Source organism: Vibrio jasicida CAIM 1864 = LMG 25398 (genome assembly GCF_000400365.1).
Taxonomy (GTDB): Bacteria; Pseudomonadota; Gammaproteobacteria; order Enterobacterales; family Vibrionaceae; genus Vibrio; species Vibrio jasicida.
Genome location: NZ_BAOG01000003.1, coordinates 230685 through 288355, shown reverse-complemented (window position 1 = coordinate 288355; position 57671 = coordinate 230685). Strand labels below are relative to the sequence as shown.

46 protein-coding genes and 2 pseudogenes (2 of these 48 cut by a window edge) are annotated in these 57671 nt (G+C 43.1%); 22 read left to right on the top strand and 26 right to left on the bottom strand.

The genetic code is table 11. The annotated features are described in order from the left end of the window. Together VJL_RS01300 and VJL_RS01295 are read left to right on the top strand one after the other, a co-directional pair. Positions 1-941, top strand: partial view of a glycosyltransferase family 2 protein gene (locus VJL_RS01300; RefSeq protein ID WP_038874968.1) — the 3' portion only. It extends 253 nt beyond the left edge of the window; the window shows 941 of its 1194 coding nt (coding positions 254-1194); its start codon lies beyond the left edge, outside the window; it ends in the stop codon at positions 939-941. Positions 942-951: 10 nt separating this feature from the next. Next, complete coding sequence (locus VJL_RS01295) at positions 952-1590, top strand: sugar transferase (RefSeq protein WP_038875097.1); 639 nt, start codon at positions 952-954, stop codon at positions 1588-1590. Between the two features lie 19 nt (positions 1591-1609). Here the strand turns inward: VJL_RS01295 and VJL_RS01290 are convergent, their stop codons facing one another. Further along, positions 1610-1999, bottom strand: a complete 390-nt coding sequence (locus VJL_RS01290; protein WP_038872641.1) for an ATP-binding protein — start codon at positions 1997-1999, stop codon at positions 1610-1612. A gap of 313 nt (positions 2000-2312) precedes the next feature. Between VJL_RS01290 and VJL_RS01285 the strand changes: the two genes are divergently transcribed. Beyond that, positions 2313-6713 carry an SslE/AcfD family lipoprotein zinc metalloprotease gene (locus VJL_RS01285; protein WP_038874965.1) on the top strand — a complete coding sequence of 1467 codons (4401 nt, stop codon included), beginning with the start codon at positions 2313-2315 and terminating at the stop codon, positions 6711-6713. 89 nt (positions 6714-6802) lie between these two features. Here VJL_RS01285 and VJL_RS01280 read toward each other — a convergent pair whose 3' ends face one another. Beyond that, a complete protein-coding gene (locus tag VJL_RS01280; protein WP_038874963.1) occupies positions 6803-7465 on the bottom strand; it encodes a DNA alkylation repair protein in 663 nt (220 codons plus the stop codon). Positions 7466-7524: 59 nt separating this feature from the next. Continuing rightward, complete coding sequence (locus tag VJL_RS01275; protein ID WP_038874961.1) at positions 7525-7740, bottom strand: DUF6434 domain-containing protein; 216 nt, start codon at positions 7738-7740, stop codon at positions 7525-7527. 252 nt (positions 7741-7992) lie between these two features. Between VJL_RS01275 and VJL_RS01270 the strand changes: the two genes are divergently transcribed. Beyond that, the gene (locus tag VJL_RS01270; RefSeq protein ID WP_038874959.1) at positions 7993-8424 is read left to right on the top strand and encodes a hypothetical protein; all 432 of its coding nucleotides are present in this window, start codon (positions 7993-7995) and stop codon (positions 8422-8424) included. Between the two features lie 56 nt (positions 8425-8480). On the opposite strand, the gene VJL_RS01265 is transcribed toward VJL_RS01270, so the two are convergent. Beyond that, entirely contained in the window at positions 8481-10016 is a 1536-nt protein-coding gene (locus tag VJL_RS01265) for a diguanylate cyclase (protein ID WP_038874958.1), read from the bottom strand. Between the two features lie 455 nt (positions 10017-10471). On the opposite strand from VJL_RS01265, the gene VJL_RS01260 reads away from it, so the two are divergent. Genes VJL_RS01260 through VJL_RS01250 form a run of 3 tightly spaced genes read left to right on the top strand, consistent with a single transcriptional unit; the run spans position 10472 to position 15223 of the window. Beyond that, a complete protein-coding gene (locus VJL_RS01260) occupies positions 10472-13633 on the top strand; it encodes a response regulator (RefSeq protein ID WP_038874955.1) in 3162 nt (1053 codons plus the stop codon). A 17-nt stretch (positions 13634-13650) separates the two neighbouring features. Continuing rightward, positions 13651-14130: a hypothetical protein gene (locus VJL_RS01255; RefSeq protein WP_038872766.1), complete on the top strand. Its 480-nt coding sequence runs from the start codon at positions 13651-13653 to the stop codon at positions 14128-14130. Position 14131: 1 nt separating this feature from the next. After that, positions 14132-15223: a porin gene (locus VJL_RS01250; protein WP_038874952.1), complete on the top strand. Its 1092-nt coding sequence runs from the start codon at positions 14132-14134 to the stop codon at positions 15221-15223. An 82-nt stretch (positions 15224-15305) separates the two neighbouring features. Here VJL_RS01250 and VJL_RS01245 read toward each other — a convergent pair whose 3' ends face one another. From VJL_RS01245 to VJL_RS01215, 7 genes are all read right to left on the bottom strand, one after another. Further along, a complete protein-coding gene (locus VJL_RS01245; RefSeq protein WP_038874950.1) occupies positions 15306-16253 on the bottom strand; it encodes a DMT family transporter in 948 nt (315 codons plus the stop codon). Between the two features lie 185 nt (positions 16254-16438). Next, positions 16439-17053, bottom strand: a complete 615-nt coding sequence (locus VJL_RS01240) for a sugar O-acetyltransferase (protein WP_038874947.1) — start codon at positions 17051-17053, stop codon at positions 16439-16441. A gap of 216 nt (positions 17054-17269) precedes the next feature. Next, positions 17270-17599 carry a hypothetical protein gene (locus VJL_RS01230; protein WP_038874944.1) on the bottom strand — a complete coding sequence of 110 codons (330 nt, stop codon included), beginning with the start codon at positions 17597-17599 and terminating at the stop codon, positions 17270-17272. A gap of 139 nt (positions 17600-17738) precedes the next feature. Next, positions 17739-18287, bottom strand: a complete 549-nt coding sequence (gene cyaB, locus VJL_RS01225; RefSeq protein WP_038874942.1) for a class IV adenylate cyclase — start codon at positions 18285-18287, stop codon at positions 17739-17741. Between the two features lie 147 nt (positions 18288-18434). Continuing rightward, positions 18435-18635: an MAPEG family protein gene (locus tag VJL_RS30450; protein WP_349292929.1), complete on the bottom strand. Its 201-nt coding sequence runs from the start codon at positions 18633-18635 to the stop codon at positions 18435-18437. A gap of 15 nt (positions 18636-18650) precedes the next feature. Continuing rightward, positions 18651-19085, bottom strand: a complete 435-nt coding sequence (locus VJL_RS01220; protein WP_009706035.1) for an Mpo1 family 2-hydroxy fatty acid dioxygenase — start codon at positions 19083-19085, stop codon at positions 18651-18653. 185 nt (positions 19086-19270) lie between these two features. Beyond that, positions 19271-19753, bottom strand: a complete 483-nt coding sequence (locus tag VJL_RS01215; protein ID WP_010647662.1) for a MarR family winged helix-turn-helix transcriptional regulator — start codon at positions 19751-19753, stop codon at positions 19271-19273. 120 nt (positions 19754-19873) lie between these two features. Here VJL_RS01215 and VJL_RS01210 point away from each other — a divergent pair, with 120 nt between their 5' ends. From VJL_RS01210 to VJL_RS01200, 3 genes are all read left to right on the top strand, one after another. Then, positions 19874-20779: a DMT family transporter gene (locus VJL_RS01210; protein ID WP_038874940.1), complete on the top strand. Its 906-nt coding sequence runs from the start codon at positions 19874-19876 to the stop codon at positions 20777-20779. A 130-nt stretch (positions 20780-20909) separates the two neighbouring features. Next, positions 20910-21938, top strand: a complete 1029-nt coding sequence (locus VJL_RS01205; RefSeq protein ID WP_038874938.1) for an ABC transporter substrate-binding protein — start codon at positions 20910-20912, stop codon at positions 21936-21938. Continuing rightward, complete coding sequence (locus VJL_RS01200; RefSeq protein WP_038874936.1) at positions 21939-24359, top strand: putative bifunctional diguanylate cyclase/phosphodiesterase; 2421 nt, start codon at positions 21939-21941, stop codon at positions 24357-24359. An 11-nt stretch (positions 24360-24370) separates the two neighbouring features. Here the strand turns inward: VJL_RS01200 and VJL_RS01195 are convergent, their stop codons facing one another. The 3 genes from VJL_RS01195 to VJL_RS01185 all read right to left on the bottom strand — a co-directional run bounded on the left by VJL_RS01195 (position 24371) and on the right by VJL_RS01185 (position 26753). Beyond that, positions 24371-25396, bottom strand: coding sequence for a diguanylate cyclase domain-containing protein (locus tag VJL_RS01195; RefSeq protein ID WP_038874934.1), 1026 nt, complete (start codon positions 25394-25396; stop codon positions 24371-24373). 8 nt (positions 25397-25404) lie between these two features. Continuing rightward, complete coding sequence (locus VJL_RS01190) at positions 25405-25860, bottom strand: putative pterin-binding protein (RefSeq protein ID WP_038874932.1); 456 nt, start codon at positions 25858-25860, stop codon at positions 25405-25407. 329 nt (positions 25861-26189) lie between these two features. Beyond that, positions 26190-26753, bottom strand: a complete 564-nt coding sequence (locus VJL_RS01185; RefSeq protein ID WP_005427746.1) for an HdeD family acid-resistance protein — start codon at positions 26751-26753, stop codon at positions 26190-26192. Between the two features lie 294 nt (positions 26754-27047). Between VJL_RS01185 and VJL_RS01180 the strand changes: the two genes are divergently transcribed. Then, positions 27048-28328 (top strand): mechanosensitive ion channel family protein, encoded by a 1281-nt coding sequence (locus tag VJL_RS01180; protein ID WP_038874929.1) that lies wholly within the window; start codon positions 27048-27050, stop codon positions 28326-28328. Positions 28329-28334: 6 nt separating this feature from the next. Here the strand turns inward: VJL_RS01180 and VJL_RS01175 are convergent, their stop codons facing one another. The 3 genes and pseudogenes from VJL_RS01175 to VJL_RS30520 all read right to left on the bottom strand — a co-directional run. Next, entirely contained in the window at positions 28335-28538 is a 204-nt protein-coding gene (locus VJL_RS01175) for a hypothetical protein (protein WP_038871201.1), read from the bottom strand. A 518-nt stretch (positions 28539-29056) separates the two neighbouring features. Then, positions 29057-29476: pseudogene (locus tag VJL_RS30525) on the bottom strand (methyl-accepting chemotaxis protein); the annotation flags it as partial. A 105-nt stretch (positions 29477-29581) separates the two neighbouring features. Beyond that, positions 29582-30289: pseudogene (locus VJL_RS30520) on the bottom strand (PAS domain-containing protein); the annotation flags it as partial. A 726-nt stretch (positions 30290-31015) separates the two neighbouring features. Here VJL_RS30520 and VJL_RS01165 point away from each other — a divergent pair. Together VJL_RS01165 and VJL_RS01160 are read left to right on the top strand one after the other, a co-directional pair. Continuing rightward, positions 31016-32128 (top strand): OmpA family protein, encoded by a 1113-nt coding sequence (locus VJL_RS01165; protein ID WP_038874925.1) that lies wholly within the window; start codon positions 31016-31018, stop codon positions 32126-32128. A gap of 11 nt (positions 32129-32139) precedes the next feature. After that, complete coding sequence (locus tag VJL_RS01160) at positions 32140-34647, top strand: Ig-like domain-containing protein (RefSeq protein ID WP_038874923.1); 2508 nt, start codon at positions 32140-32142, stop codon at positions 34645-34647. Positions 34648-34742: 95 nt separating this feature from the next. On the opposite strand, the gene VJL_RS01155 is transcribed toward VJL_RS01160, so the two are convergent. The 7 genes from VJL_RS01155 to VJL_RS01125 form a co-directional block, all read right to left on the bottom strand. Further along, positions 34743-36452 (bottom strand): S8 family serine peptidase, encoded by a 1710-nt coding sequence (locus VJL_RS01155; protein ID WP_038875094.1) that lies wholly within the window; start codon positions 36450-36452, stop codon positions 34743-34745. Positions 36453-36531: 79 nt separating this feature from the next. Then, positions 36532-38961, bottom strand: coding sequence for a M64 family metallopeptidase (locus VJL_RS01150; RefSeq protein ID WP_038874921.1), 2430 nt, complete (start codon positions 38959-38961; stop codon positions 36532-36534). Positions 38962-39116: 155 nt separating this feature from the next. Then, a complete protein-coding gene (locus tag VJL_RS01145; RefSeq protein ID WP_038874918.1) occupies positions 39117-42083 on the bottom strand; it encodes a M66 family metalloprotease in 2967 nt (988 codons plus the stop codon). A gap of 661 nt (positions 42084-42744) precedes the next feature. Continuing rightward, a complete protein-coding gene (locus tag VJL_RS01140; protein WP_038874915.1) occupies positions 42745-43836 on the bottom strand; it encodes a linear amide C-N hydrolase in 1092 nt (363 codons plus the stop codon). A gap of 150 nt (positions 43837-43986) precedes the next feature. After that, entirely contained in the window at positions 43987-44418 is a 432-nt protein-coding gene (locus VJL_RS01135; RefSeq protein WP_038874913.1) for a hypothetical protein, read from the bottom strand. 206 nt (positions 44419-44624) lie between these two features. Continuing rightward, positions 44625-44870, bottom strand: a complete 246-nt coding sequence (locus tag VJL_RS29920) for a hypothetical protein (RefSeq protein WP_227741111.1) — start codon at positions 44868-44870, stop codon at positions 44625-44627. Continuing rightward, complete coding sequence (locus VJL_RS01125) at positions 44863-45462, bottom strand: winged helix-turn-helix domain-containing protein (protein ID WP_038874911.1); 600 nt, start codon at positions 45460-45462, stop codon at positions 44863-44865. Before VJL_RS01125 ends, VJL_RS29920 begins: the two co-directional genes overlap by 8 nt. A 242-nt stretch (positions 45463-45704) precedes the next feature. Between VJL_RS01125 and VJL_RS01120 the strand changes: the two genes are divergently transcribed. The 9 genes from VJL_RS01120 to VJL_RS01080 all read left to right on the top strand — a co-directional run bounded on the left by VJL_RS01120 (position 45705) and on the right by VJL_RS01080 (position 53447). Next, positions 45705-46226 (top strand): hypothetical protein, encoded by a 522-nt coding sequence (locus tag VJL_RS01120; protein WP_038874909.1) that lies wholly within the window; start codon positions 45705-45707, stop codon positions 46224-46226. A 19-nt stretch (positions 46227-46245) separates the two neighbouring features. Further along, positions 46246-46764 (top strand): hypothetical protein, encoded by a 519-nt coding sequence (locus VJL_RS01115; protein ID WP_038874907.1) that lies wholly within the window; start codon positions 46246-46248, stop codon positions 46762-46764. After that, complete coding sequence (locus VJL_RS01110; protein WP_038874904.1) at positions 46761-49535, top strand: TcfC E-set like domain-containing protein; 2775 nt, start codon at positions 46761-46763, stop codon at positions 49533-49535. Before VJL_RS01115 ends, VJL_RS01110 begins: the two co-directional genes overlap by 4 nt. Beyond that, positions 49535-50236 (top strand): fimbrial biogenesis chaperone, encoded by a 702-nt coding sequence (locus VJL_RS01105; RefSeq protein ID WP_307718617.1) that lies wholly within the window; start codon positions 49535-49537, stop codon positions 50234-50236. The genes VJL_RS01110 and VJL_RS01105 overlap by 1 nt, the downstream gene beginning before the upstream one ends. Beyond that, positions 50236-51276 carry a hypothetical protein gene (locus VJL_RS01100; RefSeq protein WP_038874901.1) on the top strand — a complete coding sequence of 347 codons (1041 nt, stop codon included), beginning with the start codon at positions 50236-50238 and terminating at the stop codon, positions 51274-51276. Before VJL_RS01105 ends, VJL_RS01100 begins: the two co-directional genes overlap by 1 nt. Further along, positions 51276-52067 (top strand): LysM peptidoglycan-binding domain-containing protein, encoded by a 792-nt coding sequence (locus tag VJL_RS01095; RefSeq protein ID WP_050568798.1) that lies wholly within the window; start codon positions 51276-51278, stop codon positions 52065-52067. Before VJL_RS01100 ends, VJL_RS01095 begins: the two co-directional genes overlap by 1 nt. A gap of 72 nt (positions 52068-52139) precedes the next feature. Next, positions 52140-52580 (top strand): winged helix-turn-helix domain-containing protein, encoded by a 441-nt coding sequence (locus VJL_RS01090; protein ID WP_160167703.1) that lies wholly within the window; start codon positions 52140-52142, stop codon positions 52578-52580. 2 nt (positions 52581-52582) lie between these two features. Next, positions 52583-53008, top strand: coding sequence for a hypothetical protein (locus tag VJL_RS01085; protein WP_038874897.1), 426 nt, complete (start codon positions 52583-52585; stop codon positions 53006-53008). Next, on the top strand, positions 52974-53447 hold the full coding sequence (locus VJL_RS01080) for a hypothetical protein (RefSeq protein ID WP_227741110.1): 474 nt from the start codon (positions 52974-52976) through the stop codon (positions 53445-53447). Before VJL_RS01085 ends, VJL_RS01080 begins: the two co-directional genes overlap by 35 nt. A gap of 29 nt (positions 53448-53476) precedes the next feature. Here the strand turns inward: VJL_RS01080 and VJL_RS01075 are convergent, their stop codons facing one another. Continuing rightward, a complete protein-coding gene (locus tag VJL_RS01075; protein WP_152436605.1) occupies positions 53477-55816 on the bottom strand; it encodes a hypothetical protein in 2340 nt (779 codons plus the stop codon). A gap of 10 nt (positions 55817-55826) precedes the next feature. Further along, positions 55827-57671: the 3' portion of an adhesion domain-containing protein gene (locus VJL_RS01070; RefSeq protein WP_038874892.1), read on the bottom strand. The gene runs 516 nt beyond the window's last position; the window shows 1845 of its 2361 coding nt (coding positions 517-2361); the start codon falls outside the window, past its right edge; it ends in the stop codon at positions 55827-55829.

Sequence of the window (57671 nt, the reverse complement as noted above, 5' to 3'; positions counted from 1 at the left end):
ATTATCCGAGAAATAAGCTTACCGTGGTAATTGCTTGTGACGGGTGCTCTGACAATACCGCTGATATTGCGCAAGACACCATTCAAGAAGCCATTTGTGCCGATACCTTGTTCATCATCCACGATCATCGAATCAACCGAGGTAAAGTGGCACTTCTCAACGCAGAAATGGAAAACGTCATTTCGGACATTACTGCTTTGAGTGACGTTTCCGCGCTGGTGTCGTGTGACTCTTTACTACTTGCTAGCCAGCACTACCAAAATGAAAACGTCGGCGTCGTTAATGCAACCTATCAAATCATGACAACCCAAAACGAAGGTGAAGCGGCATATTGGCATTATCAATCTCAAGTAAAATACAAAGAGTCGTTGATTGGATCGACCATCGGTTCTCATGGCGCGTTTTATACGTTTAGAACCAAACTGTTTTCGCCATTAGAGCCTGAGATCATCAATGACGACTTCATTTTGCCCATGCGCATTGTGCTTCAAGGTTATGACTCCGTTTATGAACCAAAAATGTTAGCCATCGAACTGGAAGAAAGCTCAGACAGTTCGGACTTCCAACGTCGCCTGCGTATTTCTGCCGGGAATATGCAGCAATTCTTAAAGCTAAAAAAGCTGCTGCTTCCCCGTTATCGTGGCACCGCATTTGCATTTCTATCGGGAAAGGTACTGCGTCTCGCGACGCCTTATCTGATGATCTTATGCTTGGTGAGCTCATTGCTGCTTGATCACTATCCAGCATTTCAGATTCTAATGTTTGGGCAGTTAACGGTATATCTCGTCGCGCTGATCACTTACTTTGTTCCGGTTTTCAATATATTCAAACCGTTCAAATTAATCAGTTACATGGTCGTAGGACATATCGCCAACTTTGCAGGTGGATTGCGTTACCTACTCGGAATGGAAAATGGGCGTTGGAAACGCATTAATCAATAAGGAAGTCATCATGAAGACATCACGCTACGATTCAAACATTCACCTAGCTAAGCGAGCTTTCGATGTTCTCATTTCGCTATTGGTCTTAATCGTGACTGCGCCAATCATGCCTTTGATTGCTTTGGCGATTGTCATCGATTCGCGTGGCCCTATTATTTATCGTCAACTTCGTGTTGGACGCTGCACACCAGAAAAAATGGATTTATTCGAAATCATGAAGTTTCGCACCATGTATGTCGACGCAGAACAACGATCTGGCGCAGTTTGGGCATCGGCAAATGATCCACGTATTACGCCCGTTGGCCGTTTTTTACGCAAGACACGATTGGATGAACTACCACAATTGTTCAACGTATTGAAAGGTGAAATGTCACTGATTGGCCCACGCCCTGAACGCCCTGCTTTCTATCAAAAACTGGAAGACGAAATCCCATTTTTTGTCGAACGAACATACGGTGTTTTACCAGGCATCACTGGATTGGCACAAGTGAATCAAGGTTACGATTCTTGCATCGAGGACGTTCGTCGCAAGGTAGGTTTTGACCACAGTTATGCACTGAGCTTAAGTTCTTTCTATTCTTGGATTTCCATGGACATTACCATTATGAGCAAAACCTTAGTCGTCATGATCGACGGTCGAGGTCAATGAGCTCACAAAGGTAGAAGCGTTACTCTTGCCACTGGCGACGCATGTTTTCAATCGTCGCTGGTGGTACATTATGAACACTTGAGTACTCACCGCGACAGACCTGAACTTCCACTTCAATCCCCTTCTTTTCACAATACTTTACATAGCGTTTCATTTCCCAGCGACGCACAAACGTGTTACTCACAATCACTGTCTTACCTTTACTTAGCCACTTGCGCGTTTGTTGAAAGCACCATTCATGCGCTTCTGCCAGCTTCGTACCGTCAAAAACATACTCGCCATTTTCATTCTCAAAATACATGTCAGCTTCAAAATGCTTTGCTTTGAGCTGTTTGGACAATTGCTTGGCCAGCGTTGTCTTGCCAGAGCCCGGCAAGCCACGAACAAGAAGGAGTTTTGCATTAGACATAATGGAAGGATTTTAGTGAAAAACCAGCAAACTGTACGCTATTTTTGAGGAAATGAAAGGGAAAGCAGCCACTAGGATCGTTCGTCTTCGTAACCTTGCTCTCATAAGCGTAAATAATTGAGCTCAAGCATTAATTTATGTTCCCTCCAGTCGCATTTAAATCTAGAATGCGCGCGCGTTTATTGAGCTCAAAAAAATCACTAATACTTAACGACTTACTTAGTATCAACCAAAAACTTTGAGCTTTTAAATAAAGTCACTCTCAACCAATACTCCATCCATTGTTCGATGGCATTTCATAAGGGTTTAGTCTTTGAAAAGAAGTCTTCTTTCAATCCTTGTCGCTTCGCTGCTGTTTGGCTGCGGAGGCGATGAAAACAAACACTCAACAAGCACCACACCTCCAACGGTCGAACCAGATTTACCACCTGAACAACCAGATATTGGCGTAACGACCTACCAAGGTAAGCTGTTCATTAACGGTAAACAGATCACTGGCGATATTCAATGTGATGGGCAAGACATCAGTGAGTCTGGTTACTTCACCTACGCAGCTTCAGAAGGCCATTTTGATTGTCAATTTGGTGGTGTAACTTTAGGTGAGTTCAGTTATCAGATCCCAGAACGAACTCGTATGGGTTCACAGCCAGCTGAATTAACGCAAGCCTATGACCTAAAAGACGTACTCGGCCAACACGCAAACAACGCCACTAAGCTGTTAAACAAGATCGACACGTGCCCTACTCAGGACGCACAAGTGTGTTTGGATGAAATCAACAGCTATGACATCCAAGACTTGTACGAGAGCGACGATCAAGCGGCGATTGATGCGTTTCTCAATCCAAGTGTCGCAAACGAAGGTGAGCAGCCAAGCGCGCACGTTGACCCAGAACTTCAACCAGAAGTCACTCCGGGCGCAAGCAACAACTTAACGGGGTCGTTTGTGTCTGCCAATGCAGAGGCGACTTACGAATACAAACCAAGTGCTGCCAACAAACCGTTGACCAAAAGCCGCTTGACCGACTCGCAAGGAAATGCGCTTGCTGGCGTCGAGTTCTTCAGCCAATCCGCACGCGGAATCACGAATGCCAACGGTGAATTTGAATACCTTTGGGGTGAGAACCTGATCTTTGGTATCGACACCTTCACTCTAGGCCAAGTGAAAGGCAATAAGGTCAATTACCAACTTGCAGATTTAAGCGACAACCCATTGGTGAAACAGAACCTTGATGCGTTCGTTCATCGTTATGGTGTGTCTTCTGGCAACCACATTGAGATCAGCGATACCGTTCGTCAGGTGTTCGCACAATACCCGAACGTTATTAACGAGCTGATCAATTTGAGCCTACCTAACGGTGCAAAAATTGAAGGCACGAACTTCACAACACCCAATGAGTTCGAAGCGCAATTCAGCCAAGGTTTAACACAAATCATTGATGGGCAACTAAAGCAAACGCCTCAATGGTCAGGCTTTACTGCGCCTATGCTGAGTACGATTCGTGCTTCTGGTAGTAATTATGTCACGCAGTCTCTGCATCAGATTTATGCTGGTGTGGATAGCGTGCACATCTTCCATGATAACCATGGTTGGGGCGGCTCTGGTTACACACGAGCAATGCGTAACTTCAACCTAACTAATGAAGCCTTCCCTGTTCTTATGCCACGTAACGACAACAGCTACTGGCTCCCGTTTGGTGAAGAAGCAGCATGGACTCGTGGTTCAGGCAAAGATCAAAAAGCCTACATTGTGGATGCCACAACCATTGATGAAAACTCAACGGTGGTTATGCAGCGCCCAGAAGTAATTTCCAAACAAACCGCGACTTTTAATCTACCAACCATGACGGCAGGTATGATTGGTTCGGGTAAAGTGGTGTTCTTGGGTAACGCGATGTACACCTCTATCTTCTCTTGTCCAGAAAACTACTGGGCAGGCGCAGATCTGGGCATCGACAGCGAAGCGCAGCAATGTCGTTACAGCACGCCTCACAACCAAGAAGCGCAAGATACGGATACTCGTACCGACCACGGCAGCATGCTAATCATGTTCAGTAACTTGATCGATTGGCTAGTGCCAAATACAACGCAAGAATCTGTCGCGATTGCCACCAACATCAACAAAGGTCACGCATTCCGCTGGGATCGCAAAGAAGGTCAAATCTACGATTTCTTTGTCAACCCAAGCTATAAATTGGGTGAAATGGACGTATTAAGCAGCGGCCAGTTTGATTCATTAGATCCAACCTCTACACCACTGCTTTTGCTTCAGTCTTACGAAATCAAAACTGATGGCTACGCGACAAAATCCGTCGTGTCCGACATCAACCAACCTAAGTTGGACGCAGACGACGTCACAGCGCTGATCGAATACGTAAACAACGGCGGTAGCATCATCTTCTTTGATGCTTTAGAAGAGAGTAGCCCAGAGCCGATTGCTCGTTTAGCGGATGCGGCAGGCGTTTCTGTTGGTGGAGCGAACGTTGCCAAGACATTCCAGTCTCTGTGTACGGACAGCTATTGGTGTCACAGCACATCAGGTCCGAACGTACCTAACTTGCATACGGTCGCAGAGCACGACCTAGTGGTTTATGAACGTTATGCAGACACGACTAAGATTGAGATTAATGACAACGGTACGGTGACATGGCCGGGCAATATCGACATGCCTACCCTTGAGATACCGCTATACAACGTCTCCATTGATGGACAAGAGCATCAACGCTTTGCATTCCACATGGTGAAGTCTGAACAAGAGAAACAAGCAGCAATCGCAGAACTTCAACGCGAGTTTCCTGGCGTTCCGGTTTGTAAAGACAATTACCAATACGAAGTAAACTGTATTGAAGTGCGAGAGGGTCATGGCATTCCTAGCCGTGGTAACCACCATCGCCCAGACTTTACTCGTTACGAAATGAGCCCTGAAGTCGTCGATAGCATGGTAAAAGCGGCGAACTTAGGTGCCAATATTGATCGCTTACTTTCTCACGAGCTTTACTACCGCAGTAAAGGAGAAATTGGTGAACGCTTGTCGCAAGCTGAGCTAACTTCAACCTACGATAACCTATCCGTTTGGCTATGGAATGACGAGCAATACGAATTCAATCCAAACGTACAAGATGAGCTTGGCTTCGAACGTGCGGTCGAAATGCTGAACTGCTACACGAGCAACGCACATCAAGGCGGCAACGTTTGTGGTCAAGATACACGAGAGCAACTTGCTAAATGGTCAATGATTACCGAATCAGGCGAGCTGAACCCATCTTACCCTCTGAACTGGATGGAAAAGCCGTTAACACGCATGATGTTGGGTCGCTCTTACTGGGATTTAGAGATCAGTGTCGATACGACTGGCTACCCGGGTCGCCCTGCTCAATCAGGCAGTGCAGCGAGCGTTGCGATTCATACCGACAACAAAACCGTGATTGGTACGGCAGGCAGCATGCAATCGACGGGCTTGTGGGCGCCGCAACTTGAAGAAGTCACCATCTCTGGAGGTGTAAAAGCGTCTATCAATGTTGCATTGGTTGATGACTTAACAGGCCGTGCAAACCACGAACTGAGCTTGAAACGCCCGCCACGCGTGCAAAAGACCTTCAAATATGATGGTTCGTCTTTGAGCTTCAAAGTACCTTACGGTGGTTTGATTTACATTCAACCGTTAGAAGTGGATTCTCGTGACGTTGTGACGTTTAACTTCACTGGTGTGCTTCGTGCGTCTTGGTGGAAAGACGGTGCTTGGCTAAACCCAATCAACACTGACGTGCCATTGGCAGAAATCGATTCAGGTCATTTCGTCTACACGACACCAGTGAAAAACGTACTGGACACAGACATACCTAAGTTTGCAGATGAACTGAACGCATTCGCGAACCATGCGAGTGATTTTTACGGACGTGATCAAGTCACGGCAGAAGGAAAACACCGTCGATTTACTTACGATGCCCTGCTCGCCAACCGACATCGCTTCGTGAATGATGTGCAAATCTCGATTGGTGCGGCGCACTCAGGCTACCCAGTTCAAAGTAACAGCTACTGGCCTACATGGACTGTCGTGCCATCAAACCCAACCAATGACTGGTTACTATGGCATGAAGTCGGACACAACCTTGCTTCAGCACCGTTTATGATGGCAGGCTCTACTGAGGTCACCAACAACATTCTTGCCCTTTACATGCAAGAACAGCATGAATCAAAGCCATACATGGACCGCATTGCGAGTGATCTATCCAAGTCACCTTTATGGCTCGATCGCTATGAAGGGCATGCTTGGAGTGAAGCGGATGTCGGCATGCGCTTAGCGATGTTCGGCCAGTTAAAGCTTTGGGCAGAAGACCATTTCAACATCGATGATTGGTATGCGAATCAAGCAGAGAAGCCGAGCATCTTTGGTGAAGACCAAGGCTGGAACTTCTTTAAACTCGCACACCGTAAAGCACGTGGTGACAGTATTGGCGACCAAGGCATTAACTACTGTTCTGCGCAAAGCAGCCAGTTAAGCCAAGGCGATCTCATGATGGCATGTACCTCATACCTGACCGGATATGATCTGACAGATTACTTCCGTATGTGGAACCCATCAGAAACCAAAGCTAACCTGCCAAATGGCACGGTTGATTACTCTGGTGGTTTAACGCCTGCCGGTTTCAACGCGGTTGCGACGATGGATTTACCGAAACCAGATAAGTCTCCTTCTGAGTATTTGTCTGTTAAGTAACCCGTAAGACGATAAAAGCCGACAGAATTCAATTCTGTCGGCTTTTTTGTATCACTCTGCTTGCTTTGGCGAAGTGTCGAAGAGGGAAGCTACAAGGCCATCAGCTCTCGCTTAGTTTGCTTATCCAACTTTTCTATCGCATATCGAAACGCCGTTCTCGGCATCTTGTTATGGTGACGTTTCAAGTAGTCCACCACTCGCTCCGGTTCTTTTTGCGCCAGCACTTTGAGCATCCAGCCATAGCCTTTTTGCACTAAATAATGATCATCTTCGAGCAACAAATCAGCTATGTGAAAAGGCTCAGTCCCTTTATACAGGCCTTTATTGATCGGATAGATAAGCGTCACTGCGGCTGCACGCCTCACGGCAAAGTTATCACTCTTAACCCACTCCAATGTGCGAATAAACAGGCTGTTGTCTTGAGCAATAAGCGCACCGAGTGCATGGGTGCAAAAATCATCACAATCATTCCAATCGGTAATGTATTGATAAAGCCAAGATTCGAATCGATCGTACGTGGCGGCGTCATAATGCTTTTTCAATCTGAACGCCCAGTCAAACGCAATCACGCTTAATGCCCAATCACGCTCTGCCAGCAATGTTTCACACTGCTCAAAAACGAAGTCTGCTTGCTTTGTGTCTAAACTTCGAAAACCATCGGCAGAGATCGCCCTCACCAAGCCGGTGCGCACTCGCTTCTCTGGGTACCCAATCTCACTTAACTTTTGAGTTAACGTTTCTACAATACTCATTGTTTTTCTTTCTGTTCTTCCATTTCGATACGTTTAGCGTGAATCACTTTATTGGTGAACTATTTTGCTTGCTGTCTGCGTAACCACTCTTGTGCGGCATCACCCATGCTTGTTCCTTCTGCGTCGTTCATCCACTGCATAAAGCTGCGGTCAAACTTGAAACCGTCTCCACATTTGGACTTGAAGTAACGACGTACATTTTGAGTGCTCTTATAGGAAGACGTAATTAACGTGTTGTCTTCAATTGTATTTTTATGCCAATCCACTTTGCTCACATGTCTCTCCCTATATGCTTTGTAGCGACTCCTTGCTCAAAGAAAGAGTGACATCTTCTATCAGCCACATCCACCTTGAGTCCTCGAATACTTCATTTTTGCCAATTCAGTCATATTTCCGTGGTTTATGTATTGTGCTGACGAGAATCCAAATTGGAACGGGACACGAATATTTACATATCTCGTTGTAATCAGTTTAAGAAAGAGTCGGTCTGCCATTAGGAACCTTCACTACTCAATAAAGGAATGAAAATGAAAGAAACGCTCCAACCAAAGCTTCAATGTCAATTGGGATTAGGGCTGTTAGCACTTCGCTTAAGTATCGCGTTGGTATTTATCATGTGGGCGCTAGATAAAGTGCTGGTACCAGAGCATGCAATGAAAGTGTTCTCTGGCTTTTATGGTTTAGATATATCGAGTGGATTTTCTGTCGCGTTAGGTATTGCCCAGTTGGTGTTCATCGGGATTTTTGTGGCTGGACTTTGGAAGAACCTGACTTATCTTGCGATTCTGGTATTACACGCTGGCTCGACTTTCTCTTCGTTTGCGAAGTACCTAGACCCGTTCAACAACCTATTATTCTTCGCGGCGTGGCCGATGCTTGCTGCGTGTTTCGCTCTCTACCTATTGCGAGATCATGACATCTATGTGTTGAGAAAACAGCCTCAAGCGGTTACGGCTTAACTCACCACCAGCGGCTGAGACACAATAAAAAAGGGAGGCTTCACACCTCCCTTTTGCTAACTGAATATCGGCACTTCTACCATCGAAGTATGATAAAACGCGTAACGCCCTTTACCCAACTGCTTCGCTCTGTACACCGCCATATCGGAACAGTGCAGCAGAATATCAATATCGCGCCCCACGCCCTCTGTGAGAACAACCCCAATTGACGCGGTTAAACTGATATCAATGCCTAAACGATCCGCCGTACTTTGCAATTTAGCGAGGAACTTGTCTAGCTTTAGCTCTAATTCACGCTTAGTTCGAAACTCTTGCGTTAACACCACAAACTCATCACCACCAAATCGGCCTATGATGTCGCGCTTGTGGCCAAAACTCTCTCTCAACACCGCCACAAACAGAGCGATAACTTTATCGCCCGCTAAGTGACCGTATGTATCGTTGATGTACTTGAGGTTATCCATATCAAAGAAGATACAAGCTTTGGGCGTATTACTAAGAGACAACGACTTTTCAGCCCCACGCAAAAAATATTCTCGTGTTAATAAGCCACTACGAGAACAAAAAACACCATTACGACTAGCTTGTAATACCAACTCAAAATGCTCTTTCAGCTCCATAGAACTGTCATTGAGAACCACTTGGCTCTCTTCTAAGAATCGGTCTAGAGGCTGCGTTAATCCAACGACTTGTTTACCCATCAATCGTGTTATCACAAGATAAATCGCGATGATAAGCAAGACGTTAACACCAAACATCGTCGTCCCTTCACCGAGTAAGCTGCTGAACTTGGCTTTTGAAAGTAAAATCCAAGGCGTGTCCTCGATCTTGCGGAACTCAATGTATGACAGATCAAATGGCGAAGAATAAGTGAAGAAACCACCGGAAGAAGAATTCGATAAAGCGTGTAAATTGGCTTCCCGATCGAAGAGTTTTTCATAACCATAATTGAACAGATTGACACCAACATATTGTGCATCTCTGGAATGACTAATGACATTCAGCTCATCATCCAATAAGACACTATAAATATCATCTTCGTTGTCCGTTTTTAACGCATGTTGAATCTCACTAAAGTGAATCGATGCTGAAATGGTCCCCTGCAAATCCCCTAACAAGTCAAACATTGGACGGCATAGGACATACACAATGTTGCCATTACTGATGTCTGTAAGTACATCGGTCATGACGGTCTTTTGGGTTCGGATTACTTGATGAAAATAGTCTCGATGTGCGATGGAATGGACTTTGTTATTGTGCGTGCTGACCATATTCCCAACGCCATCACTGAACCCGATCCCTGCCAATTCAAACGCTTCTTTATAAGACACAGCGCGAGAGGCTCGCTCTTTCAGCGACAATTCTGATTCGGTGAAATGCTCATCATTGCTCATAGCCCGCAACAAATCACGATATCCACCAACGATGGTTCCTAAGTTTACTTCAGCCGATTTCACGTGGTAGCGAGCAAGACTCTTTGCTTCATCGACTTGTTGGTAGGCCCAATAGGTAAAGTTGGTAAATAAAGCGATAAAGACAATTGGGACGGTGTAGCGGAGCGTTACGCTTTGAAGACTTCGAGATACATTCATGACTTAATTGTTGTTGTGACATTGTCGTATTTAAAATACGTATTCTAATCGATGGATGACACGTCTTATTTGCGCCCTTTAGCTGTAATCAGAGTACAGATTACACAAAATGCAAGCGCTGACGTTTGGCATTCTCATTAGCAAGAAAGCAAACAAATTATACCTACCCCTGTATATCGAAACAGCAACTTTCTCCCGAGTTACGACAAAACATTTTCCATGTACAACAAATGGTTTTTATCGATACGTTTCATTACTTTAAATAAACAATATAAATCTAATAGGAAGGGAGTTATTGATATTTTTGAAATCATATCCTCTTAACAAACTGCACCTTTGTCGCAAGAGTCACACTTTTTGGATAGTATCAGTATGAATTTTTCTACACCATTTCTAACAAATGAGATACATAAACTACACTTTTCATATCAATCTCTTGGATATGGACGTGCACTGTGGCTGGATCGCTTTCATGGAATAACCTCTCCGTAAAACACAAGCTGTTTTGCTTAGTTTTCTTACCCATCGTTTTGTTGCTCTTTCTGGCGGGACAGCAAGTCGTTAGGTTGTCGACTCAGGCTCAAGATCTTGAAAGAGCACATTTGTTCTCTGACTACATGGATCAGGTTTCGTATCTTTACAACCTGCCTAGCAATCCAGACGTAACCGATAAAGCGGTGATGATCAAAGGTACAACTGAGAAACTCAATGCCACCGCCACTCTCATTTTTGCCGATAAAGGCGTTGAAATGGCGGACTTATTGTCAAGCCTAGAAGAAGCAAGTTTGTCTCTCGCGACCAGTACAGACATGGATGAGCGTCTAGACTTAGCTGAATGGCGCGCCGACACTTACAAACAGATTCTTTTGGCTTTAGAAAAAGTCCCTTTTAACAATGCCACGGTTGAAATCCAAAACCATCTGTCTGCTTTAATGCAAATTGAGTGGCTAATGTTCTGGTCGAAAGAAGAAAACCGTTTAAGCCAGTACCTAATTTATTCCGTTGAACAAAACCAGTACTACGACACAGACATCGGTAGCGAGATTGAATCCTTAGTCAAAAATCAACAACTGTTCTTAGAGCGCTTTGTAACCCTTAATGCTAATCAACAACAAGTTGAGTTGTTAATCGAAACCTTCACAAATCAAGTATTCGTTCTTAGCCAAGAATTCCGTGCTTATCTGTTCAGTGAACAAGAGTTGAGTACCCTACCTCCCCAAGAAGTCGCGACGGGTTTGACTGCTCTAAACGGCCGTCTCGAACTGCTACAAAATGTCGATAATAAAATGACTGACCAACTTAATGCTGACGTTGATCATGCCATCTCCATTGCCAACCAACAGCGACTCATGTTCATCGGCGTGATGTCGTTAATCACCATTTTGGTCATCAGCCTCGCAATACGTTTAGTACGTAAAGTGACAGGCAACCTAAACCTTGTTCTCGAGTTTTTACGCCGCGACAGCTACAGCGAAGAGTCGCCGCTCGCAGAATTAGTCAAAGGCAAAGACGAGTTGAGCAAGTTCGCTCAGGAAGTAGAGCGCCTGAGTTACGAACGCGAACAAGCAAAAGTGAAATTAACCCAAGCAAAAGAGGATGCGGAGCGTGCGAAAGACGACGCGATTAAAGCCAGCAAAGCAAAAAGCAGCTTTTTGGCCAACATGTCGCATGAAATTCGCACACCACTTAATGGAGTGATCGGTATATCAGAAGTGTTGTCTGATACCTCCCTCACTGCCACGCAACGCGACTATGTGGATACTATCGAGACTTCATCGCAACTACTGTTGAGCTTGATTAACGACATTCTAGACTTCTCAAAAATTGAATCGGGCATGTTGCTTATCAGTCCACATTCAACCTGTGTGCGTGAATCTATCTACGACATTGCTTCTATTGTTTCTCCAAAAGCCAAAGAAAAAGGCATCGACCTTAAGGTAAACATTAGCCGTAATACTCCATTCCGCTTGATGATTGATGATCACCGTTTACGCCAAGTGATCATGAACTTTATGTCTAATGCGGTGAAGTTTACCGAAAGTGGCACTGTGTGCCTGTCGGTATCAACCCATTCCGTGTCGGGTTCTTACGCGATAATGGAGTTTTCAGTGCAAGATTCCGGCATCGGTATTGATGAACAACAGCAGAAAAAGATATTCGAACCCTTCGCACAAGAAGACGACTCTACAACGCGCCAATTTGGAGGCACTGGGCTTGGCTTAGCGATCAGCACGCAACTGGTAGAGCTGATGGGTGGAAAGATCCAATTGGAATCTGAGAAAGGCCAAGGGAGCCGCTTCTTCTTCCAACTGACTTCTTCCGTAGTCCAACTAGATTTTGACTCAAAACATACCGCTCATAACAGTCAGATTTGGTTGGTTTGTGACGACCCGAATATGGAAAGTACCCTACGTGATGAGCTTAATTTCTATCGCATCGCGATGCATCAATCCGTAACGTCATTAGATGAGCTACCGACATGGATCAATGACAAAGAACAGGTGGTTGTGATCTATGCCGAGACTCGTCCTAATGCAGCCAAAGCCAATGAAGACATCTTCCACAGACTGGAAACACAGAATGTTCGTCTGTGTTTAGTGAAGCATTTACATAGCGGTCAATTTGACTTCGGTCAGAGCGTGAGTGCCATCATTACTCAACCGCTGCTTGGTCAACGTTTAGTGAAAGCACTTGAAAGCTGCGAAGCAAAATTCACCCAAAAAGCACAACTAGCCGTAACCAGTGTCGCGAATACCAGAGCTAAAATATTGGTGGTTGATGACAATACAGTAAACCAAAAAATTGCTGGATTGCACGTGACCAAAGCGGGCTTCCCTTTCGATTTAGCTGCAAATGGTGCCGAAGCCGTTGAAATGTTCAAAAAGAGCCAATACGCATTGATCTTAATGGACTGCATGATGCCTGTCATGGATGGCTTTGAAGCGACAGAGAAAATTCGTCAGATCGAGCAAGATGAAAACCGCAACTACCGCATCCCTATTATCGCCTTAACCGCGAGTGTGGTGGATGACGATATTCAGAAGTGTTTTGATGTTGGTATGGACGACTACGTCCCGAAACCGTTCAAAGCGAATGTGTTGAAAGAGAAACTGGCAAAAGCTGCTAACGTACCAGTTGTCGACGCTACGATTAACAACATCAGTCCAGCCCCAGTTAGTCATGTGGATAACCATCAAGCAGCAGATCCAAAAGAAGAGCCTTCAATCACGATCCTACCGAGTCGCTCCGAGCGTATTCTGTTAGTTGAAGATAATACCGTAAACCAAAAAGTAGCGTCATTGTTGTTAAGTAAAGCTGGTTATGAGTTTGAGATTGCAGAAAATGGTCAAATTGCCGTGGATATGTTCCAACAAGATAATGGCTTTGACATCATTTTAATGGACTGCATGATGCCGGTGATGGATGGCTTCCAAGCGACCAAAGAAATCCGAGCATATGAAAGAAACTCTGGTCTACCGAAAACACCGATCATTGCATTAACCGCCAGTGTTGTGGATGACGATATTCAACGTTGCTATGACTCAGGTATGGATGCCTATGTACCGAAACCGGTGCGGAAAGAGAAACTTCTTCATCAAATTGAAAGCGTGATTTAACGAAAAGGTTGATGGATATGCATACCGATTTCTTTATTTCCAAAAACAGCATGGCGAGAGGATTGACGACTGCGCTGATTGCCTTCGCGTTGCTCATGTCGTTCGATAGCGAGGCTCTAGCCGCGGATCAATACGCCATATTCTCTCTCGACTCAGAGTTTAGTGAATTAAATATTACCAAAGCGAGAAAACTCTACCGTGGAAAAACCAAACGCTTACAAGGGAAACGAATTGAACTGTCAGACTGGCCAGACACATCGTCAGAGCGCTCTGAGTTTTATCGCTATTTACTTAACAAGAACGTCGCACAGATGAATGCGCATTGGGCGAGTTTGTCTTTTTCTGGCAAAGCACGTCCGCCTAAAGTCATTGATAGTTCAGATATGAACGCTCTATTGGAATGGATGAAAGAAAAACCTAATCGCATAGGTTACGCACCGGTGAGTAGTCTGCCTTCTAATGCACAAATCCTCTACGTAGTCAGTTCGGAGAAATAATATGAAGAAATCACTCATCGCAATTGCACTAAGTGGTCTGGCTTTTCCGAGCTTCGCAACCATAGAAATTACCGATAATTTATCACTCAGCGGATTTGGTTCAACCTCGTGGGCGACATCCGATAACGAAACACCACTGCTGGTCAATCGCTTTATCGATGACGAAAACTGTTACGACTGTGATACAACGTTTGGTGTGCAACTCGACTTCTTTTACGATGCTTTCAAAGCTTCTGCACAAGTGGTGAAACGTCCACAAGATCATTGGAGTGAGCCGCAATTAGAATGGGCATACTTGGCGTACACCTATGGAAACGTTGAGTTTCGAGGTGGCCGCTTAAGAATGCCTGTCTTTCTCGCTTCGGAGTACTACTACGTGGGACATGCCTTTACCCCTGCTCGCCCACCAAATGAGGTTTACGACAGCATCTTAGGCATCACCGCTTACAATGGTTTGTCGGTGCTTTGGAATTACGACTTGAACGACAGCATGACGTTAACCACGACACCTTTCATCGGTTTCCATGATGAGAGCACGGTCGACTTTAACGCCAATACCGAATTGACGTTCAAGACCAATGAAATGTACGGCGTTAACTTCATTCTGAGTGGTGATTACTACCGTTGGAACTTTACCTATTTAGACTCCAACTACGACCAAGAGACGAGACTTACCAACCTCACTACGAATATCCCAGGGGTTGGTGTAGTGCAAGTGCCAGATCAAACTCTGAACGCTAAAGACCAAAGCATCAAGCTGTTTTCTCTTGGGGCAGAATACGAGTTTGATGCGCTAACGTTAACCGTTGAGGGCCAAACCAACGACATCGCTTCTGCCTGGTACGTTCAAGGGACATATAATCTCAACAGATTCACACCATACGTGACTTACGGCCAACAGTTTGATGACCACGAACATCGTGTCGGTGACAGTTACCTGTTCGGTGTGAGATACGATGTTCATTACAACATTTCACTCAATGCAGAGTGGCAACACTTCAACGCTTATCGCAATGCCTCTGGTGCGTTTGTTAACACACCACCGGAAGATGAAGCCAATCTTTACACCATCATGGTTAACTTCGTCTTCTAACCTTAGTCAGTTAACTACAAGGCAGGTCGAACGTTCTCGACCTGCTCTGCTTTGAAGTCTCTTGATTTATTCACTCAACACATCACTTGTTTCGGTTTATCATCACCACGGAGAGGATCGTCAAAGTCATCCCTACGGCATGAAACCAAGTAAAAGACTCACCCAGTATCAGAATCGCGCAAAGCGCAGTCATTGCAGGGCCAACATTGCTCACCAAACTTAAATGCGCCGGATTTAACCTCGCCATCGCGGCAGCAATCAAATAAGACGGAATCACAGTACAAAACAATCCAAGTAATACACCAATGATGATAAGTTCATGACTCAATGTTTGTAGATCTAAGTCGCTGAAAACCAGGTGAACTAGAATCGCTACACCCGCACTGCCCATCCCGATGCTAGTAAAGATTGTACTACCAAGCTTGGCGATACTCCCTTTACTCATCACTAAGTAAACTGCAAAGACAAACGCAGACAATACTGCTAATCCACCACCTAACCATATCTGAACCCCATATTGAGAAAGGTCGTGGGCAACAATCAATCCAACGCCTACATAACCAACCAAAGCCGCGATGATGATATTACGATTAGGTACTTGAGCTTGCGTTAACCACATGATCAACACAACAAACGTTGGAAATAGGAAAAGCAGCAAGCGCTCCAATTGAGCGGAAATATAGTTAAGTGCAGTAATGTCTAAATAGCTAGCTAAGTAATAGCCCAACACACCAATTGCCGCAGCTTTTAATCCGTGGCTTTTCACTTGTGTCCGATGTTCAGATTTACGCAGCATCCAAAACAAAATACAAAGATACACGGGCAATGAACTCATCGCTCGCAGCGTCATGATGCTAACGGCATCACCACCATGCTGATAGGCCATTTTGACGAAAATGGGCTTGATAGAAAAAAGTAATGTTCCCGCGAGTGCAAACAATACGCCTAATGTGACCGAATTGATCGGTTGTTTGAAGGGCTTAGTTGGCTTGTTTTCTGAATGTGGATTGGATTCGGATGCCGTATTCATTGTCTCTCCTTGATAACACATTTTCTGTTCATACAAGGCTACGAGATAGAATACGATTCTGGCTGCATCTACTCGCAGCCAGGCACAACTCAACCTACCGACTGCTTGGCATTAGAAGGAGGAGCCACCAGAGGTTGGTTGTGCGGATGATCATTTTACTTTCCTATTCGGGTAGAAGGTTCAGACTAACCATTGAACATATTTTGTTCAAGCTTACGATCTCTAAAATAGTACTCTTTATCGTGTTGTCCGACCCCTCTGAGCACACGACACGGGTTACCAACGGCAACCACATTGGCAGGAATATCCTTAGTTACGATACTGCCCGCGCCAATCACCGAGTTTTCTCCGATCGTCACACCCGGTAATACCACCGAGTTCGCACCAATCCATACGTTATCTCCAATTCGAACCGGCATATTGAACTGCGCGACGTCTCGTCTCAAATCGGGATCGATTGGGTGCCCTGCCGTTGCAATGGTTACATTAGGTCCAATCATCACGCTATTCCCAATGTAGATGTAGGTATCGTCGACTAAAGTCAGATTGAAGTTCGCGTAAACATTGTCGCCAAGGTAAGTGTGACAGCCCCAGTTCGCTCTTAAAGGCGGTTCGATGTAGCAATTCTCACCTACAGACGCGAGCAGACGCCCGAGTATCTCGCCCCGTTTTTCTGATTCCGAAGGACGTGTGTGGTTGTAATCGTATAAGGTCTCAAGACATTCGGTTTGCATTGCCGCCAACTCTTCATCATTACAGAAGTAGACTTTTTGGCTGTGCAACATGGTTTTCTTATCCATTATTATTCCTGTTGAGGGGGACGTTCTTGGTTGAAATTTAGCAGAGTGAGGATAAGAAAGGCTTGCCAAAAGTCATGAAATTCATGCGTCATCCAAGAAAGAAAGTAAGAAATTATTAGCGAAGGAACATGGGCGAAGATAAAGGGATTCGAGCCACAATTGGAAATGCGAACAAAAATCAAAAATGCCGCAAAGTTCGAATCTTGCGGCATCTTTCTAAACTGGCTTGTTGGTTTTCTTGCGATTTTCCAAGCGCGCTTTAAATTTCTTATTTCGGCGCTTTAAGGCTCGGAAGAATTTCGACTCTTCGTGATACCAACCAATAACGCTAATGGGGACCCCCACCAGCATCATGATGAAAACATCGGCAGGAAACTGCTCTGTAATATCCCTTACCGTTTGCAGCTCACCAAAGATAAACAAGCCTATAACCTTGCCAACCAACAACGCACAGCAAATCATCAAGAAAGACTTCATTATGTAGTGCCATTTGCCTTTCTTGCGCTCTTCTCGCCAATACACGTATTTGTGCTCGCGGTTGTACATTTCCCCCTCCGTTTAAGTGACATTGTCACCATCAGTCTGCGAAATGGAATGGTGGTGCGAGACGGCAAGTTCGCACTACTTTAATCATAGTGCGATTGGAGGGAGTTGCTTGTCAGACCAACAAGATATGACGGGGATTTTACTGAGCGGTCCACATTTGTTTGTATGAGCGCAATTCTCTGTTGGACTCATCCAAACCAAACATGCCTGCTAGTGCTTGCAGTTTTTGTTTGTAGCGTCCTAGTGCGCTTTCATCATCAGTCATGATCGCGAATTCTGCGAAATAACCGATGCCTTCAAGGCGGTCAAGTGTGATATGGAATTCACCGACAAAGTAGATACTGCGAGTCTTCTTAGTATGGAGGATGACCTCGTAACCCATGTTCTCCAACATGCTTTTTGCTGCATGAGACTTGGTGATGTCTGTCGCTTCGCAACGATCTTCTTCCGGCCCTTTAACAATCCAAAGCTTAATGCCAGATGGTTCAATTTCACGAATCACCAAGCTTTTGTTTTCGTTGGTTAGTTTGCGATCAGCTGTATCGTAAAACCAATCTGATTCTTGGTTGTCTTCGAACATCACCTCGTGTTGTAAGCTGCTTAGCGCGGTTAAAAACGCTCGCTTGTCTTTCACTCGGTATTTCAATTCAACTTCAAACTGACCCTGAAAATGATCTTGTGCACTCACGCGACTACCTCTCTACAACTCTTCGCTTCGACTTTTTATTCTGTTTTTCACAAGGTGAAAGGACTTTTAAAATTGGCGAAAGATTAGCATGAGTTCCGCGAGAGGTCTGAAACACAAGATAACTTTGTGCAAAACGTGGCACAAAACTTAAAACGCGAGAGAACGCATATACACACAACTAGCGATGCCAGCGATAACGACCAGAGTCCTGCCGATGGCAACATCCGCAATGTATATGACGGGATGAGTCATTCGGGTAAAAGCAAACACAATCGCAGGCATGGAGAGATCAGACCATGGAACACCACTCAAACTAACGACAAGATTGGTTGCGCTATAAAATGCCAACGCTTCCCCATTTAATTAATGCTTACGAAACACCCAAATTGGCCCGATTAAAAGGAACTGAACGTCTTCAAAAAACGATGGTTTCTTCCCTTCGATTTTGTGCCCGATAAACTGGAAAATCCAAAGCACACCAAACAGTAACATCGAAATCTGTAAAACTGGCCAACCGAGTATGTCCATCGACCAGATTAGCCCAATACACGCAACGGTGTAGCCAATCATCATCATGAATACGCTAAGAGACAACCGGAAGTAGAAGATCCAAGCGGGTAAAGCAACGACCCACACCCAATTGAGATTGAATCCAAACAAAGGAATTTGCGGAATAGACCAAATCAACCCAACCACGGATAAAAAGATACCCGGCACCGCCACTTTATGAATCTTTTGATTGATTGGGTTTTGATGGCTTTCACCGTAGGCTTCTAACCATTCAGAGAGTTCACGCATAACTTCACCTTTAACATCGCTATAACATTTATATAGTCGGTACGAGTTAAAGGTGCGAGTTTTTGTCCGAAGATATTGATAATAAACAAAGTATCTGTGACCAAGCACAAACTATGTTACTGATATCCCAATGAAATACGCTGCGCTTTCGTTAGTTTAGCAACCACTAGGTTATAGGTTCTCGATTACTCATACTGCGGCAAGAGAAGCTTTAACGCCTGATTAACCTGCCCTTTTTCTGCACTGCTCAAAGACCCCATCAGCTCATGTTGCGCTTGAAGGTGCTGCTCTATCAGTGAGTCAATTAACTCGAAACCTTTTTCTGTGAGTTCGACAGTGACGCTGCGGCGGTCTTCTTTACTGTGCTCACGTGCAATCAGACCTTTCTTCTCTAGCTTATCAAGCCGATTCGTCATGGCACCGGACGTCAGCATCATGGATGAAATCAGCTCCGATGGCGTTAAACGATATGGCTGACCACTGCGTCGCAGCGTTGCTAATACATCAAACTCGCCCATTTTGAGGTCGTAACGTTTGTGCAGCTCGGCGACGTGGTTCTCCATGTGCTTTGCGATTCTCATCAAACGCCCCATGATCGCCATCGGTTCGGTGTCGAGCTCCGGCTTTTCCTTAGCCCACTGGCTTACCACTCTGTCAATTGCGTCCATTACCCTTTCATCTCCAAAGACATTTTGATTTACGAATTTATTTTAACATAAAGATACTTTACAAAAAGCCATCTCGAGCGTACCTTTACAATAAATTATCTCAACGTAAAGATATTTAACATGAACATTTTACTCGCGATGATTCCGGCGTTTTTTTGGGGCACCACTTACGCCGTGACACAATTTACTTTGCCAGACTGGCCGCCAGTGTTGCTTGGCGCCCTGCGCGCTTTGCCGGCAGGCCTTTTGTTGCTTGCTATCAAACCAACATTACCAAAGAAACAAGATTGGAAGATCTTACTGGTACTCGGCACAATCAATATCGCCCTCTTCTTCGGACTCATCTTTGTTATGGCGTTGACCTTGCCTTCTGCAATTTCCGGAGTGGGTATGATTTCTGTCCCTGTGTTCGCGATGCTGTTTGGCTGGGTTGTGTACAAGCGACAACCAAGTTTGATTCAAGGGATAAGCGGCGCAGCTCTGATCGCACTGGCGTGGTTCCTGTTTGATCCTAGTTCGATCACACTCAACCCAATTGGCTTAATCGCTATGCTATCTGCAATCATGTGTATCGTTATCGGCAGTAGTGTCACTAAGTCGCTTGGTGCAAGAATGCACTGGTGGACGGTGCTAACATGGCAGCTCATTTTAGGCGGCATCATTCTTTCTATCGCCGCAGCCATCTTTGCGAGCTTTAATCCAGAGCCGTATGTGAGCGCCCTACAAAACGCATCATTAAGAAACGTCGGTGGTTTATTGTGGGTCATCGTCCTTAACACCGCACTTGGTTACGGCATGTACGTGTGGCTATTACAACGCATGTCTGTGGTGGACTTTACCTTCGGTGGTATCGCAAACCCAGTAGCTGGCATTGTTTCTGGTTTAGTATTGATGGGCGAAAGCTTCACTCCCGTTCAATACAGCCTAATGCTAGGCATGATCCTGATGTCACTCGTTCCGCAACTGGTGATGTCGTTGAAGCAAAGACGCGATAAGGTTTTGATAAAACCCAATGTGACTCTTTGAGTAAGCATACAGAAGCGAAACGTATGTATATGCTCAGTTTGGTATTAAAAAGTGTGAGACATTTCAGTGCAACTGCCAAAATAGACTACGATTTAATATAGGCACGTATTGTCAGGCAGAGGAAGGTGAAATGAAACTAAACAAAGTAGCACTCATCCTATCTTTGTGTTTTGCAAATCAATCAACAGCGCAGAAGCATGAAGTTTACCTTTACAACTGGGATGAGTTCCTTTCAGAAGAAGTTATTTCTCAACTCAGTGACCTGCATGATATTACGCTAAAACAACAATTCTTTTCCGATGAATCAATCAGAGATGAAGTTCTCTTAAGTGAACGAAGAGGTGCTTTTGAACTTGTTATTATAGAAAGCATACAACTCAAAAAGTTAGCCAATCAGAATATATTTCACGATCTATCAGATCTCAAAGAGACGCTCGCATCAAACTTTGACAAAAAATGGCTTGATGGCTGTGGACCTTGGGGGCTTCCTTACGCATGGGGAACGAGCGGTATACTCTATCGTGTCGATTCATTCGATACGCCAACCTCTTGGAAAACTCTTCTCGAACCCAAACCAGAAGCCAAAGGCAAAATTAGTATGTATTATGAGCCCACCGACCTCGTTGGGGCTGCATTACTAGTTCATGAACTCGACCCCTTCACTAACGACATTGAAGAACTACGCCTCGCTTATCAAACCCTTATAAATCAGAAAACTTTTCTTGATAGTAATAAGTACATTATAGACTACATCGATGACCCCAAGCGATTAGCCAATATAGATCTAGCATATGGTTATTCTGGCGACAGCTATGTACTCAATGAAGTTGAAAACGACAGTTGGGCATACTCAGTCCCAGAAGAAGGTACAACACTCTGGTTAGAATGCATCGCCGCCATCGATAATGGTAAATTGTCTGAACAAGTTAAAACGACCCTCTCCTACTTATCAACACCAGAAATCGCCGCTAAGAATGCAATGGATGCTTGGTTTGCTACGCCAAGCTCAAAAGCCAAATCATTGACAACTGATGCTTATAAAAATGACAAGGAGCTGTTCCCTGGAGAAAGCATTATTGAAAGAAGCCACTTATACAAAACATTGCCCCCGAAAAGTATACAAATACGAAATCGAATAATTGAAAGCTTGAGAAATTAAATGTCTATACTAATAAAGTTGTATTTAATATTACTTCCAACCTTATTGTTCTTCGCGATGCTTGTTGGTTTTGTCACTTATAATCTTGCGACGTCTCATGCTAAGCATATGTACTTAGATAAAGTTGAATTTGACGTAAACACCGCCTTGGTAGCTGCAGAGTATGAACAGTTAGGCCTTTCATTACTAGCAAAAGAAGTTGGAAGTTCAATGCATTTCTTGCGTTATATTCAAAACTCAGACGACTATACAACATTCTCTCTTCTAGAAAAAAGAATTCTCAGATTATTAAATCAAAGCGACGTTAATCAATTTGGCCAACGAAATATATACGTCATCGACCCACACTTCGAACTCACTCTTTCAACATTAAGAAGCGACCCATTTGAACCATTAAAAATGCCTGATAAAGTCTATGACAAGGTTTTTGACATATACACATCATTGTTAAATAAAGAGAAATATTTTAGTGAAGGCTTCTCTTACATATCGTTCAACGGCCGATTACGATATGCTTATGTAACAGCGATAGACCCATATTTATCACCTCAAGACAAACGTGTAAAAGAAAGTAAGAACAGGTATATTTTGATCACTGACGGACCTCTGGTTCAACTATCTAACTTAATTTCAAAATACAATAATAACCACTTTATATTTTCTCTTGAGCCATCTAAGAGTATAGAAAAAAAAAGTCGAGAAAAATTTATCATTGAGTCGATTAAGAATAGCGATGATAAAACTCATGTAACCATGACAAGCGAGCATTTTAAATCTAACATAATAATAAACAATCAGTTATTTGAAAAAGAAAACCAAATCATTGCGATAAAAATAATTACGGTTACTTCAACCTCATTGTTTCTTATTTTCATAGTCATTCATCTAAGTATAAAAAATAGATTAATAAAACCTCTAGAAAAACTGTTAGAAGACATCTCCATTGGTGGTATGAGATTGAGATACTTTAAGCGTTCATCCGGCAAGAATGAGGTTGACACATTAAAAAATGCTTACATTGACTCTCTAACCGAACTAAAGTTTGAAGCCGAGTTTGACCAGTTAACTAAATTAGCAAATAGACGCTCGTTTATTCGATATCTTGAAGTAAGATTGAACAGCTCAACCACATCAAATTGTTATCTAGTTTGCTGGGATATTATAGACTTTAAAAAAATAAATGACCTATATGGTTCTAAAGTAGGTGATAATGTATTGAAAAACTTTTCAAGCATTTTAAAAGATGTTCTACAACTGCAACAAAACGAAACTGGATTCAGTAATAGTGACTACTCAATCTCTAGACTAGGCGGAAACCAATTCATCGCAGTCATTGAGACAATAGAAGGCGATAAAATTAATGATGTCATAAAAGAAATTAATGATAAATTAACAGGAACTGCATTTCTAGATTACTACGGATTTAAACTTTCGCTAGCAACAGGCATAATAAACTTTGATACTAAAAACTTCATATCAATATGGCATCGTTGCATCGATGCAACTTTACATGAAGCAAAATTTCAAAGTGATGGAGACAGTCGAATAGTCTTTGGGGAAGAATTGATGCATGCACTAGAGCGTCAAGATACAATAGAGAAACGCTTAATAGAATGTTGTGAGTCAAACAACTTTGAGTTACGCTTCATGCCAATATTTAATGCCAATACGCTAAGCATTGATGGAGCAGAAGTATTAATACGCTGCCCTGCTTTGTTTGACATCAATGCTGGACCGGATGAATTTATTACTGTTGCTGAAAAAAGCAATCTCATTTCAGAAATAGATATTTGGGTAATAAAAAATGCAATTAAATCATTAAAAACGCTCAAGGACAGATACAAGTACCAAGGTACTATCTCCATCAACATATCAGCGATGGAATTATATAATCGCAACTTTTCTGGCAATCTCAAGAAGATCGTCGAAGAATATGGCATCCCTGCTAGTGATGTTACAATTGAAATTACAGAAACCAGTTACGTCAAAAGTACAAACTTAACTGTTAAAACCATCGAAAATATACGCGCTATTGGGCACAAAGTATCTTTGGACGACTTTGGTACTGGTTACACTGCTTTCAATCAATTACTTCATTATCCAGTTGATGAGATGAAAATTGATAAAAGTTTTATCGATAAAATCGTAACTGATCAAGCAGATAGAAGAATGGTCGACTCAATGATCAACCTTGGTCATTCATGTAAAACGGTGGTAGTTGCAGAGGGGGTTGAAACATTTGAACAATATGAATACTTAAGAAAGATCAATTGTGACTTGATTCAAGGTTATTATTTTAGCATGCCACTAACAATGCAAGAGTTTATCAATTTTATTTCTGATCATAAACCTGATAAATTTATTAAAAGTTTATCTAAAGAAACTGTAGTCGCAATTAATAATAGTAAAAGTAAACCTTAGGTATGACATCACTACTCTCTCATGTTGGATATGTATTCCATCATATCTTGATTATTTATGTCATTTTTATATCTTACTATCGAATCAATTATAATCTCTAAATTACCTACTGGGATATAGTTATCCAAAACATTATTTATTGCTTCTTGAATTTTTTTACCGTCACTTTTTTTCTTTGGCACAAAAAACATAAACTGACTACCACTACTTCGAAATGAAAACGACTCTTTGGGAATTAATGGTGACAACGAATCAGCTGCTGATCTGATAACCAAATCACCGTACTCCGCTCCGTACTTCTGATTCACATCCATTAGATTTCTAATCTTTACGATATACAAATCATAATTATCAACATTGTGGTTGTCATTTTTAAGAAAATTCATCAAAGAAGATCTGTTGCGAAAACCAGTAAGGTGATCATTGGTCGATAGACTTTTTTTCACCGAAAAATCAGCATAAAAAGATAAAATAACAAAAATAAAACACACTACAAGTATCATGGAACTAACCTTATGAATTAATATTAATTTTGATAGTGCTAATGTATTTTCTTCGATAACTGGACTTTGAAGCCTGAACTTCTCATTAATAAACTGAACTAGATTATGATATGTTATATCTACTTTCTTGTGGAAAACATCCTGAGTTATCTCATTTCTCTTCAGAAGCGACAATGAACTTTCAAGTCGTTTAAAATTATCGAACTCTGTTCTAAAGTGCTCTTTAAAATTCGCTGATTTGATGAAGTTTGATGATTCATTACTATTCAAAAGAATATCGAACCGACTCCAAGTTATATCATAAGAAATCCATAATTTTCGATAGTCGATGTTATCTACCTTGCTCATCATTAAAAAGTTTGAATATTCCTTTACTAACTGAAAAACGAACCAAGTCGCCTCATTCTGACGACTTGAAAACTTTTCATTGATTTCATTGATTCGATCAACAGTGTATATGTTGATTGAAAGAGTAATTAATATTGTTATAGACAATATAATTTTACACATTCCTAACGATAAAAATTTAAACATTCCACCCCCTAAAAGTGCACTTCTTTGATTTGCCAGATCATTTTTGCATGATAATCGGTGTTGTCTATCTCAGGGTGAGTAGACACGGGAAAAATGAGCCAATATGGTCCTTTCTCTCTGATTGACATAAGTTTGCCATTTTCTTTAATTGCAATAACTGGCTCGTATTCACTGAAATCTTCCTTTGGCACTGAAATTTTATAGTCATTTAAAGCAACAAATGTAACTTGTTTATGAATCGACACATTGACTTCAGTTAAAAGAGTGTCCATTGTTATACCACGATATTCAGAAGCAGTTTCATTCCAAGGGAGTTTTGTGGTTATTGTTTTTTGCGGCATGCTTAATAGCTTTTCTGTACTGAGTATATGTTTTTCACCGGAACTGTCGTAAACATTTAGCTCAGCGTTTGTTATCGGTATCAGTGAGAAAAGAGTCATTAGTATAAAAATCTTCTTTTTCATCTTTTTATCCTATCAGTCACATCCTCCTTTTATTTTAGTCGAACTTATTGGGGCCATCTTTCTCATTCTGAAATTTATACAATGCGTTACGTCATTTTTATCTTTTTCTCGATTTCTTACTCCTCGATGTGACTCACCGTTTTTGTATCTTATCGTGCCTCCTGAATGTTTTCGCATACAAGAGTAAAGTCTGTTCAGCCCTCCAACATAAAACGCAACCAGATAAATCAGAGTGAGCTAGCTTAATTACCTTATGTTTCCCATAAAAAATGCCCACCAAATCGGCAGACATTCTCTATTTCACAAAGTTTTAGCGCTAGATAGCGTCTTTATTGGGAAAGCTTTTTCATTTGTAAGCCCATAAAGATGAAGCTGATGCCTTCAATCAGTAGCGAGATACCCACAAATGTGCCCAATAGCGTAGTTGAGAATGCAGGATCATCGAGCAACATGAAGAAATAACCACCGATAAGCACTGAAATTACGCCACTGAATACAATCACGTTGCTGCTTGGTAGGCTCCGGTTGCTCAAACCAAAGAAGATACGAGTCAAACCGTTTAAGATCATCACAATCACCATCAACATTGTAATGGTTACTAAGCCTGCTAGTGGTTTAAATAGGATAAACAAACCGCCAACAATATATAAAACGGCACTTAAGACGTACCAAAGTTTCTCTTTCCAAACGTTAATGGAAAACGTGTGGTATGCCTGAACCAGACCACTGAACAACAGAACCGCACCAACGATGGTCGAGATCGTCACGCCAGCCAAAACAGGCAAACTCATTGCACCAATGCCCATTAGTGCAATGATAACGCCAACGATAACGAAGTATTTCCAGCCTTTAGATAGGAATGTAGGCTGTTGTGATTGATTAGAATTTTCCATTGAATGCCTCTTAAATTAAACGCAAGCCGCCTTTTCAGTCTAGTCTAATAAAACCGTAGAGAGTTCACAGACTTAACAGAAATACGTGTCCCGTTTGCAGAATTGGATGTTAAACCCGTATCACATCATCGCCTATACACTATTTTTGAATAATAAGATTCACGATTGTTAGATTAAAGCAGTGCAAAACAAAGAGATGGGGAGTAGGATTGGCGGCTTTCTAACGCTTGCTGCTTGATTTTTTGTTTTGAGATTCTCACTCCCAGTTTTCAGGCCCGTTTTGAGGATGACATTTTGCTCGATCATCATATTCGCACTTTCATTTCAGAAAAGCTGAGTGCCGTTGGCATCAATAGCGATCCATACGGAATAGAGCTCACCAGTGTCTTTATTTTGTCGAGCCTCGCTGCTGCTGCGATCAGTTATTTGATTGTTCACCACCTTATCGTTCGCTCTGCCAACAATGTATTGCAAAAAACCAATAAACCCTTGGCAGACAGCTTTACGAAATACGATGTTTTAGAAAAACTCTCACTGCTGATTCCAATTATGGTTTTGGATGTCTTTATTCCATTAGCCGTTGGTCATTATGACTGGTTAGCCAACATCTTTGACCGCATTTTAAGTATTTCGATTTTGGTCATCTTTATTTGGATGATTTTCGCCCTACTTGATGCCTTGAATGACATTGCCACCTTTAAAGGCATTACGAGAAAAATGCCAATCAAGAGCTTTGTTCAGCTTATTAAGCTCTTTACCTTCTTTGTAGGTGTTGTCGTATCGATGTCGATATTGGCCAATGAATCCCCTGTTATCTTCCTCTCTGGATTGGGGGTCGCGACAGGTTTTGTCATGCTGGTGTTTAAAGACACGATATTAGGGTTTGTCGCGGGTATTCAGCTTTCTGCAAACCGCATGATCAGCTTGAATGATTGGATTCAGATGGACTCATACGGCGCCAACGGTACGGTAGAAGAGATTTCATTAACGACAGTAAAAGTTCGAAACTTCGACAACACAGTGAGTATGCTTCCAGCTTACGCACTGGTTCAAAATGCATTCATTAACTGGCAAGGCATGTCCGACTCCGGCGGTCGACGCATCAAACGTGCCGTCAATATTGATGTCACCTCAATTCGATTTTTATCTGAGCAAGAAATCGAAAAGCTCAAGAACATTCGAATTCTACGTCAGTACATTTACGAAAAGTCTCGTGAGATCAATGACTACAATGATGAAATGAGCGAGGAACCTGCGTTGGGTAACCTTCGTCAAATGACCAATTTAGGAATGTTCCGTGCGTACGTGAATGCTTATTTGAAAGCGAACAAGGACATCCATCAATACATGTTAATTATGGTGAGGCAGTTAGAGCCGACACCCGAAGGGATTCCAATCCAAGTTTATGCGTTCACGAATAACACCGACTGGGCTTATTACGAAGGCGTTCAGGCGGACTTGTTTGATCACATCTACTCTATTATGCCACTCTTTGGCCTAAGGCCGTATCAAATGCTGACCAGCAATGATGCAACTCATATCACGCTGGAGCAAACGAAGAGCCGCTCAAAATAAAGACGCTTAGGATGGTGAAGTTTCGGCTTCACCTTCCATGCTGTTCACCAGGTTTTTACGGTTGTAGCGATGTTCACTCAATACACCCCCTTCCACCTTGTAACGCAATCCATACTTCCCTATACACCCTCGCAGTCTCGAGCGAGTCAAATCCGACAGATCGGATGCCGTACTTGCTTTATCAACAAGCTGAACCCAATACGTTTCCATTTTATCTTTCATTATGATTTCCCGACCAACATCTTAACTAGCGTTAGCGAGAATTCTTGCAAATACTTCCTGTGGTCTGGATAGCATACGACAGAACTTTTCTAACGGAATGCCTACGAGAATCGCAAAATTATTGTGTGAAAAATCATTAATACGTTGAAAATAAAGGTTTCTGTCTGATTTTTCCTACGATAAACAGAATGATTAAATTCTATAAAAATTGATAAGTTATCGGTAATAAATACGCTTCTGTAAGTAAAAATGAGGCGCCTAACCTCTGAAAAACCCTCTTAAACCAGAGCAAGTGTTAACTGTTAATCTGCATCGATTGCTCTAATTACCAACAATCTCTTCGTCCTTCACACCGATGTGCATGAGTCATTCGACCACATGTTTTCGCAACAGGGACAAGTACCTCAACGTCGCCATTGTGATCGTCCCCCTTGTTTAGTGAACAGCCATCGACCAAATATGCAGGTCTAATTTGAAGATTTTGACTATTACTTTCATTACAAAAGTTACGTCAGATTAGACATGCTTTTTGCCACATTTTCTGCTCCCCTCTGTATTTCATCAATGACTGAAGAGACCAGTAACAGTTGCTCATCAGTCTCAATAGAAGATTGACGAATAGACTGCATCGATGCTGAGATCTGACTGGTAAGTGCAAGATTGTCCGAAACCACTTTACTTATTTCATTTGTCGAGCTCGATGTTTTCGACGCAAGAACACGAACTTCATCTGCAACTACGGCAAAACCGCGACCATGCTCCCCAGCCCTCGCGGCCTCGATTGCTGCATTTAAAGCAAGCAAATTGGTTTGGTCTGCGATACTGCCGATGACTTGGACTATATTCTCTATACTTACGGAAAGCTCATTAAGCGTATCAATCAAAGCAACAGAACTTGCCACTTGTTCCACAACCGCAGATGATTGCTTTTGAACTTGATGGATTGAATTTTTACCATCCGTTGCAACTTGTTCTGTCTCAACAGATGTACTACAAGCAATCGACAATGCGTCTTTTGACTCTTGTTCTCTCATCACTTCTGAGGTGATATTCGTAGCAAACTTAACAACCTTATACATCTCATTTTTCTCATTAAAAATTGGGTTGTAAGATGCTTGAATCCAAACCTTCTCTCCGATAGATGACTTTCTCAAAAACCGGCCGCTAAAGGATCTTCCATTTTGTAAGTCTTTCCAAAAGTCTGGGTTTTCTTTGTAAAACTCATCAAAGCAAAACATTTGATGATGTTTCAAAATCACCTGCTCTCTCGAATAGCCCAAAGTATCTAGAAATGCCTTATTGGCATCTAGCACCTCCCCAGAAGGACTAAAGGCGATCACTGCAAAGGTTTTGTCTAATGCTGTTAAGAGATCTTGGTTATTCATACTAGTTGTATGCGCTTTGGTAATATCCGAAGCGATTTTGGCAACTCTATCAACCCGACCTTGAGAAATAATAGGAAAGTATGTGGCCTCAATGAATACCTCATTTCCTCCTCTATCTCTTCGAGAGAACACACCGCTTTTTTCTTTTCCAGCTCTTAAGTCATCCCAAAAATTTGAGTAAATTTGTGATGAAACTAATTCTCGAGAACAAAACATTGAGTGATGCTTACCGAGCACCTCTGTTCTTTCATATCCCATGCAAGATCGGAAAGAGTCACTGACCTCTAAAACATGGCCTTGAAGATCAAATTCAATGACGGCAGTCGATGAATACAACGACCTGACAAAGTCCATATTCACATCGACAATATTTATTTCTTCTTTCTTTTTAAAAAACATAGGAGATCGCTCGCTCAATGTAGTTGTAATGGTGAGTTAAAGAAGCTGTCATCACCGCCGGAAGGGATCATTCACCCTATAACGGAATATAATCACATCCCTGTTCGATAACTCTTGCCACTTTATTGAACTTAATCTCTGTGCAGAATCAGACTGAGCGCAGAAAAGTGTCAGTTAATTCTTACCTTGTTGGTTATTTGATTTATTTCCCAAATTTATTGTTTAGCGTTAAAAACCATTTCCCAGATCTTTCAATAAATATCTAACTTAAAATATCATGCTAATTTTATATGCAACAAATATAGAAGAAAATTAAAGCATACTAAATGAATGTGCTCAAATGGCACTACCGAGTTAATTGAACATTGCTAACAGACTAAAGCTTAATAAAATTTGTAATGTAGCCTGGCTTGGGCTGGTTCAATTTACCCCCTACAAATTCAAACAAATTTTCCACAATTAAGTGTAGGTTTTTTCCTAAATATCACCAGATGTTCTTTTTTTGTGTTTTTTGCGATCCAGAGTCTATTCATTAAGTTGATTATAATTCACCATCATAAAAGTAAGGGTTTATTTTTGCTGCTTTTAAGTTTTGAGATACATAGATAAGTTAACTCGACCTTATTAAGCAAACGATAACCCTTTCCACAAATAGTCGCAGTTAATATAAATGAGATGAATATGAACTTAATTTTTCGCAGCTTAGTGGTCGCTACGGGGGTAATTTACATACCAATGCTTCACGCTGAGCCATCAACCGCTTCCCCCAGCTCTTCTGTACAAGATTCTACCGATACAACACTCTTGGCAGCTTCGAACCAAAATTTAAACCAGTTGCCGCCTTTTCAAAACGGACATTTTTATTTAGGTGGACGTCTTGGCTGGGCTGCTTATGATGGCGCATGTGGCACTTCTGCTTTAGATTGCACCGATGATACTTTGGGCTATGGCTTATACGGGGGCTATCAATTCAATTCTTGGTTTGCTCTTGAAGGTGGAGCAACATCTTATGGTTCACCAGATGCTCGTTATTCCATAGGCAATGTCTCTGCAGACGTTTATGGCGGAGAAATTGCAGTCAAGCTAGATTATCCTCTAACCGAACGTATAAATGTGTTTACCCGATTAGGGGGTGCATACCAATATATCGAGAAAGAAATCTCTACAATTCAGGGAGATTCAAGTAGTCACGACTGGAACGTACTCTCTTCATTAGGGGTTAGCTATCGACTTTCCCAAAACTGGTCGGTACGAGGCGAATATCAATTCATTGATGGAATTGGAGATAGCAACGTGGGACAAGCAGACTCCCACTTCACGTCTATTGGATTAACGTATCACTTCAATCAGCAGGCACCCATCATTGAGCCTACATCAATTGAACCAGCGATTCGTTATGTAACTATTGAGAAACCGCTCTCTCTCAGTGCACAAACGTTATTTGCGTTTGACTCTACTACTGTTGTCACGAATCAGTCGCTAGATTTACTCGTAGAACAACTCACGTCCTATCCTGAAGATAAAGTACAAATCCTAGGTTATACCGATAATTACGGCTCTGAAGCTTACAACCAACGCTTATCAGAGCAACGTGCTAAAGCAGTTGCTGCCTATCTAACAGAAAAAGGCATTGATGCATCTCGCTTAACCGTCGTCGGTAAAGGTGAAGCAAATCCCGTTGCTTCAAATGATACGCAACAAGGGCGAGTTCAAAACCGTCGTGTTGAAATACGATTCGACACAACAATTAATCAAACTCTAGAAGCTACTGACAAGCCAAATAAGACGAACTAAGAGGTAACAAAATGAAGAAGTTATGGCTATTTGGCCTTTCATTGTGCAGCATCCTTTTAGCAGGATGTAACAATGGAGATGAAGGGCTGGTCGATGTACCAGACGGGGGAATTCATCAAGCAGTTTCCATCGTTGTCACTCCTAAAAATGCTCAGATCCCTGTTGGGCTACCACTTCAATTCGAGGCAATTGCTACGTTAGATGATGGTACAACTGTCGATGTAACGTCCAACCCTTCACTAAGTTGGTCCTCTTCCAATAACGACATTGCAACTATCGACAATCAAGGTTTATTAACCAGTGTTTCAACTGGGCAAGTAACTATTACTGCAAAAGGCATCAACAAAGATGGCTCTATCGTTGAGGATACCTCAAATGTAACTGTCACAAATGCTGCGGTCACCGAGCTTCTCGTGACACCAAAAACTGCTTCTGTTGCGAAGGGATTAAGCCAAGCATTTAAAGCCGAAGCCATTATGTCTGACGGGCAAGTCATTGATGTTACCAAAGACCCCGAATTAACTTGGAGTAGCAGCGATACAGCAGTTGCCTCAATTAATGATGATGGTACCAACAAAGGACAAGCTTTGGGTTTAACTGCGGGTACGTCTGAGATTAAAGCGCAAGGTATGGTAGGTGACAAAGAGTTTTCCGACACAGCAGTATTGACAGTGAATGAAGCCACAATTCAAAGCTTCAATGTCTCCCCTGACGCAACTTCCATACCTGTAGGTTTAGATACAGTATTAAAAGCAGAAGTCACTCTGACAGATGGCTCAGTAAAGGACGTAACGCAAGAAGCAGATTGGACAACAACAGATTCTACAGTGCTCGACGTTAATAATACAGAGGGCAACAAGGGTTCTATCCACGCTAAAAAAACGAACACGTCGCCAGTAGATGTCATAGCCTCAATTACCGTCGCTGGGAGAGAGTATACCGACAGCACGGCTATCACAGTCACTACTGCGACAGTAACTGCCCTTTCAGTAACACCAGAAACAGCCACCCTACCGGAAGGCTTAACACAAGAGTTCATTGCCCAAGCCGAATTATCTGACGGAACATCTCTCGATGTAACAAAGAACACAGCTGTTAGTTGGACAACCAGTGATAGTTCTATTGCGACGGTTGATAAAGGGATAGTGACTTCGGTAGCAGAAGGTAATGTAACAGTAACAGCCGTTGGTGTGGTTGGAGCACAGAGATTCTCAGACAGTGCCACATTGACTGTCACACCGACGGTCGTAACGAACATTATTATTTCACCGCAATCAGCAAACACTCCTGTTGGGTTAACCAAGCAATTTACCGCAACTGCAGTCTTCTCTGACGACAGTGAATTGGATGTTACAAACAATGCCGCAATTAGCTGGACTACAGGTGAAGCAACTATCGCAACAGTAAGCAATGATGCGGATGGCAAAGGAATAGTAAAAGGTGAATCCGTAGGCAAAACAGCGATAACTGCCACCGGAGTATTAGGTAGTCAATCCCTACAAGCAACGGCAGATTTAGAAGTTACTAAGGCTGTCATTACTGATTTCCAAGTGACACCTGCAATCAGCGCTTCGGCACTTGGATTGCCTACTTCTTTTATCGCAACCGCAACGCTTTCCGATTCGACATCACTCGATGTAACGAATAACCCAGAAGTAAGTTGGAGCTCTAGCAACACCGGGGTAGCAACAGTAACAAACGGAGAACTTGACGGAAATGGTGTTGCTACCGGCGTTGCTGTCGGTGTAACCAGCATCACAGCCTCAGCAAGCGTTAACGGAGAGAACTGGCAATCATCAGGAGAACTCACCATTAACAATGCGACTATTGTTGGTATTTCTATAGACACGACAGATAACGAAGTCGCTGTTGGAAAAACATTAGCAATGAAGGCGATTGGAGAACTATCTGATGGCAACACTACTGATTTAACTGCAGATGACCGTTCAACTTGGGTAATAGAAGATACCTCATTAGCTTCTGTCTCTAACGCTGCTGAGGATAAAGGCACAGTTACTGGGATTAAGCTAGGTAGCACCAATATTACCGTATCTGGAGAATTTGATGGTTTAACGCTAGATGCAACAACAGCATTGAATGTAGTTGGCCCATATCGTCGTCCATTATTAGCAGATGAAACCACATACGAGGAAGATACAAAAGAAGAGATCGTCTATGTCGATAGTACAGGTACAACTCAAATGCCAGGACCTGGCCCTGATATTTATGGTTATGCTGCGGTAGGAGTTGAAGTAGCCATTGCTGAGTGTCAACTGAGAGGTGAGGATTTGGTATCAAATCCAACATCGCTAGCGGCCTACTTGAATGAAGGCAATGATGAAACATCAACTTGGCCACTCAACTTCCGTTATTTCTGGACGACAAAAATGAGTACCGGTGAGCCCGACTCTTGGTTTAAATACCGCGATTCTGTGTTCTTTAACGATGATACAGCGAAATTCGAGATTTCAGGACAAGACCCTGACTCGCATGCATTTGTTATCTGTGAACACAAATAGTGCTTAACACTTAAGCTATAAAAAGGATGGCTGTAAACGACCATCCTTTTTTAATTGGCTCAACCGCTATTTAATTCATTATTGAAAAATCGCGTTCATCCACATCGATTATTCGAACCTCCAACTTTTCGCCACACACCCCATATGCCTCCAGCACCCGGTTCGTTACCGACTGTCCACCACTGGTTTTCCCATTCACTCCCTTTCCACGAGACACGCTCACAAGGAGAAGCGTAAGTTTTGCTCGACTCCCATTGAACACCGTTGGGGGTGATAGGTTTTGCTTTTTGCACCACTCTCACTTCAGTGGAATCAGAAGTTACGCCATCATTGACCGTTAATAAGAAGCGGTAAGTAATGTCGGCCGCATGTTCATCAAAGCCTACATTCGTCTTCGAGGCGGAAGGTGATGCAATAATAGCAAGAGGGCTTGAAGGAGCGAGTTGCTGCCATTGATACATCAATTGGTCGCCATCCGGATCGCTGGAAGCATCCCCAGTTAGACTTATCGTCCCAGCACCTGTCAGTTCGTATTGGTTGCTGGTTGCGACAGCGACCGGAGGTTGGTTTACGTCTGTACTGTCTTCACTCTTGATGTACAACAAACGATTTGGAGAACCGTCGCCCACGTTGTACAGAGCATTTGCCGTGCTATTTTCTATCAGCAAGCGTTTTAGCTCACTCGGCGATGCTTTAGGATTCACTTCTAGCAATCGTGCAACTTGACCAGCTACATGTGGTGCTGCCATTGAGGTACCGGACATTGATTGATAACCACCATGGTTGCGGGCGGAAATAATGTTTGCTCCTGGAGCAAACAACGTGACACACTCCCCCCAGTTAGAGCTATACCAACGGTAATCGTCGTTGGTGGATGCCCCAACTGTTATTGAGTATTCAGAGTGAGGTGTTTTGGTACAGGCATCGGTGTTATTGTTCGCCGCCGCGTGTACAAATGGCAGGTTGTATTCAGTAATAAGCCTATCAACCGCTTGGTCGAGTGGAGCCCAACGAGTACTTCGAGAAATACTGTAGTTGATGACAGCTGGCTGACCTTGTTGCTTAGCATGTTCAATGACCCAATCAAAAGAGTTAAGGATCTGGCTTCCCCAACCTTTGTTCTCACAATTCAAGACTCTCACAGAATAAATATCCGCTCCCGGTGCGATACCATATTGACGCCCAGCGGCTGTGCCCGCAACGTGAGTGCCGTGGCCATGACAATCAGAAGCATCGCTGTCGTTATCAACAAAGTCCCAACCAGATTGAGCACGCCCCCCAAAATCCGGATGAGAAAAATCGATACCTGAGTCGATAACATAGATTGATACGCCTTTTCCAGTGTATGGCCCTACTTCGTATTCTCCATCCAAAGGCAGCTCACGTTGGTCAGAACGGTCTAATCCCCAAGAAGCGACTCGTTGTGAATTCTGGCGATGTACACCGTCCGCGCTAAAGATAACGTCTGGATAAACACCTTTAACCTCCGTCATCTCTTTTAGCTTCTCGGCTTGACCTGTCGATAGTTTTACAGAGAAGCTATTGAGGTTTTGGTAGATACTATCAGCCAAGGGGGCATGAGTTCGGGACGAACGTGTGTGAACCGATTCAGGCACGTTCGCCAAACGTTGCAATACTTGATTTGCTTTTTCTTTGACAGAATTAACCTGTGTACTTCGCGTCATTTTCTTTGGTGAACTCGCATCATCTAGGAGGACAATGTAAGTTTCACGTTGAGATGCATTGGCTGGTAAATGCAGCGCAATAGGCAAGACGCAAAGAAATAATCTCTTGTAATTATTCATGTTTTCACCCTTATGAGATTCCATGAAATACGTAATTTATGGCTAGTATTTCTAATTTAGGTTTCTTGCAACATTGCATTTAAGAACACTGATTGTTCGAAGTATTAACTTTTCGCCAAACACCCCATGTTCCATCCGAGCTCGGCTCCGTGCCTTGAGTCCACCACTGGTTTTCCCATTCATTCTCTTTCCAAGAAACGCGTTCACACGGCGTTGCGTATGTTTTACCTGCGTCCCATTTTGGACTTGATTGCATCGCTTCCGCTTTCTGCGTAATCACTGCTTCTGCAGAGTCCGAAAGCTCACCATCGCTGACGGTTAAGGTAAATCGATAAGTGACTTCACTCGTACTGCCAGCAAACCGCATTTGGGTGTTTGCTTCTTTAGGAGATTCAATAACTGCGAGGGGAGATTTAGGAGAAGTCTGCTGCCATTGATACACTAAACCGTCACCATCAGGATCATTAGACTTTTCACCTATTAACATCACGGTTCCCGATCCTGTCAATTCACCTTGCGAGCGAGAAACAATAGCGTTAGGCGCTTGGTTTTCCTCACCTTTTGACTCCACCAACATCACCTTTTCTTCCGTATTCGGTGCAAACGAGCCGCTATCCACCGGTGATGCCCATTGCCCAACGGTATTACTAAGGTACAGTCTGTAATCTTTGGCCGTACCATTTACGTTGCCATCTTGTCGCGGTAGATATTCAACTCGGGATAACGCGACGCTTTGACCTAAGTCGATGATGATTTCGTGTGGAGCTTTACCCACAGGAGATTGACTCCAACGTGAATGCCAAAACGTGTCAGGGTCACCATCAATGGCATTGCTTGCCGGACGTGGATATTGAGTTTCTTGGCTAGAAACCGAGACAATTTTAATGTTCGCCGGAGACACTGTGCTGCCAGTTTGGTCAACAAAAGTCAGTTCTGCCACAGAAGCAAAGTCTTGTCCTTTAATCTCTGAATCAATAACAAAGCGTGCGTAACGATAACGGTTTTGAGGCTCTGGTTGAGGATCATCAGCGACATTCAGTTGCCATTGACGTTCACTGATAAGACGGTTGCTTGGGTCACGTTTCACTTTTTCAGTCGTGTCTTTCACGACCACTTTTAGAACATGACTTCCAGAGTCGAGGTTTGTCGGGTTTACCGTTATTGCAGCCTGATCACCTTCTAAAAGAACATCTCCATTTAAGGACCATTGAATAGCTACTCTGTCAGTTGGAATAGGAGTCGATACACTGAAAACTCGTTCGCTTTCCAATGCGACCGTACTCGAAGAAGGAGAAACTAAAGCAACTGGGTTGATCGTCTCATACATTTTAAGGATCAAAGCTTCGCTATTCACTGAGCCAAACTCAAGGTTTGTTCCTAAAGCGCGCATCAAGGAGTTTTTGGTCGGACGATATTTTCCAGTCGCACAGTATTGCGCGCCTTCGAACAGACCAACCTGATGATCATGTGCCATCCAATGCGACCATTTAACATTGCTGGTTTGCATCGTGACATTTTTTGCAGAGGGTTCACCATTCAGATTACAGTTGCCGTAGCTGTATTCGTCCGCAAGCTTGCCGAAGGTATGACCCACTTCATGTAAGGCAAGTCCAACCGCACTGCTGTGAGTCGACATGGTTGCGACATTTCCGTAACCTACTCCACCGTATTTTTCTGTATTGGAGACAACAAGGAAAATCTCAGTCGCGGATTCCGGCAAGGCAGCCTTAGCTTCATTCAACGAAATAAAACGATCTTTGAGTAGCAACAATCGGCTTGAACTGTCAGGGAAATAGCTTTTGAACGCGCTGCCGTCGAGTGGAGAACCAATACCGATACCTGATTGCTGGCTAGCTTTTTCGATTAACCAAACGTTAAAATAGTCTCGGTAATCGCTGTAAGGTGATTTAGCAAAAAAACCATCGGTAATCAGTTTTGCATCGCTTCGGAATTTTTCTTTCTCTCCAGCGGTATACCCGTCTCCTAACAAAACTAAATCGATTTTTTCATTTGGAGACCCATTATCAATAAATTTATAGGCAGACGTGGAAACACTGCTTGTTCGAAGGGAAGCCAAACGCTTTGGCTGGACCATGAGCAGTTCAATAACTTCGCCAGCCTCATTTAAACTGTAGAAGCGAACAGAACTTCCTCTCTCTAACGTCGCTTGCTGAGCATGATCTAAACTCACCATTCCCTGCTCAAACCACTTTTCATGGGCCGCGACAAATTCGCCTGTTTGCTCTTCAAATTCTTCAAACTGCAAGTATAAAGGGCTTTTAATATGCAGTAGCCCAACACGCTGATGAGCGTCGTTAAGGACTTCGATCGCGATAAGCGCGGGTGTTTCTAGCCCCAGTTCTTCTGCGGTATATGCCACCCTTGAGGCATCTCTCATCACTTCGATCTGGAACTCTTTTCCGATGTGAACATCAGCTAAAGCGGCTTGCGGAACAGCACTGAAACACGATAGTGCTACAGCAAGTAACTTCAATTTTGGTTTAATCATATTTTTCTCCTTGTTTCCTAGCGTTTACCTGACTAACAAGTACAACGTGCCCTTGCCCAAAGGCATTGGCCTCGGCAATTGAAAAGATCATTTATTGATAATGAGAAAGACAAGTCGGGAGGCAGTTCTCCCGACAAATTAACGAAGGAAAAGCATCATGGACATGCTACGCCAGCATTCTTCCATACACTTGATGTATCCGGCTGATCACCACGCGTCCACCACTTCGCCTCATACTTAACGCCGTTGTACGTCACTTGATCACCGCCGGAGTAGGCTTTTTGAGTTGACCACGGCAACGCTACATCGCTGACGAGCTCCCAGGCATCGCTGTTATCAGGTTGATTGTTCTGGCTCCAGTATTTTGCCTTCCAAGCGAGCTGCTTGTGGCTGACAAGATCACCACCCGAGTACGATTTGCTTGCAGACCATACAGCGTAGTTCGCCGCATTTGGATCACTGATGCTGCAGGAATTGTTGTTGGCTTTAACTTTCACAATCGTGCTTGAACTGGCACTTTCCCCTGCTGGATCAGTGACGATCACACGAACCGTAAATTGGCTATCGACCGTGACTTCTGAAGCCGTCAGACGAATAGTGCCTACTGACACAGGCAGATAAGCTAGGCCCGATGTGTGCCATTGATATGAAAGCACATCACCATCTTGGTCCGATGCCGTTGCGGCAATCTCAATAACTGCACCAGATTTTGCCTCCATGCTTTGCGGGAGAGACACTTGCGGCGCATGATTTTGGTTTACTTGAGGCTGAGCACTAATCATCACCGTATCTTCAGAACTTGCTTTTCCATCGGAGACCGTGACGGAAAAAACGTACGACTCCGCTTTGTTAGACTCCGGTAAAATGACACTGGTGTTAACTTTGTCGGTCGACTGAATGGTCGCAGGTAAACCCGAGATTTGCTTCCAAAAATAGGTTAACTCATCACCATCGGCATCCGTCGACTGGTTTGCAGATAGCGTAATGGTTGTGCCTGACAGTACAGACTGATCTTCACCAGCGTGAGCAACAGGTGCGCTATTCTCCGTTAGAGTGGAGTCGGTTAAGGAATCAGACTGAACAATAGAGACTTTGAGGTCTTGCTTTGGTTTCTCAATGTCTAACGAACTCAACACCGTGTTATCGCAGACAACTTCTGCTCTTGTCGGTGCATCCGATTGCTTGAGGTTGATGTGGAACTTGTTCATCACGTTATCGTCATAACGGAATCCAACCAATTGGTAGTTATCCGTTTGGTAGTTTCTACCGTTATACACCCTGACATAACATCCATTTGTGTTTAGGATCTCTGCCGGAGTCGGCTGATAAACAAAGCCATACGCACCATGTAACGCTGGGAAAATATAGCTGTTAAGTGTTTGCTGAGGGTCGTAATAACCAACAAGTGTTGTGACAGCGACACCGCTATCCGTAGGGACACGTGTCGGGTTATTTTCCGCTACCTGCGCTTCACTGGTTTCTTGCCAACCTTTACCGTCGCTGATGTAAAACTTGCTGTCACCACGATTCAAGTTCACCGATTGGCCATTAATATGAACGGTCACGCCATACCCAGAGTAACGTGCGACGTTCACCACTTTACCCGCGACAACATTTGCAGCACTCGGCAAGTAAATATCGCGAATCCAACGGCCGTCTCCCGTTTCTACCTTTGTGATATCAAAGTCATTGATGTAACCCAACAACACAGAACCTACCGTGTCGTCTTTGATCGTATTTAGTTGAGATTGCGAGGCGATAGATTTGGCCAACAAGAGCGCTGGTTGTTCAAACTCTTGCATCGTTTTCGTTTCATCGTTCCATTTACTAAAGCCAGTCGACGATGCCTCATCAAACGCCGCTTTCTTTTCCATAAAGGTCTGAATCTTTTCTAGTACAAACGGAGTGTGCAGAGTGTATTTGGAAATCGGTGAAGTTGGCTCACCGCCCCCCATTGCATCTCTGTTGAACTTATAGCCTTCAAAAGCTGGGATTCCTATGCCGTCGGTACAACAAACCTGATCCTGACCATTGCGCTTGTTCCACATGAAGTTAGCAATAAAACGCTGTTGGAATTGATCCCAACCCCATGCAGAGTTTATGTCTGTAGATGGCCGATGCGTTGTACCATCCGTGCCGCCCGGCCAGTGCCCAAGGCCAAAGTTATGTCCGACTTCGTGACTCCATTCATTACCTAACGATGAGTCGATAGTTACCATACCGTTGCCACCACTGCCACCGTGAGCAACCACACCATTTTGATAACGCCCTACTGCGGCAATCGCTGTAATTTGATTCGCCGTATATGGATGTGCTCTCTCTGAGATCGCTGTTGAAGAGTTGATGCCATAGTTTGCTAGGTTGATGCCGTGCGACATCAGAATCTTGGTGGTATACGCACGCATATCCCCTTTGTGCCAAGTGCCCGTGCTCGGGTCTAACTCGGTTAACAAGCGACCATCTGGCAGCATCACTTTATTGAGTTTCACTGTTTCGTACGGGTTAACGATCAACTTGCTTACCGGAATTTTTTGGAAGTAGTCTCTATGTCTTTCAGGATTATCTGCGAAGTAAAAACGCCCCCTTGGATTGGTTAACATCCCTAAATCCATCGTGTTTATCAGCAATTCGTTCGGCGCACCAATATCCAAACCGGAGAGGACGCCTGATGTGCTTCCATTCAGGAGCTCTAGAGTAAGGCCGGGCTGTATCCAAGTCGCTGGCAGTGCCACTGACCACATATCTTGCGCATACGTAATATCGAGGTTTGAACCATCGTGACTCGGAAGTTGCTCTGGTGGGTTCAGTGACAGCACACCTAATTGCTCACCTTTAACATCGCGCCCAATCACTCTCACTTGCGTCGAGTCCAGTGCATGCTCGACAGGTTTAACAAGCAACAAAGTATCACGCAATGCAGTGAGGTGCGGCCTAGGATCGCCTTTATCGTTGTGATGAGGAACCGTGATGTTTTGCGCATAAATGACCATCGCCTCAAAATCACCCTGTAAGTCATTAGTTGGCTGATTATTATTGAACGGAATAACCTGAGCGTGAGTGACGCCCGTGAATAATAATCCGCAAGCGACACTTAACCCTATACTGACCTTATTTATTTTCATACCTTTCCCTTATGTTTGTATTTCAACCACTTTGTTTATTACTTTTATTTCCCAGCAATTGTAAAAATCAACTTCATGAAATCAGATTTTTCCCGAGAAAGATCAGGTTAAAACCTTAAAATATTTCTTATTGAGCAAGCGCGAACAGAGCTTCCATTTCATGGATTTAGAAATTACTTAATTAGCTTTAGCGAATTTAATGCTCTAGCCTGAGAATTAACACCGCTTTCAAAGTCATCAAGACAACAATGATAAAACCAAGAACTCAGGAAAAAAGACAATAAATTTCAACACGTTAAATTAGTTTAAATTATTGAAGTCATAAATTAATTAAATATTTAGCAGCATATTTCTGTAAATAAAAGTTAAATAAATAAGTTTTAAACCAACCTCTTGTTGTTGAAAAGATCAGACTTTTACTACAGCACTATTATTTTCATCCGACTGATAAATAAGAAGATTAAAAAATCTCGCATAAAGTCTGTTTAATATGGAATAAGAGTCATGAAATTCATTAGCTAATAACTCGTGCTTCATAACTTACTGAATCAATACCTCAATTTTCAAAACTCTATTTGAAATTCATGATGTTTCGGAAATAAAAAAGCGGAGAAGGAAAACCTTCTCCGCTTAGTGCGTTATTTATACGTTCGAGGGAAAACTAAGGTGTCACGTCTGTAAACGTAAACGTCCCGTTATCCAACTCGCGTTTCACTTCTTGCTTTTTGTCAAAGTCAATCTTAGTCAGGTCAACTTTCTTGATTCGACTGTCGTGCATCGTGGTGTAGTACAGCGCCTTGTTACCTTGATCGATCACCGAGGTCCATTGCGTCGCACTCGGCAAATCAGGGATATGTTCACGATATTCGGGCCCAAATTCTGTACCAATTGGAATGTCGAAGTTGTTCAGAATGTGGAATGCTTGTGACACCGCCTCTTCACCCGTTTTTGATTCTGGCGCCGTGTTGACGAAAAACGCCGCACGAACAAATCGTGATGGTGGCGTAATGTCACCAGGCATACCCAAGAAGCCAGAGCCAATACCGAACGACTTCGCCTCAACACCACCAAACTTGGTTGGCGCACTAGTGCCCGGTTGCAAATGAATGTAGTTATTTAAATTGGTCACTTGCCATGGGAACGTTGGTGAGTTCGTTAGTACACCTACTTCGTTATCGTAGATGTGTACTTGGCCATGATCCATGATTTCAATGACGATGTTGTTGCCCGCTTTGTCGGTAACACGCCAGTGCCCAGTTGGTGAAGGCTGTCCTTTCTCATCGATATAAACCGGAACAATATCGATGTTTTTCATCGCTGTTTTAACTTCATCGACGGTTTTGAACTGCGACAGCATCCAACGAACAAAGTCCATATCAGCGATGCTGTTTGCACGGTCTTTCGCATCGTACGCTTTTAACGAGCCGTAACCTTTGAAGTAAAACAAACCAGCAGTCAGTCCCTCTTCATTGATGCCTTCACCAATGAAGCGATCGTCACTGACGGAGATCCCAACAAAGCCGTACTTACTCTTCCAGCTCAAACCTTGCTGTTGGTCTGGCATAGTCGAGGTAAACGTGTAATCACGGGGAGCAACAATCAACTTACTGTTGAGATCGTTTTCGCCCCACTCAATTGTGCGGGCATGAATGTGGTCATTCGCCACAGTAGAAAGAGAGATGCCAGTACAAGCACTCGCCGGAACGATAATGCTCGCAGAAAGTGCCATAGCAAGGAGGGTTTTCTTTATCATTTTTAGATCCACCAAGGAGGAGTAACATTTCGCGATTGTAGTACTTTCTAGGTAACTTACAATCGAAAAGATATTAAAATGGTGGAATATAAAATTGCTCATGTAGACACAAAATAGCACTCTAGTGATTAGAGCACTACTCATTGCTTACTATAGAATCCCCAAGTCACCTTCAATAGTTACTGGGTACTCAGAGATACCTTTCCGCGGGTCTTCTTCGATAAGTCTGACCAAGTATTCTTTATCGGACTTTTGATTAAGCTTAAAAACGATGACAATTCGATGGCCCCTGAGAAACTCGTTAATATCAAACGCATCATCATTGGCGACTTTATCTCGGCGAAGTTGAAACAAATAGAGAGTATCGAAAAAGGAAGCATAATACCCAGTATTAACGATATGAGTATTCGAAAGGTAATTCACGTCCATCTTATACCTGCCATGAGAGCCAATAAGCTTAACGTTTCTGTCGCCGAAGTCTCCTTCCAACAGAAATACACTGGTCAAAGCATTCAACCAAGGAATGGACAATAGAGTAATAAGTAGTGCTAGGTAGATGAGCACCTTTTTCTTTCTTCCCATTTTCACCATCCTACCAAGCGTCCGTTAAAAACAACTTCATCAAAAAGATGTTCACTTTCAGATTTTTGCATCTTACCGATCCACTTACCATCGCCTCGATCTGCAAGCTTCACGTGAGTGAGCCCTCGGAAATAACGAGATAAATCTAAACTGATCACTTTCTCAGCAAACTCGGGCTCAAGACCTTCGATGTAATTCCCATCAAGTCAAAAGAAATACATTGAACTGCCTAAAGACGCATAGATACCAGTGTGAACTCGGTACACTTGGCCATCAAAAGTATGGATGGTTTTGTAGAAGCCCGATTTGGCCGTCAATAAGATCTCATGTTCTTCATCTTGAAAGTGGGCATAACCAGAAAAATAAGTACCAAGAGAAAAGAACCACGGGAGAAAAAACGCAATGCCGATTACAACGAGTAATCTTAAGCTTAGTCTTTTTACGTTAGCCACCGACTCCTCCAAAGCAATCAAAACACTCAAATGCCTCGCGATAAACAAAGTAGAAAGTGACGATGCCAACAATTATCCCAAGTGAAACCTCCCAAAAAATCGGCTTTCTGACCAGCTTTTTTATCCCTGTATATTGAATCTCAACATGTCGAGATTCCGATTTGTCAGTCTCCTCTTTTATGTCGGCTAGATTCTCTACAACAACAGGTTCCGCTGTTACCGTTGCTTCTATTTTTGGATTACTTGCATCTGAAGCGCCATTTTCATGCTCTATCCCAACATTTTTTGCATTGATGAATACATACCCTTCACCAGGAAGGTTATTTATCTCGAACCCCAATTCCAGACTGTCGAGTTTTTTGCGTAACTTCATAATCGCAACCGCAAGCGAGTTATCTCCAACAACTCGTCCGGGCCACCCCAATTCAATCAACGCCTGTTTATCGATAACCTCGCCATGAGAATCACAAAAAGCGAGAAGCAAATTATATTCACTCCGATTCATTTCAAGTGGTTGATTTTCCTTTCCCGATTCACTATCGACCAAGGTGATCGTTCTTCTAACCGTATCAATAGATAGTCGTTCGTACATCTTTAACCTCGTGCAACCCCATTAGCATTAATTGTTGTATAAAAAAATATAAATTCAAATTATTCATGGCCTTATGGAAGAGATTCAACTGAATTAAATCTCTTTTAATCATCGATAAAGCACTATTAACAGCCTTTTATTTCCAAATTTTCGCTCAATCGATTCAAATTGCCGTCGACGAAAAACGGCTCGATTTCATATTGGATACGAACCAACAACTTTTTTAAACATAGGTGAAAAACATGAAACTTAATACATTTTTCTTGATGGGTGCGACAGCAATCACTTTCGCTTCTGGGGCGGTAAATGCAGCAGATGAAGCAAGTGCCGAAGTTATCTGGAGTGGCCTAATTGGTAGCTCTGTTCCTAGCACAAACCTAAAGATTACAGGTGAAGGCGGCGGCGAGATTGCTTCCGGAACTCTCTTCATTGAGAAAGACGGTAAGTTCACATCTACAGAGGTGGTTCTTGAAGCTCGTGACTATGACTCTGCATTAGAAACCGTTGGTGACCGTCAGCCTCTCGCAACGTGGTCATACATCAGCGCTCAAGTAATGATGGATGGTTCAATGTCATACGAAGCTGACGTAGCGGTAACTGATCAACTATCAGGCACGACATTCACTCAGGGTAATTTCAATGAACTTCAAACAGGCGTTGTTGCTCTGACGGTTAAAAATGAACAACCAATCACCGATATTGCTGTACAAGGCGAAGGTCAAGTTAGTGTTCAAATGACCGCTAGCTACGAAGACGGCCTTTAATTGACAAAAGGGGGGAAACGTGAAGTTTTCTTTGATTCGTTCGTTATTTTGCATGTTGACTGGAACATTCGTTTTCAGCGTAAAAGCAGAAACACACATTTTTCAGTTGGTCAGTGAAATCGATAAAAGTCAGTTTTTCTCTCACCAGATTACTGACATCGCGTTTTCCCCTTCTTCATTAACACTAAAAACAAATACGAAAACGAACACATTTAATGATGCGTTCACTTTGTTGACGGTCATGACAGACATTCCGAGTTCTGACCAGTCAATGAAGTTTCAACTTTTTATGAAGAGCAACACTTCACAGTGTTACAGCGCGGATGAGACGGCCCTAGTAACACCGTCAGATTTTGCTCAAGTTTACATTGAGGGACAACCATTAACAGAGATTGAACCTATGTTAATGGAGTTCAATCAAGCTTCGGATGGCGTAAAGGTTGGCGAATACGACGTCAAATTTTCTTTCGGGACCTTGCCTGAGAGCGCGAGCTTATGTCAAGGCGAACTATCTGTGCTAGCGGAGCTTTCATTGTGAATAGAATTTCCACCGTTGCTACCAGTATTTTGGTAACACTTTCGTTTAGTGACACTTCTTTTGCGGCACCGATCCCTCAAGGTTTTCAGGATTTCTACGAGCAACAAGCTCGAGATGTAGAAATCAAAGGGCTGAATGGTTCGTTCATCACGTTGCCGATGTTAGTCACATACAACTCTGTGCAACTTCAAGATCAGAATGACGTTCAAACGTTAGTGGAACACTTAGTGCACTCTGGCTTAACCAAAGTGACGGCTACGAAAATTAGTAATGATTTGGTGCTTGGCGCAGAAAACAGCGTTGATTGTGTGGGTGACTTGAACCTGTGTTCTCTTAATCCTGAGTCATACGATGTTTTCTACGATTACCACACAAACAAGCTCTACATTTACGTCAACAAAACGTTGCTTGCCGATACAAAACCAGGAGCGATAAAGAAAGACTACGCGTCAACGTACAATGCAAATCCTGGTTTGATCAATCGCGCAAATGTATACACAACGTCAAGCTTTAACGGTAGCCCTAACTTGTCACTCAGTGACCAACTCATTTTGGGTCTACCTTATGGCTCGGTACACCTTGACACTTATGTTAGCAACCAAGAAGGAACCTCCGAGGTTAATTACGGTTACTACAATATCGAACACAAAAACTTGCGCCTAACCGCCGGCTATCATCAAGACCGCTTGGCATTGAACAGCACATCGTTTTTATTGAACGGCACTCAGTACCATGAAGCTAGTGTAAATCTATCTTCAAGTAAAAATCTAAGTCGAGCAAATAGCAATGATGACCAGTTTTTGTTTTTTTATGCCCCTTCTAGTGGCGTTCTAAAAGTTTACAAAGACGAACAGATCATCGTCCAAAAGTCGGTAACAGAAGGCCAAGGCAGTATTCGCTATTCAGAGCTTCCTAGTGGTGTTTACGACGTGATGGTAGAGATCACTGCAGGTTCTCAAGTGGTTTCCACAGAGTCAGTCCGTGTTTATAACGCACAAACCGATACGCTTAACACCGGAGAGTTCGACTATTTTATTTCAGCAGGTCAATTCCAAGGAGCGGATGTAGAGGTCATCAATGAAGACGATGAATTTGAAGCGCAGAAGACTGAGTCTTTCGAAGCAAAGCCTTATCTTCAAGGCATAGTGGCATATAAATGGTCTGATACTCAAACCCTCGCCTTAGGCTCTACTGTGACTGAAGAGCACAACATGGGGCAAGTTGGCCTCAAAGGGTATTTACCATTTGAGAGCCGCTATGAGGTGACGGCCTCTTCAATTGATGGCGAAGCCTCTTACTTATCTGGCTACTTAAATATGGGCCGCATCGGCGTCACCTATGAAAAGCTTGATAACGAAGAGAAGAACCGCTTTGCTCAGTATCTGTATGGCGCCGCGAGTAAGGAGCAACTGAGCCTATCGAGCAGCTTCACACTAGGTAAAAAAATCCGTGGATATGGGTCGGTAAACTACTTAAATCAGGCAGATATCTACAACAACGAGCGTAAAAACTGGTTCTTATCATCAGGGTTAAGTGCACCTTTCATGCTTGATTCTAATCTTGATGTCAACCTGAGTTACAACAACGAATCGTTGGCTTCTGACTTTGATGAAGGCGAACTGACTCTTGCTATTAATTGGTCTGTCCCCTTGTCCTTTAAGCTAAGAGGCAAGTCAAGTGTCACCATAGATCAAGATGGCTTTAGCCAATACACCAACAGTCTAGAAACTCGAGATCTGCTAGACAGTGAAGAGAAGGATCTCCGTCTAACGGCAAGCAACAGCTACTATGCAAACTCGTCGCAATCTTCACTCAATAATGTGACAGCTTATGCGGCAAACCGAAACGAACATTATCAGGCAGATGGTTTTGTGTACCTTGCTGACAACGGTGAAAAGTCAGTTAACGCGTCACTAAGCAGTACACAAGTTATTGGTAAGAATAGCATTCACTTCACTACGAAGCAGAGTGATGCGTACGTCTCTGTTGATACGAAAAACAACATTCGTTTTGACAATGGAGAGGACCAAACAAAAGGTTTGTTGGTGGTAAAAGCTGACGACAAAGTGAAGCATAAAGAATACATCTATGGTGATTCTGGTTTGATTTCACTCGATAAATATCAAACCAGCACTATCGAATTAGATGTGGAGAGTGTTGCGCTGCACAATACAGGTCAGCAAAACGCGACGGGTTATACGCACCCAGGAACGGTAATTGAACTCAATTCAAATGTCAGCCGAGTCATCAGCTTTGTAAGTAAATTCAAAGATATTTTCGGTAACGACATTGAGACTATCGAATGTGAAGGCCCTGCGTGTTTGTCTATCTCAAACATTACTTCAGGTATTCACAAAGTTGATGTTCAAGAAGGGCAAACTTTCTCACTCAAGAGCGGTGGCCAGCAATGTTATTTACCATCGGTAGACGATGCAAAACAATTAAACTTTGGCACAAATTACTGCCAGCCAGATCTTGAACCATTGGAGTCAATGGTTCTGGTCAAAAATAATCGAGAAATCAATGTGATGTACATCGGTCAATTTGATGACCTCACAGAGATCAACCAACAACTTAAGGCAATGACCAACAATGGCGCTGAACTGCTAACAACGCGTTTGGGCCGTAAGTCTTTTGTTTACCTGACTGGAGATAAGGATCTTCAACTCAGTCATCAACAACGTCAAAACATTGAAAACGTCGCTCAGTACGCCAACTCGGAAACGCAACAAGAGCGCGACTTTGTACTTAATAGACCAGAAGGTAACTGATGATGAAATCACTTCCAATTTTCGCTGCTGCACTTATTTCAACGGCAACTTCAGCAATGAACGTAGATACTATGTTGTTAGTAGGTGATGAATACGGAAACGGCGTTTTCACGATCTCAAACAATAAATCGACCACTGAGTTCATTCAATCGAATATCACTCAGCTGCAAGTTAAAAATGGCGAACTGACGCGCACACCTTATACAGAGTCAAACTTCTCTGATTGGCGCGTAACGTTAACTCATCCAAAGATGATCCTTGAATCAGGTCGCCAAAAGCAAGTTGGTGTGCGTTCCTTGTGTGGTAACAAATGTGATTTTAGCGAAGACCAATACTACCTAGTTAGCTTTGAACCATCACCTTACGACCCAGAAGGAAAATCACAGTCTGCTGTGACGATCAACTTTGGCTATCGTCCTCTCTTTGTGATACCTGCGAAAACACAGAAAATCGACTACTCAGTATCACTGTCGAACGGGAAACTGCACATCAACAACACGGGTAACAGCTTCATCCGCGCTTATGTGGACCAATGTACAGATAAGGTAACAGAAGACTGCGAATTTACCGCTATGTCCTTGTCAGGCCGTGAGCGCACGTATGAATTGCCTAAAAACATCTCAAAAGATCAAGTAGAAGTGACCGTTATTAACCATGACGAAAGCTACCATAAAAAGATAACGTTAAAGGATGGCAAGTAATGATTCGTTCTGCTTCTTGGTTACTGTTGCTTGCAGCCCCGCTGGTTCATAGTGCCACGCTTAATGTTCACATTGAAGGTCAACAATTGCGACTTGAGAACGCCATAGCTTTAGGTGGCAACACATACACCTTAAGTGACTGGACAGTGGCAAGTGGTCTTACTCCGACAGATCGTTTTCTCCCGGGCGCGTACCTAACCAACAAGCCAGATGAATTGACGTTAACTGGACCGACTGGGGCAAACGTTAATGCCCCTATCGGGCTGAAAGGCGTGCAATACAACATGTCATCTAACAATTATGTTCGTAATGACACTCAACTTGTAACCCCAAGCTGCGCAACATCGCAGCTATCTGGAAATACTGTCACTCTTGCCGATGACAGCACGCAAAGTTGTAGCGCTAGCTTTTCTCTTGATTACAGCAGTGAGGTTACCCCTTTTTATTTTTACAGACCAACCTTTGACTTGGATACAACCGCACTCCTAACCGCTTTGCAGGGACAAGAGAAAGGTGTGTACACGGCAACCATTCCTGCTGACATTCGATACTACTATCAGTCGTCAGGTGGCGCCCTCACCTATCGTGTTTTATCTGACGTTTTCACTGTCAATATCGACTATGTCCCTAACAGCTTGGAAAACATCGATGTTGCTGGTGATGGTGTAATGAACCCTACTTATGACACAACCAACCATACTGTGTCAGCTGAAACCATGTTCAATATTACCGCAACAGGAACCTTTAGCACGGGATTATCTATGACTTTGCTAGCCCATGATTTCACGTTGACGTCCAACACTGGGAAGACAGAAATCCCGTTTAGTATTGAATGTGCTTCCACCAACTGTGACGACCCTATTTGGGTAGAAAATGGTGTAAACAAACTGACGAATGACGAAACAAGTTATGTACTCGATGCGCCAACCAATGTGATTAATTTTGATTTAATGGTGAGTTACCAAGATATTCCTTCAACCGAAGTTGAATCCGGCACTTACTCTGGAAGTTTCACCGTTATGTTCGAGGAGTTGTATTAATGAATAGAACTACGTTCATAATGGGAATTATTGCAGGCTTCTCTTCTATTGTTATTGCAGAGCCTACCAACTGGTACGTGGGAGGCTCCCTCACCCATAACGGCAAAACGGATACCGAGTTCTCTGATTCCTCTTTTGGAGGAGGGATAAAGCTTGGCTATCAACTCTCTCCAACCTGGGCAATAGAAGTGTCAACCGGTACATATGGCCAGCTAGATATGCTCAAAGTCGGTGAATACCGAAACACCACTCAAAACATCTCTCGCTATGGAACCGATCTGTCGTTGCTGGGCACCTTGCCTCTCTCTAAACGCTACAAACTTTACGGTGGGTTGGGCATGATATCGGAAAACGACGAGCTCTCACCCATAGCACAAATTGGCATTCGATATGAGCTAAACCCGCTCTGGGCGTTCAACTTTGGCTACAAGTTCCTTTCCAGTCAGGAGCCAGACTATAAATTGCAATCATTGGGTTTCGGGATTCAATATCGATTCCAAAATACCAACACTCAAGTGCCCTCTCCTGTTTATGATGAGATTCAAGTGGCTTCTGAAACACAAACAGACAAGCAAGCTATATCGGTTATGGAATACACAGATCGCGACACAGAGTGTAAGGCCAACATATATCGCGTAAAAGAAGGGGATTGGTTGTACAAAATCGCAAGCCAACATCACATTTCCTTTACCGAGCTGATGTCAGCCAACGAAGGCTTTAAAACCCTGCGTGATATAGACGTTATTCATCCAAAGGATACCGTCATAATCCCAAACTTGCAGTGCCAATAAACTATGTTGCTTTGTATCAATGAGGCTAATCTCGCCATTGATGCCTATGACGACTCAACAAAAAGCTTAGTCATGTCGGTATCCATGAGCATAAGCAGCTTAAACATCGCGAAAACACTCTTCGACGACACCGACAAAATTTACAGCCGAGATGCCCTCATCGCGGCGGGTTGGCCAGATAAGCCTATCGGTTCTAACTCCCTGAACGTGAGTATCATGAAACTGCGTAGAAAACTGGCCACCATAAACTCAAACATTGAAATCCGGGCTTATCCAACGCTAGGCTACAAACTGGTTTTGCCTGTTGGTGTAAACCTAATGTCATTGCAATCAAGGGCAACCAACGACTTTGCTTCTCTCTCCGACTCAAAACAAACGGGAGAAAGAGCAGGACCATTGCAAACGCGGTCTTACCCAACTCGAGCTAACCTCCCCTCAATTCGCTGGGGAGATATTTTCCTTAGCGTTTTCATTTTGCTTTACAGCAGCGCGCTTTATTACTCTTTATACTGACTATGAACTTCAAAAGAACGATTGGCATTGCCTCGCTCATTGTTGCGATGCCTTTTATCAATGCTACTGGTGGCGATTTCACCGTGTACTCGCCCGTGACCTCAACACGACTAGAAACGCATTTACAATTTTCCCATGGCTTTTATTCATCACTCCAATTCATGCCCTATGACGTTATTCGTCATAGCCAAGGGCTTTATGCAGTGATAAACGATACGGTATTTATGCTGTCTTTTAACAAGAGTTATGAATTTTTAAATGGCAATCAAAATGCAGCCCAAACAATAACGCTCAACGCTAAAGATTACCTCTCTCAAATCAACGTCGCTCAACTCGATGAAAAAAGTAACACCGTTTATCTCAGCAAGAGGTTTGAATATGAAAGGCTCGATAATGTCGAAATTACTGGTCAAATGGGCTTCTGGTAAGTTCTCTTTGTGGAAGGTGTCGATAATTATAGGGGCCTTGGTAATCCTGAGCCCATGGCTAAGTTTGCTGGGCTCTAAGTTCTCCATAGAAAGCCAATTGAACAACCCCAGCCGAAAACTCAGCGTATACGTAAACAACGGTTTGTTTACCTTCATTACCACATTAGAAAACGGAACAATGAGAAAGAGCTCCGGCATTCTTGGTTACACAAACAACAGCTTTTACTTCTTGACGCTGAGCAGTCAGTACTTGTACATCGCTGATCACTCTTCACAAGCGTTTAAAAGGGATCTCATCAACGCAAACAACCGATATTTTGCCGCAAGAATTAAACGTCTGAGTAAACAAGAGTTTTTGCTTACCTATGATGAAGAGATTGAATCGGAAGGGACACAGGAGCAACTTGCCAGAATGTACGGGCAGTTGATGTGGTATTAAAAAGCTAGCCAAGATTGGCTAGCTTTTCATTAATCAAAAGACGCAAACTTAGCATCAGTAACGTATGTCATAACCCCTACAGAGTTACCATCACGACTAATTCGGCTGCTGATTTGCACCCAATAAGGTAGGCCTGGATCCATCCCTGCCCAATCCATGTTAAATGATACTGCTGGTTCTAGCGGTTTGTCTGAAGTCTCTGAAGAGTAAACCATAAAGTGGCCATTGTTATTTTCAAACCAAATATGTCTCTCATGAGAGGCAACATTCATATTCGCTAAGCCTACCGAGTTTCCATAGCCAGAAAAAACTTGCGTTCTCTCATTCCAGTAGTTGGTAACTATTTCAAACGCTTTGTTACTACGAGGTGAACCCGGTTGATTGGCTGCATCCCCCCAACCTGACTGAGGCACAATAGATTCTTGCTGAACGATAAACGATAACTTACCGGATATCGCATCTTTTTCTCCAAAGTTTTTGACTTTAACGTAACCAATAAAGTTTCTACCAGTAAAAGAGCGTTCATTAAATACTGATAGTGCTCTTATTGATCCGCCTGTTCCATAATAGAGTGATGGAATGCCGATATCATCGATCGGCAAAATCGTACCACTCTCCGCTGCAACACGATTCCACTTATTGCTTTCATTCACAGGCAAAGTTGAGGCCGTAACCGCGTCTTTAGACGAATAAGCAATTGAAGATTTTGCATTTGAACTACTTGTAACACTGATCACTTCATTGTTAAAAGATAAGTCTGTGTATGTGGTAACTGCTGATCCGCTTGCATCCGACAAAAGAGTTTCGCTTGTTTCATAATTACTGAACACGCCTTTTTCACGTTCAGATATGATTTCAATGTTCTGGTATGGCGCTAAACTTCCGTCTGGGTCAGTTACCTTTAAAGACACATCACTTACGTTACTATAAGGGCGCGTAACATATTCAATTTCACTTGAAAAATCCTTTACCGCCTCGCTATCTAACAACACACAGGTAACGAACCCTTCACCTGTTAACTTCGCTAACTCAGAAATCGTCCCATCTGTCGCGTTAATGCTCTTGCCAGCAGTTTCGGAGATCATATCTGCACTCCAAAAATCTGCACCTGCAGGCCAGTTTTGAGACGAAAAAAGGTTACCTTGATTTGCAATGAGTAGTTCCCATTCACGGTTGATTGGCAAACGTCCATTCCTTGTCGCACAGTAGTTTTGCGCTTGTTCAAGGTTCATGGTGACCACGTCCGCTCCTTTCGGCCCAGTAACCTCATCTTGTGCTAGATAATTTGTATACGCTGTATTGGTATAGTCCGCTAGCACCTTACTTACAGGAGCCGTAAACGTAATATTTGCACCAATAGTTGAATCGTAAACCGTTACATCATCCCAGTCTTGAACCAGGCTAAAATCAGGCTCTACTTCAAGATAAACTTGTCCAACCGCGTATCCACCGCGACCATCATTAATGGTGTAAGCAACTTCATGCGCTCCCGGCTCTAAGGAACGAAAAGTAAAGGTATGCTCAGAAGCGGACGTAATTTCGGTCTCCGCATTGTAAGCTCTCACGGATTCGAGGATCACCGCATCTTCTGCATCAGAGATATAGTCCGTTAAATCAATCGTCACCAACATCCCTTTATCTAACTTCCCTTCACGGACATAGTTAAGGGCAACTGGCGGCGTATTCTGCGTATCAGAAACAGCAACATCAATCGTTCCTAGCTTGGTGACAGAACCATCTGTCATTGAGTAAGTAACTCGAGAAACGCCCACCTCAAATGGAGTAAAAGTAAGCACGTTGTTCGCCGCATCGCTATCCACGATACCGGCGCCAAGCACAGATGCATCAGACGATAGATAGAACACTGATGTATCAAGCTCCTCGGATAATTCCTGAGAAAGGTCAATCACAACAGGCGTATCAATATCCGTCGTTTCTGCAAGGTTGGGTAATGTATTATCAGCTGCTGTTTCAGACACAGAAACACGAGCAATTGAAGATTCCTCACCCACATAAAGCTCACTATTTTTTGGGGCGACTGTGTATTCGTATTGGCACTCGCCTACTTCATCAGAACTTGTCGTAAATGACTGTTCACCAATGGACGTAACCTGACAACTATCTCCTGATATTGAGCGCACAGATGTCACCTTCATCGCCGCGCTGACTTCATTTGTAGCCAAAACGTCGATAGCAACCTCTTCACTCACCAGTCCTTTAGATTGGATAGGAGAAGTTTCTATGTTCACTGTCTCAGGAGAGCTTCCTTCAACACTGTTGGATGATGAATCATTACCAGAACCACCATTACATGCGGATAAAATTAAAGATAAGGAGAAGATAAAGCTAATTTTTCCAAGTACTTTCATGGTCATACCTTTATAAATAACTTGCAAAGTTAGCATCAACGAGGAATGCCTCTAAATCTTCATAGTTTGTACTTCCGCCAGTGCCGACCCAATAAGGCTTGGTAGGATCTATATCCCCCCAATCGAAAGGCTTTGAAAAGTCCGGTTCACTCGGTCTGATTGGTGTATTCGACGAATAGTGGTACAAAAAATCTCCCTTTTTTTGGAACCATAAATATCGATCTTCATACCGAACATCAGCTGAGTTACTTCCTACAAAATTGTCAAAACCTTGATAAAAATTGAATTGGTTTTTTGAAAACTGGGTCACGATATTAAAGGTATCTGATGTGTGCGGCGCTCCAGGCTGATCTCGCTCAGGATCTTCCTCCTCATTGAACCAACTTTGATCAGGTAGATTTCCTTGTTGCTGGATAAAAAACGACACAGCACCACTACCCATTCGCCCTGTATTTTTTATGTGGAGAGCCATAACAAAATCATTTCCTGAAAAGCTCTGTTTATACACAGTGCTGCTACCCATTCCATCCGGAGAGTCATAACTAAAGAGGATAGGTACACCACTTTCACCGATAGACGGTAGAATGAGACCATATCTAATATCGACATGATTCCATTTAGTTCCATCTGTAGTCTCTAATGCCGATGCTCCCTCATCTGGGACAAACGGAAACAAATCCCTTACAGACCCAACTTCAGCAGCAATTACTGATTTACTAAACGATGTATCATAATAAGAAAGCTGTTGTGAACCATTGGAATCCATAACAAGAGATATTGAAGAGCTTCCAGAGTCAAATACACCAGCTTCACTTAATGCCTCTACTTCAACATCTTGATATGACGCAATCCCCCCATCAGGGTGAAGAACTTCAATCTGATAAACATACTCATTTCCTGTAGCCGATTGCTCTATCGCCGATACTGAGAAATCACCAACCGCCTCATCACTAAGATCAACACAAGTTGTGTACATAGCCACAGTTTTTGACTGATTGCCAACCAGACCATCATTCAAGTTAACCGTCGCTGCATTGGTTTCACTAACGTTCTCTGCTGTCCAATATTGATTACTCGTTGGCCAATTGTGGTTACTGAACGCACTGGTTTCATTTGCAATTAAGGTTTCAAGTTCACGTTGGAGTGGCAAACGACCACCACGCACCTTGCAGTATTGACGTGCTTGGGTGAGTGTTTGCGTTACCACCTCTGCATCTTTCAAACCATATTCACCATTTTCTGTATAGGTTGAGGTGTAAGAGGCATTTACGTAGTCTGCATATACTTTTGTCATTGGCGCAAAGAAACGGATCTCTGTATCAATAACTGGGTCGTAAGTGACGATATCTTCCCAATCTTGAATCAATGAAAAATCAGGCTCTACTTCGATTCGAGCAACCGATGTTGTGTAACCTCCCATGTGGTCACTGACGGTATATGCCACATCGTGAGCACCAGGTGTTGTCGACTCAAACGTAAATTGAGTATTCATTACGTCCGTTGGCGACAACAATGCGATCGTAGAGTTAAAATCTTCAACACTGACTAACTGAACGTTATCTCCATCCAAATCGGAGACATATGACGCAACATCTATCGTAGTACTTTCACCAAGTTTGATGAGCTCTTGATGAGCAAAAGCATTGGCGGTTGGCGGAGTGTTTTCAGTCAACTCCGAGACAGAAACCGAAATCGTACCTTGTTTGATGGCAGAGTCGCTTTCGTAGCTGTAGAAAATCTCACTCTGCCCTTTTCCTGTCGGCGTAAATTGAATGCGTTGTGAGTCGAGATAAGTGGCACTTCCGTTACCAATAACAACCATCTGTTCTTGTAACTTGTAGCTACTATCTGGCAT

Excerpts from the sequence above, each read along its gene's own strand:
- VJL_RS01295 (WP_038875097.1), top strand. The coding sequence starts at position 952 with ATGAAGACATCACGCTACGATTCAAACATTCACCTAGCTAAGCGAGCT.
- VJL_RS01290 (WP_038872641.1), bottom strand. The coding sequence starts at position 1,999 with ATGTCTAATGCAAAACTCCTTCTTGTTCGTGGCTTGCCGGGCTCTGGC.
- VJL_RS01280 (WP_038874963.1), bottom strand. The coding sequence starts at position 7,465 with ATGAGTATTGTAGAAACGTTAACTCAAAAGTTAAGTGAGATTGGGTAC.
- VJL_RS01270 (WP_038874959.1), top strand. The coding sequence starts at position 7,993 with ATGAAAGAAACGCTCCAACCAAAGCTTCAATGTCAATTGGGATTAGGG.
- VJL_RS01265 (WP_038874958.1), bottom strand. The coding sequence starts at position 10,016 with ATGAATGTATCTCGAAGTCTTCAAAGCGTAACGCTCCGCTACACCGTC.
- VJL_RS01255 (WP_038872766.1), top strand. The coding sequence starts at position 13,651 with ATGCATACCGATTTCTTTATTTCCAAAAACAGCATGGCGAGAGGATTG.
- VJL_RS01250 (WP_038874952.1), top strand. The coding sequence starts at position 14,132 with ATGAAGAAATCACTCATCGCAATTGCACTAAGTGGTCTGGCTTTTCCG.
- VJL_RS01245 (WP_038874950.1), bottom strand. The coding sequence starts at position 16,253 with ATGAATACGGCATCCGAATCCAATCCACATTCAGAAAACAAGCCAACT.
- VJL_RS01240 (WP_038874947.1), bottom strand. The coding sequence starts at position 17,053 with ATGGATAAGAAAACCATGTTGCACAGCCAAAAAGTCTACTTCTGTAAT.
- VJL_RS01230 (WP_038874944.1), bottom strand. The coding sequence starts at position 17,599 with ATGTACAACCGCGAGCACAAATACGTGTATTGGCGAGAAGAGCGCAAG.
- VJL_RS01220 (WP_009706035.1), bottom strand. The coding sequence starts at position 19,085 with ATGCGTGAACTCTCTGAATGGTTAGAAGCCTACGGTGAAAGCCATCAA.
- VJL_RS01215 (WP_010647662.1), bottom strand. The coding sequence starts at position 19,753 with ATGGACGCAATTGACAGAGTGGTAAGCCAGTGGGCTAAGGAAAAGCCG.
- VJL_RS01210 (WP_038874940.1), top strand. The coding sequence starts at position 19,874 with ATGAACATTTTACTCGCGATGATTCCGGCGTTTTTTTGGGGCACCACT.
- VJL_RS01205 (WP_038874938.1), top strand. The coding sequence starts at position 20,910 with ATGAAACTAAACAAAGTAGCACTCATCCTATCTTTGTGTTTTGCAAAT.
- VJL_RS01200 (WP_038874936.1), top strand. The coding sequence starts at position 21,939 with ATGTCTATACTAATAAAGTTGTATTTAATATTACTTCCAACCTTATTG.
- VJL_RS01195 (WP_038874934.1), bottom strand. The coding sequence starts at position 25,396 with ATGTTTAAATTTTTATCGTTAGGAATGTGTAAAATTATATTGTCTATA.
- VJL_RS01190 (WP_038874932.1), bottom strand. The coding sequence starts at position 25,860 with ATGAAAAAGAAGATTTTTATACTAATGACTCTTTTCTCACTGATACCG.
- VJL_RS01185 (WP_005427746.1), bottom strand. The coding sequence starts at position 26,753 with ATGGAAAATTCTAATCAATCACAACAGCCTACATTCCTATCTAAAGGC.
- VJL_RS01175 (WP_038871201.1), bottom strand. The coding sequence starts at position 28,538 with ATGGAAACGTATTGGGTTCAGCTTGTTGATAAAGCAAGTACGGCATCC.
- VJL_RS01165 (WP_038874925.1), top strand. The coding sequence starts at position 31,016 with ATGAACTTAATTTTTCGCAGCTTAGTGGTCGCTACGGGGGTAATTTAC.
- VJL_RS01160 (WP_038874923.1), top strand. The coding sequence starts at position 32,140 with ATGAAGAAGTTATGGCTATTTGGCCTTTCATTGTGCAGCATCCTTTTA.
- VJL_RS01155 (WP_038875094.1), bottom strand. The coding sequence starts at position 36,452 with ATGAATAATTACAAGAGATTATTTCTTTGCGTCTTGCCTATTGCGCTG.
- VJL_RS01150 (WP_038874921.1), bottom strand. The coding sequence starts at position 38,961 with ATGATTAAACCAAAATTGAAGTTACTTGCTGTAGCACTATCGTGTTTC.
- VJL_RS01145 (WP_038874918.1), bottom strand. The coding sequence starts at position 42,083 with ATGAAAATAAATAAGGTCAGTATAGGGTTAAGTGTCGCTTGCGGATTA.
- VJL_RS01140 (WP_038874915.1), bottom strand. The coding sequence starts at position 43,836 with ATGATAAAGAAAACCCTCCTTGCTATGGCACTTTCTGCGAGCATTATC.
- VJL_RS01135 (WP_038874913.1), bottom strand. The coding sequence starts at position 44,418 with ATGGGAAGAAAGAAAAAGGTGCTCATCTACCTAGCACTACTTATTACT.
- VJL_RS01125 (WP_038874911.1), bottom strand. The coding sequence starts at position 45,462 with ATGTACGAACGACTATCTATTGATACGGTTAGAAGAACGATCACCTTG.
- VJL_RS01120 (WP_038874909.1), top strand. The coding sequence starts at position 45,705 with ATGAAACTTAATACATTTTTCTTGATGGGTGCGACAGCAATCACTTTC.
- VJL_RS01105 (WP_307718617.1), top strand. The coding sequence starts at position 49,535 with ATGATGAAATCACTTCCAATTTTCGCTGCTGCACTTATTTCAACGGCA.
- VJL_RS01100 (WP_038874901.1), top strand. The coding sequence starts at position 50,236 with ATGATTCGTTCTGCTTCTTGGTTACTGTTGCTTGCAGCCCCGCTGGTT.
- VJL_RS01095 (WP_050568798.1), top strand. The coding sequence starts at position 51,276 with ATGAATAGAACTACGTTCATAATGGGAATTATTGCAGGCTTCTCTTCT.
- VJL_RS01090 (WP_160167703.1), top strand. The coding sequence starts at position 52,140 with ATGTCGGTATCCATGAGCATAAGCAGCTTAAACATCGCGAAAACACTC.
- VJL_RS01085 (WP_038874897.1), top strand. The coding sequence starts at position 52,583 with ATGAACTTCAAAAGAACGATTGGCATTGCCTCGCTCATTGTTGCGATG.
- VJL_RS01080 (WP_227741110.1), top strand. The coding sequence starts at position 52,974 with ATGTCGAAATTACTGGTCAAATGGGCTTCTGGTAAGTTCTCTTTGTGG.
- VJL_RS01075 (WP_152436605.1), bottom strand. The coding sequence starts at position 55,816 with ATGAAAGTACTTGGAAAAATTAGCTTTATCTTCTCCTTATCTTTAATT.